Genomic DNA, 57,671 nt, shown 5'->3' with positions numbered 1-57,671 from the left:
CGCATGCCTTTGCCCCTTCCACCATCTTCGGATCAGCATCCACAAAGATGCTGGTGCGTATGCCAGCCTGTGAGAAGGTGTGGCAGATGTCGGTCAGGAAATTGCGGTTTTCCAGTGTATCCCAACCGTGGTTGGAGGTGATTTGGTCGTGACCGTCGGGCACAAGTGTCACCTGTGTGGGTACAACTTCCAGAACCAATTTGACAAACGAGTCGATGGGATTTCCCTCGATGTTAAACTCTGTAGTGATGATGGGGCGCAGGTCGCGCACGTCCTGATAGCGTATGTGACGCTCGTCGGGGCGTGGGTGTACGGTAATGCCTTGTCCACCAAACGATTCGATGTTGCGTGCAGCCTCGATGACATCAGGGTTGTTGCCTCCTCGTGCATTGCGCAGAGTAGCCACTTTATTGATGTTTACGCTTAGTTTTGTCATCTTCTTCAAAAATTTGTCTTAACAGATAGTGATGTTTCGCCAAAAAATACTAATTTTGTGGCGTATATTCAGCGCAAAGGTACTAAAACTTTGTGAATTAACGCCTAATAAATTAGATTTTTTATATGACTTCAAGAAAACTGCGATTTGCCATTGTCGGCAACACCTACCAAGCTAAAAAGTCGGCATCTGTACAAAAGATACTGAATTGTTTAGCTATGCATGAGGCTGAAGTATGTATGGAGCGCGAGTTCCATCGATTCCTCGTTCATGGTCAGCACCTGTCACTTGACGGGGTAGAGGTGTTTGACGGCAATGACTTTGAAGCAGACTTTACGGTGTCGATGGGTGGTGATGGTACTTTTCTGAAAACCGCTTCTATGGTGGGAGAAAAGCAAATTCCCATCATCGGTGTCAACACTGGAAGACTTGGATTCCTTGCAGATATCAATCCACCGGAGATAGATCCCATGGTGCAAGCCATCTATGAGGGCGACTATGCTATCGATACCCGTACGGTGCTACAGGTAGAGACCGACGGACAGCCGTTGTCAGGATGTCCTTTTGCGCTGAATGATGTGGCCATCCTCAAGCGTGATGTGGCAGCGATGATTACTGTGCGCACCACGATCAATGGCGACTACGTGACAACCTATCTGGCTGACGGACTGGTCATCAGTACGCCAACCGGCAGTACGGCGTATTCCCTTTCAGTGGGCGGTCCGATCATCGTGCCCGGCACCCATGTGTTTTCCATCACGGCGGTAGCTCCCCATTCGCTCAATGTGCGTCCTTTGGTACTTTCCGAAGATTCAGAAATCACCCTCACCGTAGAGAGCCGTTCCCACAATTTCCTGGTGGCACTCGACGGTCGTTCGGAGAAATTGCCCGATTCCACCCGACTGACGCTTCGTAAAGCCCCATACCGGGTGAAGGTAGTGAAGCGCGCAGGTCAGAAATACTTCCATACCCTGCGCGACAAAATGATGTGGGGAGCCGATCAACGCGGATGATGCATGGATGGCGGGAATGATTTGTCAGCCTCGCAAAAGTCAGTTGTCCGCCTTGTCAGCGTCAGTTGTCAGCCTCTCCAGAGTCCGTGGAGGTTGCAGTATTCACGTGCCGTAACCATTTTCGCATCGGTTATGAATTCAGCCACAGGAGCCTCTCCGGGCTTCAACTCATGGCGCATCACGTCACGGTCGGTCAGCAGTTCAATCCATTCGATGTGGTGTTCAGGTGTCATGGGGTGTTCCACACTCCCCACGCTGACGCGGTAGCCGCCTTCAATGCGCTCTACTATGGGCACATGTTTCTCTACAGCACCATCGATACCTTTCTCGTTCATACGCTGCATGATTTTTCCGCAGCATGACATTTCTGCACCTTCGTGCAACACCTCTACGATATTTCCGCAGATGGTGCATCGGTAAATTTCTCTTTTCTTTGTTGCCATAGCTCTGAATAATTTAGTTTATTATAATATGGTTATCACCACAAAGTTACGGATTAATCCGTTACCTTGTGTCGTTTGATAGGTTTTCTTGTGTTTTTTTAACCATCATCTCACCATTCCAATCCATAGATTGAAAAGGTGGGACGATGTGATGTAGGTATGATAGGCTATGTGTTACTGCTTCAGTTGGTTTGCTCCTTGCGCTTGTCATACTTCAGGTAAAGCCCGGCAAGGATGGTTCCTGAAATGCTGTGCCACGCACAACTGATGGCGCATGGCAATACGGCGAGCGGTTGTGCAGCAAAGAAATTGCTTGCCAATACCGTGGCAAGACCGGCATTCTGCATACCCACCTCGATACTGATGGTGCGCTTCTTGGCAGTATTGAAACCGGCTGCGCGTCCGGCAAACCATCCTAACAGATAGCCCAATGAATTGTGGCAGAACACCACGGCAAAGGTCCAGAAGAAGAGCATCACGCCGCCTTCCAACAGATCGTCATGGACTGTAGAGATGACACCGCCCACGATGATGGCGAGACAAGTGACACTAATGCCCGGCATGAGACTCTGTATGGTGGGAAAACATGCCTTTCGGCTGTAGATCTTGTTGAGTGCACAACCTATTGCCACAGGTATGATGGTCACAATCAGAATATTGATGAACATGCCGACGGCATCGATGTGGATGATTTCGCCTGCTGTAATCTGCATCAGCAGTGGTGTCATTACCGGTGCAAGGAGTGTTGAGGCACATGTCATGCCTACCGAGAAAGCCACATCGCCATGGCAGAGATAACTCATGATGTTGCTTGACACACCACCCGGACAGCATCCTACCAAGAGAATGCCCAAGGCTAACGGGGCATCGAGGTGCCATACATGTACCAGCAGCCATGCTACGGCAGGCATGATGAAAAATTGCGCACAGCTACCAATCAATACGTCAAGCGGCCGTTGTGCCAGGATGCGGAAATCATCGGTGGTGAGCGTCAGACCCATGGTGAGCATGATGATGCCGAGAATGACGGTTTGGGTTGTGCCACGCACCCAGTCGAAGAGATGCGGGAAAAAGAAGGTGACGAGTGCCACGCCTATGACAAATACTGAAGCGTGGGCAGCCAACAGGCGGCTGACAGCCTGCATGTGTTTTATTGTGTTCATGTCTTTCTTTGTTGTTGAAACGGTTTGCAAAAGTACTCCATTTCTTGCAAACAAGCAAACAAAAAGCAGTTTTCTTGTCCAACAAGCGTTTCTCGAAGATCGTAAGTCCATGGATTGCGGTACGCATCGACAGCTGTGTACGACGTGTCGCACGGGCTGTTCGTGGAAACAGTCCTTGCGTAATACTGAAATGAATAAATCCCACCACAGCGGCACATCTTTTCCACCTCATCGCCCGATGCTCCTTATATATATTAAGGTGTAAATGTTAAATGTTGTGTGCAGTGCAAAAAAAATGGCTGAAAATGTTGGATGGTATTCGAATAATACATACCTTTGCGGTGTACTATTACAGTAATACGCCAAACACGCAAGTATATGATACAAGTAGAAAACTTAAGTTTCAATTATGTTGGAACGAAACGTGAGGTCTTTTCCGACTTCAGTCTGCAACTGACAGACAACAAAATCTATGGGCTTCTTGGCAAGAACGGCACAGGCAAGAGTACGTTGCTCTATCTGCTTTGTGGCTTGTTGCGCCCCAAGAAGGGTGGTGTGTTCATTGACGGAGTATTAGCCAGCGACCGCCGGTCCGCTATGTTGGAAGATATTTTCATGGTACCCGAAGAGTTTACGCTACCTCAAGTGACCCTCGACACCTACGTGAAGATGAACAAGGGATTCTATCCGCATTTCAGCGAAGAGGTACTTGAACGCTGTCTGGCAGACTTTGAATTGTCTCGCCAAACCAAGCTCCACCAACTCTCAATGGGTCAGAAGAAGAAAGCCTTCATGAGTTTTGCACTTGCCACAGGCACTCGCTTGCTCCTGATGGACGAGCCTACCAACGGTCTCGACATCCCCTCGAAAAGTCAGTTTCGCAAGGTCATAGCCAACAATATGACCGACGACCGCATCCTGATCATCTCTACCCATCAGGTGCACGACATAGAGTCGTTGCTCGACCACGTGCTGATCCTCAGTCAGAGCAATCTCTTGCTCAATGCTTCGGTAAGCGATATCAGCGATGACTACAAGTTTGAATACCGCACACCGGCAGAGATGGACGATAGCGTGCTCTATGCAGAACCCAGTTTGCAGGGTAATGCCGTGATAGTCCGCCGACAGCCCTCCGACCATGAAACACCGATGAATCTCGAATTGCTGTTTAATGCAGTAATCACTGGAAAACTGAGATAAACAAACCAAATTAACAATGAATACAAAGAACAATAATTTTCAATTCAGCCGATTGCTGATGGTGATGCGCTGGGATGTGTTTACCAACTTGAAGAGCTATCTGAACATGATGCTTGGCATGACCTTCGCCCTGTTGCCCTTCTTTATCATGCAGCTGTATCAGTTGAGCAAGCAGTATCAGCTTTTTCCCGATACCATCGACCTTAGCTATTTGGGGATGTCACAATATGTTTTAATGATTTCCAGCATAGCCATGTATATGATGGCCACACAGATATTCATGGTGATGAAGACCACTGGACAGCGCGAACAGTTTCTGATGCTGCCAGCCAGCAATCTTGAAAAGTATATCAGCAGATTCCTTTTCTCTACGCTTGGTGCTGCCGTCGCAATGATCACCGCCATCGTAGTATCTGACCTGGTGCAACTGATATTCAGTTTCGTACTCCTGCCCGGTCACCATCAGAGCTTATGCCTCTATGCCGTGGCATTGCTATGGAAAATATGGACTACTTTTATAGAAAACAACGATTCTACCGGTGCCCTATTGCTATCTCTGTCGATCGTGACCTGTGGAGTGCTCGTCCATAGCTTCTTCATCCTTTGTGGAACACTCTTCCGCAAGCACACCATTGTGGTGTCAGGCATCCTCTTCATCGTGATGACCTATCTGGTGATCTATGTGATCGAGAGTGTATCAGACACTATAACGACCTACCTGATGCATGGTGACAACAGCTGGCTCTTTAGTCTCCTCATAGCCGAACTGCTGCTTGGAGGTTTTCAGTATTGGCTATCCTATAAGGTGTTCACCCGTATGCAGGTCATCTGCAACAAATGGATCAATTTATAAACAAAAAGAAAACTGCTATGAATTTCAGTAATGACAAAGCCATCTATGTACAGATAGCCGACCGCCTCTGTGATGAGATTCTGGCACAAATGTATGAGGAAGACGGACGCATTCCCAGTGTCAGAGAATATGCTGTGCTATTGGAGGTCAATGCCAATACCACGGTAAAGGCCTACGACCTGTTGGCTGCCGAGGGTGTCATCTATAACAAGCGCGGACTGGGCTATTTTGTGGTAAAAGGTGCAAGAGACCAGATACAAACGGTGAGAAAGACCGAGTTTATGAAGCAGCACCTCCCCGAATTGGCACGGCAGATGAAGTTGCTCGGCATCAGTATCGATGAAGTGGATGAGGCATTGCGCCAAGCACTCGACGCACAGCCTTGATGCAGCACAGAAACGGCTGTCATAGGAAAAAATATCAGCCATGGTGCAACTTTTTTGCGCTATGATGCGTCAAACAGATAATTTTAAGCGCAAACCCACTATCGGTTAGAAACAATGAAACAAAAACAAACAACAAGATGATTCACCTCAGTGACCTCAACAAGACCTATCAGGGCGCACAACCGCTCCACGTGCTCAAGGGCATCAACCTCGATATAGCCCGTGGCGAGTTTGTGTCCATCATGGGTGCATCAGGATCAGGCAAATCGACCCTGCTCAATATCCTCGGCATCCTCGACAACTATGATTCGGGCGAATATCTGCTCAACAACGTATTGATACGCGACCTCAGCGAGACCCGTGCCGCAGAATACCGCAACAAGATGATAGGCTTCATCTTCCAGTCGTTCAACCTCATCTCGTTCAAGACTGCCGTGGAGAATGTCGAACTGCCACTCTTCTATCAGGGCGTGGGCAGACGCAAGCGCCACCAGATGGCGATGGAATATCTCGACCGCCTCGGTTTGGCACCCTGGGCAGACCATTATCCCAACGAGATGTCGGGCGGACAGAAGCAACGTGTGGCTATTGCCCGTGCCCTCATTACCAAACCGCAGATCATCCTTGCCGACGAACCGACGGGTGCGCTCGACTCTAAAACGAGTGTCGAGGTGATGGATCTGCTCAAGGAGCTCCATCAGAAGGATGGCATGACCATCGTCGTGGTGACCCATGAGAGTGGTGTTGCCAACGAGACCGATAAGGTCATCCATATCAAAGACGGACTGATAGGAAGTATAGAAAACAATTTCGACCACCACCTCGTGTCGAAAGACTATGTGAAATAATACATTATGCGAGAACTCATCAAAGAAATATGGAGCACGTCGAAGCGCAACAAACTGCGCACCTCGCTCACCGGTTTTGCCGTGGCATGGGGCATCTTCATGCTCATCTTCCTGTTGGGCGCAGGCAACGGACTCATCAATGCACAGTTGCAACAGTCTGACAGACGACTCTCCACCTCGATGCAGGTGTATGGAGGCTATACCTCTAAAGCCTATCGCGGACTGAAAGAAGGTCGTAACATACAGTTGCGCACCCAAGACCTCGACATTACCAATCGTGCTTTCTCCGACAATACCCAGGAGGTGGGTGCCCTGTTGTCGAAGTATGGGGTCAATATCACCTATGGCGACAACTACCTCTCTGCCCAAGACCTGTCGGGTGTGTATCCCAGCGACCAACGTATCAATAAGGTGGAACTGCTGGCAGGCCGCTTCATCAACGATATTGATATGAAGGAGCGCCGCAAGGTCATCGTGCTCTGCGAAGCACAAGCCAAAGAGTTGACCAAAGACCCTCGTGCCTTGATAGGCAGGCAGGTCAACGTCGGCAACATCTCGTTTCAAGTGGTGGGCATCACCAAGGACGACAAGCAGAGCAGAAACCAGAGCGCCTGCATACCCTACCACACCCTCAATGCCATCTATATGGGCAATGCCGGCTGGGTAGGCGTCATCCAGTTTGAAATCAAGAACCTGGTCACCGAAGATCAGAACGACGCTTTTGAGAAGCGCTACCGCGCCACCATTAACACCCAGCACGATGCCGACCCTGCCGACGAGTCAGCCATCTACATCTGGAATCGCTATATGGATAATATCCAGATGGCAAAAGGCATCCGTATGATACGCGTCGCCCTGTGGGTGATAGGCATCTTCACGCTGTTGAGCGGCATAGTGGGTGTGTCCAATATCATGCTCATCACCGTCAAGGAGCGCACACGTGAGTTTGGCATCCGCAAAGCCATTGGCGCCAAACCCTGGTCCATCCTCAAACTCATCATCACTGAGAGCGTCGTCATCACCTCCTTCTTCGGCTATATAGGTATGGTGCTTGGCGTAGCCGCCAACGAGTATATGGATGCTACCATCGGCCACGAGGTGATAGACACCGGACTCTTTCAAGCCACCATGTTTGTAGATCCCACCGTAGGTCTCGACGTCTGCTTCCAAGCCACCATGCTCATCGTACTGGCAGGAACCGTTGCCGGACTCATCCCTGCCGTCAAGGCAGCCCGCGTGCGACCGATAGAAGCCTTGCGGGCAGACTGACCTGATGTATCATTCAGATAAAACATATTCATTCCTATGAAATTTGATATAGATTCCTATCGCGAGATACTCGACACCATCACCCGCAACAAGAGCCGCAGCTTCCTCACAGGCTTCGGTGTGTTCTGGGGTGTGTTCATGCTCATCGTCCTTATAGGCGGCGGACAGGGACTGAAGGAGATGTTGCAGTCTAACTTCGCAGGCTTTGCCACCAATACCGCCATGATATGGACGCAGAACACCACCAAGCCCTACAAGGGATTCCGCAAGGGCCGCTATGTGTCTATGGTGGAGAATGACATGACGCGCTTGCGCCAGCAGGTGCCCGAACTCGACATCATCACGCCCTATATGTTTGGCGGCAACAAGAAAACCGTGGTGGGGGAGTACTCCTTCGATGCCACCGTCGCCGGTGTGGACCACGACTATGCCAGGGTGGCACCGCCCGTGATGTACTACGGGCGCTACATCAACGAGATGGACGTCAGACAGGCACGCAAGGTGTGTGTCATCGGCAAGGAGGTGTATAAGAAACTCTTCCCCGGTGGTGGCGACCCCTGTGGCAGGCGCATCCGTGTCGATGCCGCCTACTATACCGTGGTGGGTGTTGACTACAAGGTCAACGGCATCAATATCAGCGGACGCCCCGACCAACTCGTCACCATCCCCTACACCCTCTTCCGTAAGACCTACAACACCGGTGACCAGATCCACAGTCTGGCGGTGACGGGCAAACCTGGAGTGGTGATGAGCACGCTGACCGACCGCATCCGCACCGTCATAGCACGTGCCCACATGATCGACCCGACCGATGAGAAAGCCATCACCACCTTCAATACCGAGGTGCTCTTCGCCATGCTCGACAATCTCTTCAACGGTGTCAACTTCCTGATATGGCTCGTGGGCATAGGCACGCTGCTGGCAGGTGCTATCGGTGTGTCCAACATCATGATGGTGACGGTCAGGGAGCGCACCACAGAGATTGGCATCCGCCGTGCCATCGGCGCCACACCGAAGATGATTCTCTCGCAGATCATGTCGGAGAGCATCGTCTTGACTGCCGTGGCGGGCATGAGTGGCATCCTCTTCGGCGTGGGTGTGCTTCAACTCATCGAACTGGCAAGCACCGAAGACGGTATCCTTGCCGCCCATTTCCAAGTGGGCTTCTGGACGGCTATCATCGCCACCCTGCTGCTCAGTCTGCTGGGCGGACTGGCAGGACTCGCTCCCGCATGGCGTGCCATGAGCATCAAACCCGTTGATGCCATGCGCGACGAATAAGCACAGCTAACCATACAAGAAAACAAAAACATATAAATGATATGAAGAAATACTCAAAACTCATCATCGCAGCTATTGTTGCCTTGGTATTCATCGGAACCTTCGTGTTCCTCTATCAGAAATCGCTGCCCAAGGAGGTGCAGTATAGTGAATATACTCCGAAGGTGGAGGATATCCTCAAAACGACCGTCATCACGGGCAAGATAGAACCGCGCAACGAGGTGAACATCAAACCGCAGATCAGCGGCATCATCACCGAGATATGCAAGGAGGCTGGCGACTATGTGCAGGCTGGCGAAGTCATTGCCAAGGTGAAGGTCATCCCCGACATGGGACAGCTCAGTTCGGCGGAGAGCCGGGTGCGCCTGGCTACCCTCAATATGCGACAGGCTGAGGTCGATTACAATCGCGAGAAGAATCTCTACGACCAGAAACTTGTCTCGGCTGACGAATACGACAAGGTGCGACAGCAGATGAAGCAGGCCGCCGAAGAGGCGAAGGCTGCACAGGATGCCCTTGAGGTGGTGCGCGACGGTGTGTCGAAGTCTAATGCCAACGCTTCATCCACCCTCATCCGATCTACCATCAGCGGTGTCATCCTCGACATCCCCGTCAAGGTGGGCAACTCCGTCATCCTCAGCAACACCTTCAACGACGGTACCACCATTGCATCGGTGGCAAACATGAACGACCTCATCTTCCGTGGCAATATCGACGAGACCGAGGTGGGACGCCTCGTGGCGGGCATGCCCATGAAGATCACCATCGGTGCCATGCAAGACCTGAAGTTTGACGCCAGTCTGGAATATATCTCTCCGAAAGCTATAGAAAACAACGGTGCCAACCAGTTTGAGGTGAAGGCTGCCGTCCATGCTGTTGAGGGCGGCAAGGTGCGGTCGGGCTATAGTGCCAATGCCGAGATTGTCCTGGCAAAGGCGTCAAAGGTCATCGCCGTACCGGAGAGTGCCATCGAGTTCAGTGGCGACTCTACCTTCGTCTATCTCGTCCGCGGTACTGCCGACAAGAAGACCTATACCCGACAGGCTGTGGTCACCGGACTGAGCGACGGCGTGAATATCGAGATTAAGAAGGGACTCTCCCTCAAAGACAGGGTGCGCGGTCCGCAGATCATTGCCGATGATAACAAGGAGGAATAAGCGTATGAAACACCAGATCATTTCTCGCACAGCTCTCATGGCAGCAGCCCTGCTGACTGCTGCCGCCATGCCGGCGCAGACTCCGTCACAGCGCCAGTGGACGCTCCGCGAATGTGCCGACTATGCCGTGGCACACAATATCAGCATCCGTCAGCAGCGCAACCAGTGCAGCCAACAGGCGGTACAGCTCCATACGGCGAAGCACCGCCGCTTGCCCGATCTCTATGCGTCGGCAAGCGAATCGTTCTCCTTCGGTCGCGGACTGACCATGGAGAATACCTATGCCGACCGCAATACCAGCAGCACCTCGCTGGCGCTCTCCGCCTCCGTGCCGCTGTTTACGGGGTTTGAAATCCCCAACACCGTCAAACTCCGACAACTCAACCTCGAAGCTGCCACACAGGATTTGGAGAAAGCCCGAAACGATATCCGCATGCAGGTGGCTCAGGCATACGTGCAGATCCTCTACAACATGGAGATTGCCGATGTGGCTCAACGCCAGGTGACTATCGACTCCATGCAGGTGGCGCGCCTCCAGTCGTTTGTCGATCACGGCAAGGCGAGCATCGCACAGCTCTCCCAACAGCAGGCCACCCTCGGACAGGCGCTTTCCACGGCTACCCAGGCAGCTGGCAACGTCCGACTGGCGCTGCTCGACCTCTCCCAACTGCTCGAACTCCCTTCGCCTGACGGTTTCCAGATTGTGCGCCCGGCGACAACGGCGATTGCTGCCATTCCCGCCAGTCCCGAAGTGGTGTTTGCCGAGGCTGTTGCTCTCAAGCCGGAGGTTCAGGCAGAACAGCTGCGGCTCCATGCCTCCGACCGCAGCATCCGCATTGCGCAGGCAGGCTATTACCCCACGCTGTCGCTCAACGGCGGACTGCAGACCAATTACTACAAGACGAGCGGATTGGCTGCCGACGGGTTTGGCAAACAGTTGAAAAACAATTTCGCTCAGTATATCGGAATCAGTCTCAGCATCCCCATCTTCAACCGCTTCACCACGCGCAACAGCGTGAGGATGGCACGTCTCGACCGCGACAACCAAGCCCTCCAACTCGACCTCGTGAAGAAGCGCCTCTATAAGGAGATCCAACAGGTGTATTACAATGCCGTGGCAGCACAGGCCAAATACGAGAGTAGCCTGCTGGCGTGCCAGTCGGGCAGCGAGGCTTTCACCCTTACCCGGGCGAAATACGAGAACGGCAAAGCCACCGTCACCGAGTTCAACGAGGCCAAGAGCCAGCTCCTCAAGGCAGAGAGCGACCTGGTGCAGGCGCGCTACGAGTACCTCTACCAGACAGCCCTCCTCGATTTCTACCGTGGCAAGCCCCTGCAGTTTTGAGGGTGCATCAGCCCCTCCGTCATCAACCCCTTTTTATTATCTATTATGGAATACATGTCACAAGAAGGCTTCGACAAGATAGCCAACGAACTCCACAACCTTGAAACCACAGAACTCTCCCGTGTGCGCGACGCCATTGCAGAAGCGCGCGACAAGGGAGACCTCAGCGAGAACTTCGAGTACCATGCCGCCAAGCGCGAGCAAGGGCGCCTGTTGGGGCGCATTCGTTTCCTGCAGCGCGTGCTGGAGAATGCACGCGTCATCGACCCTGCCCTGCTCAAGACCGACAGCGTAGGACTGTTGAGCCGTGTTGCCATCACCAATATCGGCAACAACCGCTCCATGACCTATACCGTAGTGAGCCCCCACGAGGCCAATATGGCAGAGGGCAAAATCTCTATCAAATCGCCCATCGCACAGGCGCTCCTCAACCATCGGGCTGGCGATGAGGTCACGGTGCGCGTGCCTGCCGGCACAGTGCGCCTCCGCATTGACAGTGTCGAGTTAGGGTAGGGTGCGCGTGTCGTAAAAAAAAACAAAAGCAGGGGCGCATCGCGCGTCCCTGCTTTTCGAGTATGTGTAAGGTCAATAATTGTCAAGAAATATAGCAATTCACTGAGAAATCTCAAACTAACTGTGCTTGCCCAGCCGTTGGTCTATCACGCAATCCACTCCGATAAGACTGCCGGAGAATATCAGACACTGTGCCACAAACCACAATACCGACTCGCTGATCTCGCCCGTAGGCGGAGTGAAGAATCCCATGAAGGCAAACACGATGGCTGTGATGATGCAGAGCAATGATGCCGTCTGCTTATAACGGATACTCTTCATGATAAGAATCTGCGGTTAAGCAGTGCCCCTCTCGCCTCAGGGGAGCGAGGCACTGCGGTTAGGTTCAGCCCTCCAGTCCGCCACCGCCACTTGGGTTACCGCCAGTTGACGAGCTACCGCTGCCACCGTTTGAACCCGGGTTGCTGTCGGTCACCTTTCCAGGGATGGGCAGGAGTCCCTCCTTGTTGGCCTCCTTGATACCCATGCACTCGTAGGCGTAGCGGTCTGCGCGAGTCGTTGAGGAGTTGTTAAACTTACCGCCGAGCTTCTTGCCGCTGAAGGGGAGGAAGCGGAGGTTCACACCGGCAATCTGTGCCACATCAAACTTGGATGGGTCATCGACCGCCTTCTTGCCGTCGTTGCGGATGGAGTTGTAGAACGTTCCGAGTTCGCCCAGCTTCACCTTGTAGCCCTGCGCCAGCAGTTCGTTGATGCAGTCAACCATTTTGGTCATCACTCCGACCACCACGTCGCGGGTATAGACTGATCCGTGGTCTGAGATGTGGGCTGCCAGCTCGTCAAGGTTCACGGTGCCCTGCGAAACGGGTTTTGCGTAATACTTGGCGTAGGCAGTACTCTTGGTGTTCATGCACTTCTGCAGGCAGTAGCGAATAGTAGTTAGTGTACTCATAATAGAAACGAATTTAGTTAAACAGAAGAAAATTATCGCCTGCAAAGGTACGGGTATGCTTTGGCGAAATGTCAGTTAATGTCACTTATTGTCACTTATGCCGTGTTAAAAGAACTTAAAGTCGGGCGCTGCGCCTCGCTTCTTTTGCCCCATTGCGGCAAAGGCAGTAACTTTGCGTAAAAATAAAATCATCTGATTATCATGCCTACACTACGTCCTTACACCTCCATGAGCCGCACCCGTCTGGCACAGCTCTACTGCCCCGACGTCACCCCTCGCCATGCCTGGCGCACGCTGAAAGCATGGATGGATCGCTGCCGTCCGCTCCTCGCCCGCCTCCGCTCGCTCGGCTACGACGGCCGTCAGCGCATCCTCTCGCCTGCCATGGTAGCCGCCATTGCGGAGTATCTCGGAGAGCCTTAAACCAACGAACGTCAATCGACGAAGGCGATTGGCGTTTTCTCCTTCGACGATTGGCGTTATCGCCACCGCCGAACGGCATACCTCGCGCGCGCCCCTGTTTACTGCCGATTCGGGCAGTTGCCCGAAAACGGTTACGATTTGAAACCCTTGTTGCATGTGGATAGAAACTTTAACAGAAGTGTTAATGTCATTTAACGTTTTTTTGTTAACGCAAAGGTTCGTACCTTTGCAGCCGAAGTTCAGCCTCACGGATACAGCGGTATTCGGTCAAGTTACATACGGTGTAATCCTTTCCTCCGCCCCGATTTTAGGAAGACATCTGAGGTGTGCCACAAGGGAACAATTTTGTATTGTTTTTTTGTATAATATTTTCAACAATAAACACTCAAGCGCAGCAACCCCGAATGAATTTCGTAGTTTGCTGCGCTTGATGGTATGTGACAGTGCCCGACGGTGGGCGATTATTTCTTTTGGCGGTTGGCGCGCTGCTCACGGTATTTTGCCTTCTGGCGCGCTGAACCGCTGCCATGGGCGCCGGTGATATACTTCTTCTTCTTAGCCTTGGTCTTTACTTTGCCGTCGTCGGCTTTCGGACTGCCGCCCTTTTTGAAGCTGATGCCTCGCTCAAGGATCTGAGAGAAATCGTCGTCGTTCATGTTCATAGGGCAATGGGCTGTTTAGTGGTGGAACAGGCGAACGCCAGTGAACGCCATGGCAATGGAGTATTTGTCGCAGGTCATGATGACATGGTCGTCGCGAACGGAACCGCCAGCCTGGGCGATATACTCTACGCCGCTCTTGTGGGCGCGCTCGATATTGTCGCCGAAGGGGAAGAAGGCGTCGGAACCTAACGCCACGCGGGTGTTCTGAGCAATCCAGGCTTTCTTCTCTTCAAGAGTCAGCACTTCGGGCTGACGGGTGAAGAACTGCTGCCAGGCGCCGTCGCGCAATACGTCGTCGTGCTCGTCTTCTGAGAGATAGACGTCGATGGTGTTGTCGCGGTCGGCACGGCGGATGCCCTCCTTGAAGGGGAGCGCCATGACTTTGGGATGCTGGCGCAGCCACCAGATGTCAGCCTTGTTGCCAGCCAGACGGGTGCAGTGGATGCGGCTCTGCTGACCGGCTCCGATGCCGATGGCCTGTCCGTCTTTCACGTAGCATACGGAGTTGCTCTGGGTGTATTTCAGCGTGATGAGGGCGATGATGAGGTCGCGCTTGGCTTCGGCAGTGAAGGTCTTGTTTTGCGTGGGGATGTTTTCAAAGAGTGCGGGGTCGTCGAGCTTGATCTCGTTGCGGCCCTGCTCGAAGGTGATGCCAAACACCTGTTTGCGCTCGATGGGTTCGGGCACGTAGCTGGGGTCTATCTTGATGACATTATAGGTGCCCTTGCGCTTGGCCTTGAGAATCTCGATGGCTTCGGGGGTGAAGTCGGGGGCGATGACACCGTCGCTGACTTCGCGCTTCAGCAGGGTGGCGGTGACAGCGTCGCAGGTGTCGGACAGCGCCACGAAGTCGCCATAGGACGACATGCGGTCGGCACCGCGGGCACGGGCATAGGCGCAAGCCACGGGCGACTCGTCGAGTCCGGCAATGTCGTCAACGAAATAGATCTTTTTGAGCGTGTCGCTCAGAGGGAGACCTACTGCAGCGCCAGCAGGAGATACGTGCTTGAAGGAAGCGGCTGCCGGCAGACCGGTGGCTGCCTTGAGTTCTCTGACAAGTTGCCAGGCGTTGAAGGCATCCAGAAAATTGATGTAGCCAGGGCGGCCGTTGATAACCTCAATAGGGAGTTCGCCCTCGGTCATGAAGATGCGCGAAGGCTTTTGGTTCGGATTACATCCGTACTTGAGTTGTAGTTCTTTCATTGTTGTGTAGTGTGTATATTCCTTGTTTCCGGCCACAAAGTTACTAAAAATGTGGCAGAAAGTTGCATCTTACGGCGTCTTTTAGCGTGGGAGGTCTGCTTACTTGTTTTCGAGCAAGATGGCTTTGGCCTCGGCATTATTCATGCCCGGCATGGTTTCGCCTACATGGGCGCCGATATAGGTGGGGTCGCAAACGGTGAATTTCTCGCCCTGGAGCATGATGCAATCGCCCTTGACATCATCGGTGAACTGTACTGCCATGGCTAAATGGCCGGGGTAGTGGATGAGGACGCAGCGCAAGCCGAGCAGATCGCGCACCATGCGCGAGAGCAGGATGGAACGGTCTTCGCAGTCGCAGTAGGGGTAGTAGAGGGTTTCTTCGGGGAAGAAGGCGCGGTCGCAGCCCCACACCTTGTCGTCGTACTCATAGACGAAGGCAGTCTGGACGAAGTTTAACAGGCGCTCCATGGCTTCGAGTTGGCTGAGTCCTGCTATCTTTTCTTTCATCGCCGCCATGAAGGTCTGGCTGATGGCTTTGGGCATCGGCATGTTGGCATACATCGCCCAGAGGGTCTGCTGATTCTCGTTGATCATCGACGGGGGATAGCTGGCGTAGAAGGAGAGCGCTTTCTTGTTGACGGTGGCTTCGACGAGTACCTTGGGGAAGGCTGCCGATTTCAGGCTTCGTGGCGCCGAGGCTTCGTAGTCGAAGCGCTGTTCTTGGGGCAGGAGCATGGAGAGGGGTTGCTCCTGTGGGAAGGGAACTTCGCAGATGTAGAGTTTCTCAGCGTTGCCGCCGTAGGGATAGTAGTAGCAGTCTCCGATGGTATAATAGGACCGGTTGAAGAGCACGTGTTTGCTGCCGAAGAGCATGAAGAGGCGGTTGTCGGCAATGCCCATGCGCATCTTGTAGCCACTCTGACAGTAGAGATACGCCATGAGCAGGGTGGCTTCGTTGCTCTTGCCCAGACAGGCCTGTGAGGCGCTGTCGAGCAGGTGGAGGTATGCCCAGTCGCTGAACTGATGGTCGCGACGGAGTTGGAGACAGTCGTGGAGCGTGTTGTTGTAGGCTGGCGTGGCGAGCCTGACCCACAGGTCGGCAATGGCATCCTTGTTGACAGCAGGCAGGCGGAAGCGCTCCTCGTCGCCGAAGCGGATGCGGCACTGGGTGCCGAAGACGGTGAAATCGACATACTGTGTCGCGTCGCCCTTGGGTTGCTCTTCGATGGGTTCGATGGGTTCGGGCTGCGGTTCTGCCTTAGGGATGGTGACCACCACGGGCTTGATGGGCAGCACGCGGTCTTCCCGGGGTCGCGGCTGCGGCTTATCCTCCTGTGGCTTGATGACGGGCGGCACGTCTTTCTCCTTGGGTTGCGGGATGGGTGCATCGGCATCAAACTGCTTCCAGGCTTCGCGCAGGAAATTGGCATAAGCCTCGTTGATCTGGTTGCGGAAGTTTTCAAAGTCCTGTTGCATCGACTGGTTGAAATCGTCGAAGTTGGCGTTGAGGTCGCCCATGAAATCATCGAACGACTCATCGGCATCGTTCTCCTGCGTACTTTCAGCCTCCTTGACTTTCTGCTCGCGCGTCACGGTGGCAGGGTCGCTCGACCGCTTCTGGGCTATCTGCTGCTTGCCCTGTGCCTTCTTCTTCAGAAAGTTGATATACTGCTGGGTGAGCTGGATGGTGGATTTCTTGCCGTTGGAGGTGCTCTTCTGAGCATTTTGCGCCGTGGCGGCAAGGGTGATCAGGGCAAGTGCAACCAGTAGGGTGGTGATTCTTTGAGTCATCATATCGCATTATTTTGAGTTGTATGCCTCAATACTTTCTTTGATGATGCCCTCGGCCAATACCAGGAAGGCTATGGCGGAGAATGCCCATCCGAAGTTGAGACTGAAATTGTATTTGCAGAAAAGGATGAAGCCGAGCCATACCCATACTGCCATCCAGAGGAACATGAGATAGCTGCGGAAGAAGGTGGCAGAGAGCAGGAAGCGCCAGAAGCGATTGCCGATGCGGCTGACACGATTCTTATAGAAGGAGAATATCGTCTCGGTGAAGAAGACGAGGAGGAAGGCTATGATCCACTGCTGCCATCCGCTGGCACTCTTCACTTCTGTTTGGTTGATGAGGGTGTCGATGGCATAACCCAACAGTTCCACTCCGGCAATCTTGCCGAGGGGAGTGTAGTGCATGTCGTACTCGTCTTTCATGGCGCCGAAGAGCACCACCTTGCCGCGGATCAAATCGCCGCTCTTGCTCACATCTTCGGGATTGATCACGCGATAGTGGCGGGGCGAGAAATTGATGTTCAGGTCTTTGTCGAGGGGCTTGTAGATTTCTTTTCCCTGATAGGTGTTGACCACCTTGGTGATGAACGAGGGCTGGAGCTTGCCCTGATAGCGGCGCCCAAGACTGAGTTGGCGCTTCAGTCCTCCGTAGAGGTTGCGCTGCATATTGGTGAAGCCCTCCATGACGGGAACGGCTTCGGCAAAGAAGGAGTGGACCGATTCGGCATAACCGATGCTGTCGTTCTGATAGTCGAGCAGTTTGTAGGAATAGACGATGTTGTCGTATTTGGCAGCTGTCTCAAAGATCATGGCATCGCCCAAAGTGTCTTCCTTCAGTCCTTCAAACACCACATCGACGCCTACCACGCGGGGTTTCTGCTTGCCGATGGCATCGAGTGTGGCTGCTATCTCACGGCGGCTGTAAAGGTCGGACATATCGACAATGACAATGTCGGGACTGTCTTCGAGGATGTCACCATCCTGGAGGATGTGGTAATAGACGTCGGTCATCTCGAAGTCGGTTACCACCTGGGCTATGGGATTGAATACCGTAAGGTTGAACGCAAAGAGGGCGAACAGACCTGCAACGGCAAAGGACAGAATGGTGACGATGAGGTTGCGTATCATAAAGCGTGGTGTCAGTTTTGAGTTGTAGTATTTGCAAAATTAAACATTATATTTCAGATGCACAACCCTTGTTGACCATTTTTTTGTTGATGTAAAGATGTTAACGGCTGATTTTTACGGAATGAACGATATTCTTTACCGAATGACACATTTTGGGGGATGTTTCGTTTGGTCGTCAGAAACATTTCTTGTAATTTTGCAGCCGTTATGGAGAAAAAGAGACATGCGCTTCGAAAACTGCTGGAGGCAGTGGAGAAGGAGTTGGTGAAGAAGCCCAACCGTAAGACGCTTGACCGACTGGCGCTCCTGGCAGGATTCCAGGACTGGCAGTCGTTTCAAGATGCACTTCATGGGGATGATGATGGGACTTCCAACTATGAGGACTAAAAAAGAGAGAGACACCGTTGCCTGATGGCAGGATGTCTCTCTCCTTATCTTTCTTTTGTCGCAAAGTCTTATTTTGCGATAGCGGTACGCTTCTCCTTGATGCGTGCTGCCTTACCAGTGAGCTTGCGCAGATAGTAAAGCTTAGCGCGGCGAACCTTACCAACCTTGTTCACTTCAATGCTGTCGATATTGGGCGACTCGATAGGGAAGATACGCTCTACACCTACAGTGCCAGACATCTTGCGAACAGTGAAACGCTTTTTGTCACCATGACCGTTGATCTTGATTACAACACCACGGTAGAGCTGGATGCGCTCCTTTGAACCCTCGATAATTTTGTAAGCGACAGTGATCGTGTCACCAGCCTTGAACTCTGGAAACTTCTTGCCGGTTGCAAATGCTTCTTCAGCAACTTTAATTAAATCCATTTTGTTTTTTAAATTAAATTTGTTGTATCGTTCCTACGCAACATAACAGGCAACTCGTTACTTCCTGCCAGCGATTACGTGGAAAGCGACTGCAAAGTTACGGCTTTTTCACGACACTTGCAATTTTTAGTTCTTCTTTTTTGCTAATTATCCGATTTTTCGTACTTTTGCAGGAAAGACAGATTCGTTATGAAGAAAATTTTAATTACTTTTGCAGCTGCCACAATCATGGTGTCTGCATGCCATACTGGCTATCAGGTGGCATCGGTAGAAAGACAGCGTATCTTAGTGGATGCTCGCTATGATGTGCATCCTGACAAAAAAGCTGTGGGGTTTCTGGCTCCCTATAAACAGACGGTGGATAGCGTGATGGGACCTGTCGTGGGACGTTCTTCCCACTATATGACGGCGCAGCGTCCAGAGGGTGACCTCTCTAATCTGCTGGCTGACATCCTGGTGTGGGCAGGCGAGAGCTATGGTGAGCAACCTGTATTTGCCGTATATAATATGGGTGGTGTGAGAGCTGCGTTGCCTAAAGGGGAAGTGACTTACGGTGATGTCCTCGATGTGGCACCCTTTGAAAACAAAATTGCGTTTGCCACGTTGTCGGGCGCTGATGTGTTGCAACTCTTCAGAGAGATTGCCCGAGTGGGCGGTGAGGGATTGAGCCATTCTGTGCGGTTGGTTATCAGCAGAAAGGGCGAACTGCTCGATGCCACCATCAATGGCGAACCCATAGATCTGGCTAAGGACTATCGCATCACCACTATCGACTACCTCCTCGGCGGTACGGATAATATGACGGCGTTTAAGAAGTGTCGCAATATCAATTCGCCACAGAATGCGGAAAACAATTCGCGGTTTGTGATTATGAACTATTTCCGCGAACAGACACGACTCGGACGTGAAGTGGATGCTAAGATTGAAGGCCGTGTGACGGTAAAAGACTAACCCGTAAAAAAGATGAATATCATGGATAAGAAAGATATGCTATATAATAAGGTGATGATGCTGGTGGCTGTGATGCTTCCTGTCTGCCTGTGCTTTGCTGTGCCCACAGAGACAATGGCAAAGAAACCTAAGAAACTTGTCATTCTGCATACCAACGATACCCATTCCACCATTCTGCCCGTCAGCGAGCACTTGCCCGATACGATGAAGGCGGGACGTGGCGGCTTTGTGAGACGTGTGGTTATGATCAAAGAAGAGCGTAAGCGCAATCCAGACCTCCTCTATTTCGATAGTGGAGACTTCTGTCAGGGGTCGGCATACTATACCATGTTTAAGGGGGATGTGGAAATCGGTCTGATGAATCTCATGGGACTGGATGCCGTTACGATAGGCAACCATGAGTTTGATTTCGGACTGGAGAATATGGCACGACTGTTTCGTATGGCGAACTTCCCTATCGTGTGTGCCAATTACGACTTCACCGGTACGGTTTGTGAAGATGTGGTGAAACCCTATGTCGTTCTTCATCGCAACGGACTGAAAATTGGGGTGTTCGGACTGTCACCGAAGATGAAGGGGCTTGTGGCTGACAAAAACTGTGAAGGGGTGAAATATCTCGACCCTATAGCAACAGCACGCAAAACAGCTGAGGTGCTGAAGAAGAAAGAAAAGTGTGATGTGGTGATTTGCGTGTCACACATGGGATGGGCTGACGGAAAGGAATATGATGCCAACGTGATACAAGGGTCACGCTATATAGACCTCGTACTGGGGGGACACACCCATACCTATATGAAACATTTGGAATATGTCAAGGACCTTGACGGACATGACGTGCCTGTAGATCAGAATGGTAAACATGCCATCTACGTGGGACGCATTGTGATGAATCTGAAGTAATCGGGCTGGCAGAGATATTGACCCGGTGACGACGGATTCTATTCAAAATAGAAGGTGAGCACCACCATCTTTGTCTGCGCGCTGCTGACACTGCCGGCGAAAGCCTGCTTGTTGGCATCGCGCAGACGGTCTTTATGCCCTCGGTCAAGACTATTGCCCAAACCATAACAGAACTTGAGTTCGGGAATCCACTTGAAGTAGGGTAAGTAGAAATCACAGCCCAAGCCCACTTCGATCATGGTGGTGAAGCGCTTCAAACGGATATAGTCGCTCGAAGGACTCGTCAGATTCACCATCGGACTGATGCCGGCGGTAAGGTAGGGACGATAGTTGTTCCAACGCTGGGCACTGAACTTGAGGCTTACAGGCACTGCCAGATACGTGTTTTTCAAGTCTTGCGTATATGGGTGGGGATGCCCTTCTGCATCGGTATCCTTCAGATCATGGAATGTGATGTGGTTGGAACCGAAGTGGAGGGCAGGAGATAAACGGAGCGACAAATGCTCGTGTAAGCGCCAATCGGCAAGTACACCGACGGTGAAACCGGTATTCCATCGGTCAGCATCAGTCACGATGAGACGCTCGTGGGGTGTTCCGTCCTCGCTCATGATGGTTTGAAGCCCCACGTTATCCATCTCGATGTCTTGCAGGTGGGTGCCTACCAGTATGCCGAAATGCAATGGGCGCTGATCGATATAGGGTTTGTTCTGCACTCTACGCTGCTGGGCTAATCCTGTAAGCGTTGTGGTCAGAAATATCGTCAGTAGTATCGTGATTCTTGTCTTCATATTCACAATAACGCTCATTATTAGTGATTTATTGTATTCTCCATGTTTTTTCTTTCCCTATCGCCATGTCGTGATCATTTGTTTTGGGCTTTCTACAATACAAAAAAAACTAAAAAACAATCATCAAAATTAGGTAGTTTCGAAAATAATATATACCTTTGCATCATCAACATTTAGTATTTACATTTAACTAAACAAATATTAAGATTATGGCATACGTAATTGGTGATGACTGTATCGCATGCGGTACATGTATCGATGAGTGTCCCGTAGGAGCTATCTCTGAGGGCGACAAGTATTCAATTGACCCAGATGCTTGCACCGAGTGTGGAACTTGCGCTGGTGTTTGTCCTTCAGAGGCTATCAGCCTGCCTGCATAAGACAATACAAGTCAATAAAGAAATAAGACCCTTCATTTTTTTTGAAGGGTTTTTTTATTTCATCACATTCAGAAAACTAACCTTTCAAAGACTATGAATATTGAAACGGTGAGAGACTATTGTCTGTCACTTCCGCTTGTCACAGAAGACTTCCCTTTTGATGACCAGACGCTTGCGTTTCGTATCATGGACAGAATATTTGCGTGCATGGATATGGAACGTCCTGAGTGGGTAACTATGAAATGTAATCCAGACCGTGCACTTGAACTACGAGAAGAATACGTTGAGATTGAAGGGGCATGGCATTGGAACAAAAAATACTGGAACCAAGTCAATCTCTATGGCCACCTTGACGATGAGTTGATACGGTCGCTCATACGACATAGTTATCGTGAAGTGGTGAGAAAACTCAAAAAGGCTGAACGGCTTGAACACCCCGAAATTACAGACGTTTGTTGAGGTGCTTTCGTCCCTTTTATACCAAATAAAACAGATTATTCGCCTACGACTCTATCCTAAACCGGCCGTTTATTACATGCATGACAGTATTATATGTCCAATGACCGATTTGCGTTTATAAAAGTCCAACAATCCCTCTATCTTTGCTCGACAGTAGCTTTCGTGTTAGACCATGGCAGACTCTTACAGCCAAGTCAGTCGTTTCCATAACTCTTCTAAAGGTCCTCGGCTATGATGCCTGAACCAATATTGACAGAATAAATATTGAACGATGACCATAACGATGCCGATAAGTGCTGCATAAGTGGTTCCTACTTTGTGGTAGTATCCAAATCCATAACCACAGAAAATAATGGTACCTATAATGGATTGCAGCAAATAGTTGGTCAGGCTCATGCGACCAAACAGACAGAGATGATGCATTACGCGTTGAAATCTTGGATATGCATACCAGAGGGTGACTATGGTAGAGACGATGCTTGACAGGATAACGAGATTGTAGATAGGAGATAGCCATTTTTCCAATGAACCAAACGGTGTCAGACTCATCAACACAGTAATCCCAACGGAAACAATCAGCACCTGATACCAATAATACAGGTGTTGACCTTCGTTGTAGAACAACCGATGTCTGCCCAACTGCATGCCGAGGATGAATAGGCAGAGTATTTGTGTCAACCGGCCTGTATAGACGAAAAAGAATACGTCGGTAGGGAAACCCAACTTCAAATTGATGAGCGTATTGTGCCAAAAACTGCCATATTGGTGTACTTCACTCATTGTCCCAAACATCTCCCAAAGGTGAGTAGGGTCTATTTCATATCCTGACAATAGGCACATGAGTTCTATCGGTTGAAGCGCTAGGAAGATAATGATAGTCCATACCCAGCGCGATGATAGATGGCTGATGGGGATGAGTAATAAGCCAATGAGTGCATAAATGATGAGAATGTCACCATCATAGAAGGCTACATTGACGATGCCAAAACAGAGTAGGAGGGACATACGCCACGAGAAACGCCAGTCGAACGACTGATGCTTTTGTTGCTGGTTGTCGTTCATGATGAAGAAACTCAAACCGAAAAGCATGGCAAAGATACCATACATCTTACCAGATAGTAGCCATGCCAATGTGTCGGCAACCTGTTGGTCGATTGGCAATGTGTTTGAAATGGGCTGTGACGTGAAGATGTTGAAATGCTCCACAGCATGATAGATGATAATACCTGCCACGGCTATTCCGCGTAAGGCGTCAGCCACGTCAATACGGGTATTGGGTATTCCTTTTGTCTTGTACATAACGATGTGTATTGTTGATGGTGCAAAAGTAGGCATAAAAAGTGAATTGCACAATAGCTCGCTCGTCTTATTCCGTTAGATGAAAACTTTTTCAGATATACCGCATCTTAGTAATTGATGTTATCAAACTAATGATATTCATAATTTAAATTTTCTTGTGATACCCTATGCATAACGGCGTGCTATTTGCACTACGTCTTCTATCATAAATAGTTGGAATGTCTCGAAAAAAAGGAAGAACCATCTTGCGATTGGCCCTTCCTCCCAGTTTAGTCCTTGAAAAATTGGGGTTGCTTATTTAACACCAAGTACTTGTTTGGCAATATCGTTTTCTGGATCGATTTTCAACAGCTTGTGTGCAAATTCTGTTGCTTTTGCCTTATCGTCCTTAGCTACATAGTAGTAAGAGATCATATAGCGATATGCCTCGATCAGACGGGCATTGTCTGCCTTGTCTTTTGTCTCTTTAGGTGCAATCATCTCTTCCAACTTCTGATAGAAGGGAAGTGCGAGACCCAGCTTCTGGTCGGGGTCTTGATATGAGTTTACACGTGCACGCATGAACGTTGCATATTCGATGGCATTCTCATAGCGGTTCTGCAAGTCTTCATATGCTACATCAGCGTTCTTCAGTTCTTCTTTCTGAGCATCACCTTCCAAGGTTCCTGCTTTCTGGGTGTGAAGCTGACCGAGTTTTGCCAAATCGTTGGCTGTTGGTTTCTCTAAAGTTGCAATGTACTCCTTGTGGTATTTGATGGCGTTGTCGAAGTCATCTTTGTTGAGATATGCCTCGGTAATCTGTTCAATGATACCAGCACGCTTATCCTTGTTGTCCATGTCGGGCTGGGCAAGCGCCTTCTCGTACATCTCAATGGCTTTGTCACTCTGCTTAGCACCGTTGTAGGCATTGCCATAGTAAGTGTAGTCGAAGTAAGAGAACTTTGCTGAGTCTGACTGGTTGAAGAGGGCGTCTGCATATTTCAGAGCCTGATCATATTCCTTAAGGTCTGTACTGTTGAAGAATGCCAGACGGTTGAAAGCAGCGCTACGTGGCTTGCGGGTCAGACCATATTGAGCAATCTCAAGACTCTTCTGATTCTGCTGTTTGAAGAATGCAGACATGGCATAGTCGCTCAAGTCGCTATCCTCCATCTTCGTCATATCCGCCTTATTGTAGTATTCAAGAGCCTTCTCGAAATCGTTGGCGAGATAGTAGATACGACCTGCAATAGCATCAACAGCTACATCAGGACGCTGTGCGCGGAGCTCCTCAAGTACGCTGATTGCCTCAGAGGGACTGATCTTGCGATATACGTTGGCATACTTGAAATAAGCCTCAGGGTTCTTAGGATCAGCATAGCGAGCCTGTGTGTAGTAAGAGGCTGCTTCACCACCATTGTCACCCAATGCCTGAATATCACCCAGCATGATGAATGCCTCCGCATTCTTGTTCTTGCTGGCTGCGAGAGTGTAGTTAGCAAAAGTCCGAGCATTAGCTGTATCCTTGGCTGCATAGAATGCCTTGGCGAAAGCCAACAGGTTGGCAACGTTCTTTTTGTTCTTCTTATAGTAGTTCTTCATCTGCTTGTCGAAGTCGGCAGGTTTGCTACTAATCATCTGTTTTACTGCAGCTACGTCGGCTGCGGTGCCATCCTGGGCGTTGGCCTGTGTGCTGAATCCTATCATCAGCGCACCCATCATTAGGTATTTAATTGTCTTCATAATCTCTTTTTTTATTATGTTAGTTAGACATAAATTTGTTTCTTCTCGTTATTTCACTATCACACTACGTGTTGTCATGTTGCCATAAGCAGGCAGAATTGACGAGTGGTAGATGATAAGCTGACCCTTGGGCGATGCGATATAATTGCTGAAACCGAAAGGCAGACCGCGATAGGAATCATTCAGCAAGCAATATATGGTACGTATCAATGGATAGCTGTCATCATAGATGTAGTATTGATAGGGCTTGTAGCTATTTTCTGGGGTGGCTGTCTCCATACGGCTGACAGACATCACACGGATATTCTTCTTAAAGGTGACGTTGGTCGTGTCACGTTTGTCGTTCAACCAGTTTGAACCGATGATGCCAATGGCATTCTTGGTGCTTTCCACATAGTTGATGACTTCGGCAGATTTCTCTACAGCCTGAATATTAGGACTGTTGATGGGCTTGCCTCCCAATATGGAATCCTGACAATAGCGAACGGTGCTGGATTTCGGATGGTCGAATACCACTTCTATATCGCCTTGCTTCGAACCAGGATAGATATCACTCCACTTCTTGGCTTCACCACGGAGTATGCGGGCTATATCCTTGACGGTGATACAGGTGTCGGGATTGGATCTGTTGATGATTAGTGCCAAACCATCGTAAGCAATGGGAGCAGACTTCATCGACTTGTATCCTAAGTTTTTGAGTGTGTTAAACTCGTTTTTGGTGTATTGACGAGAGGTAATGGCGAGAAATATCTTTTCTTCCATCAGCATTTTTACGGCATCTTGCTCATTTGTATAGATGGCAGTAAGCTTGGCTTTAGGATGGTCGTTGTTGAACATCTCTACCTCTTCATCGATAATGGGTGCGAAACTATTATCAGAGGCGAAACTAATCGCCCCTGATGATATAGTATCTGCACGAAATTTTTTCGGCTTGCTGTCTTTGCAGGCAGCAAGTCCGAAAATAATTAGTGCTAATCCAACGAAAATGTTGAATGTGTTTCTTCTCATATTACTGAAGTCTGAAGGTTACAGGAAGGGTGTACTTTACACGTACAGCCGAACCATTCTGCTTACCAGGAATCCAGCGTGGCATGCTCTGCACAACGCGCTTGGCTTCCTTGTCGAGTGAAGAGTCAACTGACTTCACAACTTTCACGTCCGTGATAGAACCGTCGCGCTCAACGATGAACGATACGATTACACGACCCTGAATGCCGTTTTCCTCAGCTACTACTGGATACTTGATGCTCTTGTTCAGATACTCGAACAGGGCAGACTGACCACCAGGGTAAGAAGGCATCTGTTCAACAACGTCGAACACCTTGGCTACTTCTTCCTTTGGAGGCTCTGGCTGTGCGATAACCTCTTTAGCTTTCAGCACCTCACCGGCAGCATCGTCATTACCTTTCACGTCGAAAGAACCGATAGCAGTCTTAGTCTTGTTGAGGTCATCCTGTGACTTCAACTCTTCATCAGGCTTTACTTCGGAGTCCTTCTTGATGACTGGAGGAACGAATTTTACCGAACTCTTTACTTTTTCAACAGGTTTGGCTTCCTCGATCTTCACAGGTGCTTTCTTCTCAACTTTTACCTCTTTCTTGGCAATCTGTGAGAGCTCGACATCTGCTGAAATCTCTTCCTTGCTGTTTGCTTCAATGATGGCGTTGACACCTACGATAAGACCGATGGCAGCAGCCAGGATCACCATGATGATAATTGAATACACGTTACGTGATCCTGTGTTCTTGCGCAGCTTGTAAGCACCGTATTCCTTGTTTCTTCCTTCGAAGACAAGGTCAACCCATCCATTGTCAATCAAATCTATTTTAGACATAGTTTCTTGCTTTTAGATGTTACTTAATGTCATTTACTTGATACCCTTAGCTTTGAGAAGCTTCATGTCGTCGGGGCTAATCTCGTCGATGACGTACTTACCGATACTGCAAATCTGCATCTCATCCAGTGCAGTGACCATGTTCTCGTAGCTTGACGCATCGGTCGGCTTGATAATAATGGTCAGTGTAGGAACTTTCTCGCCATTGAGCAGTTCACCGTTACGAATCTTTGACAACTCATTGTTGTAAGTAGAATCGGGCATTTCTGTCTCCTTCTTCTTCTTGTCCAACTCAAGTTTTGCCAGGCGAATCTTTGCTACAGGAATGATACCTTCCTCTGTACGATGCTCGGTAATGATCTTACGGATACCATCTTTACCCCATGTAGTTTCCTTCATGCAGGTTGGATCGTCATACTTGGGAATACCCTTGATGTAGTAGATTTTGTTGTCGCCACCAAGATAAAAAGTAATGGTGTGTGACTCTTTGGTTGCGTTCTTATCCGCATCGCTGATGTTCTTGTCGTTACTTGGCATGGTCAGCTGCATGGCCTGCGGCTTGCTCAAAGACGTACAGAGCATGAAGAACGTGATAAGAAGCATCATCATGTCCACCATCGGCGTGAAATCGACGCGTACATTGACTTTCTTCTGTTTACTTGCTTTTTGCTTTGCCATTCTTTACTCCTCCGCTTCTTTAAACGATGTAATCAACTGATAACGGTTCTCATCCATAGAGCGCAGTTCTGACATGACTGTCTTAACAACCTTATAAGGTGTCTTTGAGTCTGCATTGATGCAGATCTTCATGTCTTCACCTGCGTCGAGCGCAGTTCTTACCCACAACTGGAATTCACTCATGCCTTTTGTACCGTCACCATTGGCGATACTGTCGGTGGGAATACCTTTGGTGGCCAGTGTCTCAGCCAACTTGCTCTGAGGCAGTGAGAGATACTGTTCCAACTCGTTCATGGGTACACCAAACTGTGTCTCTTCCAAGAACTTCTGCTGAAGGGCAGGGCTGAGGTTTACACCGAACTTGTCGGTCATATCCAACAGCGTTGTCTTCAGATAGTTCACATTGTCCATGCTCATGAACACCTTACCCTGAGGGTTGATGGTGATGTTCAGAACATTGTTCTCTGGAACCTTGACCTTAGCGGCTGACTGTGGTGTGTTGACCTTTACTGGTTCATTCTTCACGAATGTAGATGTCATCATGAAGAACGTCAGCAAAAGCACCATCACGTCAGACATTGGGGTCATGTCTATCCAGACGTCGCTTTTCTTAATTTTTACTTTACCCATAGTGATAAAATTTTAAAGGGTTAGCAAAAATTAAGCCTCTTCTGTGTGGTTTGCTTCGTAAGTCTGAGCAATTGAGTAACCAACCTCGTCGAGGGCGAATGTCAACTTGTCAATCTTGTTGGTGTAGTAGTTGTAAGCTACAACAGCTACCCAAGAGGTCAAAATACCAGATGCGGTATTAACCAGGGCCTCAGAAATACCGAGTGACAGAGCCTGTGAGTCAGCACCACCACCAGCGGCCAGAGCGGCGAATGAACGGATCATACCTACAACGGTTCCGAACAGAGCGGTCAGAGTACCGAGGGTAACGATAGTAGCGATGATAGGCATGTTCATGGTCAGAGTAGGCATCTCCAGCTGAGTAGCCTCTTCGTGAGCCTGCTGGATCTTAGCTACTTTCTGAGCCTTCTTGATACCAGAAACAGCTTCCATCTCCTTGTAAGCACGGAGAGAAGCACCTACTACGTTAGCAACAGAACCGCGCTGCTTGTCGCAGAGCTCCTGAGCCTTTACGAAATCATTAGCGTTAAGAGCAGCCTTGATGTTAGCCACGAACTTAGGGAGTTTGCCCTTACCAAAAGCGGTGTTCAGAGCCAGACCACGCTCGATAGACAGAGCGATTACTGAGAACAGCAGGGTAAGGATCACAGGTACAACGACACCACCTTTGTAGATGGTACCCCACATGTTACCGTCGATAACTTCACCGTTTGCAGGGTTGATGTGATCTGCATTACCGAGGAAGTACTTGAAGAAACATACTGCGAGAACGAAGCAGACAGCGATAATCCAGAATGCTCCTTTTACTCCCTGAAAGCCCTGGCCCTTCTTGGCGGGGGCTGCTTTTTTTGTAGTTGCCATAATTTTGAATGTAATTTTAGTTATTAAATAAAGTTATATATCTTTCTGATTTAGCGTACTTTGCGGTTTCTAGACAGTCGTAAAAAAGCAGTTTTGCCTCTATAACTGAAAGCAAAGATAATCATTTGCGCCGTACAATTGTTATAATTAAGAACTTTTAACTAGTTAATAATTCTTTTTTTTATTTCAGCAGGGCTAATGTCTCCTTGATTCTGCGCATGGCTTCGATGATATTTTCGTCGCTTGTTGCATAGCTCATGCGGAAGCAGTCTGGATCACCGAATGCGTCACCGCCAACGGTTGCCACGTGACCTTTTTCGAGGAGGAAGAGGGCGAGGTCGCTGGAGTTGTTGATGGTGGTGCTTTCGTAACTCTTTCCATAGAAGCTGCTGCATTTGGGGAAGAGATAGAATGCACCTTGCGGTACGTTGACTTCGAGTCCTGGTATGTCTTGCGCGAGCTTGACAATAAGGTTGCGGCGGCGTTCAAAGGCCTGACGCATCTGCTCTACGCATTCCTGACTTTGTGTGTATGCGAACTCTGCTGCTTTCTGACTTACGGAGCATGGACCGCTGGTGTATTGTCCTTGCAACTTGTTGCAACCTTTGACAATCCATTCGGGTGCGGCGATGTAACCGATGCGCCAACCTGTCATAGCGTATGCTTTTGATACTCCGTTGACGATGATGCTGCGCTCTTTCATGCCGGGGAACTGGGCGATGCTCTCGTGGTGTCCTACGTAGTTGATGTGCTCGTAGATTTCGTCTGCTAATACGAAGAGGTCATCGTGACGTTTGATAACTTCTGCAAGTCCTGCAAGTTCTTCCTTGGTATATACGCTACCTGTTGGATTGCTTGGTGAGCAGAGGATGAGCAAGCGTGTCTTGGGGGTGATGGCAGCTTCAAGTTGTTCGGGAGTCATCTTGAAGTTTTGCTCGAATCCAGCTTCTACGATGACAGGTGTGCCTCCTGCCAATTTTACCATCTGCGGATAGCTTACCCAATATGGGGCAGGTATGATGACTTCGTCGCCGGGATTGACAAGTGCCATGACGGTGTTGCAGACGCTCTGCTTGGCACCGTTTGATACAAGTACCTCGTTGACGGTATAGTCAAGTCCGTTTTCGTTTTTGAGTTTTTCTACGATGGCCTTGCGCAAATCAGCGTATCCAGGTACTGGTGAGTATCTGGAGTAATTGTCGTCGATAGCTTTTTTTGCGGCCTCTTTGATGTGGTCCGGTGTGTTGAAGTCAGGTTCTCCGACGCTCATGTTTATAACGTCGATGCCTTGCGCTTTCATCTCTGAGCTCTTCTGCGACATTGCGAGTGTTGCAGAAGGAGCCAACCGTTGGAGTCGGTCTGATAGTTGTGCCATGTTATTTTTGTATAAGTAGAATTGTTTGCAAAATTAGTCAATTATTTCTTTTTTACGAAAGAAATTAGTTGATTTTTACCTTTTTCGTATTAAAATACAATGAATTGGTTATTATTTGAGGTGCAGGGTGTGTCCCATGCGGTTTTTCTTCGTTTCAAGATAATGTCTGTTGAACTTGTTTGGAGTTACTTCAATGGGGACATTTTCAACGATTTCCAGTCCGTAACCTTCAAGACCGACGCGTTTTACGGGGTTGTTGGTGAGCAGTCGCATCTTGCGTACGCCGAGGTGGCGGAGCATCTGTGCGCCACAGCCATAATCTCGCTCGTCGGCTTTGAAGCCAAGGTGTAGGTTGGCATCTACTGTGTCGAGGCCTTCTTCTTGCAGTTTGTAGGCTGCAATCTTGTTCATCAGTCCGATACCGCGACCTTCTTGCTGCATATAGATTACCACGCCTTTGCCTTCTTTTTCAATGGCTTGCATGGCTTTGTGAAGTTGTTCTCCACAGTCGCATCGCATGGAACCGAGGATATCGCCAGTCATGCATGATGAGTGTACGCGTACGAGTACAGGTTCGTCTTCTTTCCATTCGCCTTTGATGAGTGCCATGTGTTCCAGTCCATTGCTGTTTTGGCGGAATGGGATGAGTCGGAAATGTCCGTATTCGGTGGGCATATCTACCTCTTCGCCTACTTCGATGATAGATTCTTTTTGCAGGCGGTAGGCTATCATGTCTTTGATGGTGATAACCTTCAAATCATGCTTTCTGGCAAATGCTATAAGCTCTGGCAGACGAGCCATGGTACCATCGTCGTTCATGATTTCCATGAGTGCTCCGGCGGGATAGAGTCCTGCCATGTGACAAAGGTCGATGGCGGCTTCGGTGTGTCCGCATCTGCGAAGTACTCCGTTGTCTTGTGCATAGAGTGGGTTGACATGTCCGGGGCGTCCAAAAGTCTGTGGTGTGGCGTTGGGGTCGGCTAATGCCTTAATGGTGGCAGCGCGGTCATGTGCAGACACGCCAGTCGAGCATCCTTCGATCTTGTCGATGGTGACGGTGAATGGAGTGCCGAGCAGCGAGGTGTTGTCCTGTACTTGGTGTGGCAGGTCGAGTTCGATGCTACGGCTGATGGTGACAGGTGCGCAGAGTACGCCACGTGCGTATTTCAGCATGAAGTTCACCATTTCTGGAGTGATTTTCTCTGCTGCACAGATGAGGTCGCCCTCGTTCTCGCGGTCTTCATCATCTACAACGATGACGAATTTGCCTTCGCGGAAGTCGTGAATGGCTTCCTCTACGGTATTTACTTTGAGTTTCTCCATATTGTAATTTTCTTTTTATACCTTATTTATATATAAATATTATGTTTCTTATGGTTATTGAATTCCTGTTTTGTCGTGATTGTCTAGGTTTTTTTCAGACTATTATAGTCTGTACCTGTTATTTCGGCTATTCGTTTGACAATGAGTTCGTTGTTTGTTGTGATGGCCGTGAGGTCTTTATACAATCGGAACCTGAACTGGCACATGCGGAGGTAGAATATGATGCCTGTTGGTAAGAATATTCCCGTGATGGCGTTGAGCCATTTGCGCCGGAAGGGCCGAGTGTGTGCATGGGTTGCAACGATGGGGAATCTGTTGAGGTAGGTAATGATGGCACGGTCTCGTGTGTTCATCAAATCTCGTATGATGTTTTCCTGCATTTCGTTGATGCGCTCGATGTTCTGGTCGTTGCCTGGACGGAAAAATACCTTGATAGGGTTGGGTAGGCGCAGCAGCCTGTGTTCGGTGTTATACTGTTGTATTTCGTTGTTGATGTGTAATAACAGCTGTGCATCGTTGATGTAGGATGGATCTTCGATGATGACCTCCTTACTGCTGATGTGTCGTTTGGATCTCAGGCCGAGTATGCGCATGAGAATTGATTTGTAGAGGTCGATATTGAATACTACCGAGTCGTTGTTGGCCTTGTAGGTGAAGAATACTGCGATGGGGGTGAGGATTGCTGTTCCCATGAGTTTTCCGAACCATACTGTCCAGTTGTCGTCACGTGCCATTTTCATTCCTGTGTTCTCGAGTATGAAGTATATGATGAACACGATGACTGATATGATTACCGGTATTCCCAGTCCACCCTTGCGGATGATGGCTCCGAGCGGTGCTCCGATAAAGAAGAATATGAGGCACGATAGTGATAGTGTGATCTTGTTGATGGCTTCTATCTCGTGCAATCTTTCGTTTCGGTTGAGATAAGTAGAATAGTCGGCTTTGAAATCGAGGTCTATTGCTGCCATTTGTGCATTGTCGGCAGCTCGCTTGATGACACTCTGTTTGACGTCAACCGGTAGCTTTGTGAAGGCTGAGTCGAAATTGAGTTGTCCTTTACTGATGTCTGCCATGACTTTGAGAGAGTCTTTCTTGTTGAACGAAGGCAGTCGCAGGTAGTTGTTTTGTGCTTCGTGAAAGACTGCGTGTCCTACCGAATCGTTGAATTCCCTAATGGAGTCTAAGTCGTGGAGTATCTGGCGCATGCCTTTTGAGCGTGCGTCGGTGGCTATGCCTCCTGCGTCAGCCATATTGAAGTCGCCGTCGAAGTCGAGTAGGATGCGCTTCTTGGAGAATGTCTCTCGTCGGTAGGGCACATTGGCAGGGCCGGCAATGTCTTGTTGTCTCATGTTTTCAAACCATTCGCCGCTGTAGAGTGTCAGCAGAATGTGTTTCTTCTCTGCGGTGGATTGCATGGTGCCTGAGTCTGCCAGGATGATGGCATGGTCGTCGTAGCCTCCGTTGATGCGGAATATCATGAGTCCGTAGAGTTTTCCTGTGTTGAGGTCTTTTTTCTGAACGTAGATATTTGAACCGCTTACGCCATCATAGAAGATTCCTTCTGGGATTTCCACTTCGGGGTTTTTCTGCTTCATCGACATGAGCAGTTGTCGGAATGACACGAACGACTCTGGTCCCACTACTTCTTGGAAATAGAACGAAATGCAACTGATGCAGCAGACAATGGCGATGAGTGACCGCATGGACTGTATGAGTGAGATTCCGGCAGCTTTGATGGCGGTAAGTTCTGAGCTCTCACCGAGGTTGCCGAAGGCAATGAGTGAACTTAGAAGAATGGCAAGAGGGAAGGCCTGAGGCATGAGCATCAGTCCCATATACCAGAAAAACTGTGCCAGAATATCGAGCGACAGTCCTTTTCCGATCAGTTCGTCCACGTATCGCCATAAGAACTGCATCATCAGCACGAACTGGCAGATGAAGAAGGTTCCTACGAATAGCAGTCCAAACTGCTTAGCGATAAATATGTCTAATTTCTTAATTCGAAACATTCATGAATGTGCTTTCAGACTGCAAAATTACTATAAAAATGTCAGAGCACGGCAATAATTTCGTTTTTTTTATCGTTTCAGGCGCATATATAATGTATGGCCATGGTTTTATGGTCGTCGTGAAGGGTGTGCGACTATAGTCCGCTGACACGGTGCAGGCGCTCCATGTTGTCGTCCCATAGGTTGCTGAGGTCGTCGATGTCCTCGTCGTCGGCATAGTCGGTAATGACAAGATTGATGTGTCCGGTCAATTCGCTCTGTTCGATGCGTATTTCCCAGTATGCCTGTGGGTCTACTTCCTGATAGTCCCATTTTAGTCGGATATAACAGGGCTTGACGATTTCCAATACTTCTGAGACTTTTGTGTCGCGTTCAGTCCAGGGCTTTCCCCAGGTAAAGGTCCAGTGGTTTCCGTCTTCCGTCACGCTGTCTGCAAGCCATTTTTGCATGCCTGCTGCATTACCAATCATGTCCCAAACTATTTTTGGCGATTTTGCGGAAACGGAGTATTCTTTCTTTAGAATATGCATGGTTTCTTCGTTTTTTGGTTTGTTTCTGTTGCAAAAATACAAAAAAACACTGAAATAGCAATGTTTTTTTTGAAAAAAATTTTGGTATTTAAAAAGATTGTATTACCTTTGCACCCGCTTAACAGCCAATGGCGGGGTAGCTCAGCTGGTTAGAGCGTCGGATTCATAATCCGGAGGTCGAGGGTTCGGGTCCCCCTCCCGCTACTGAATAATTTAAATTGTCCTTTGCAATTGTAATGGTTGCAAAGGTTTTTTTGTTTCAATTCTAAGTGAGCGCAACTCGCTCTTGTCATCCTTTCTTCGGCTCACCCGATAAATCTTCTCCTAATGTCCTCCCATTCTTGTTCGCAAGTTTTGGAACTTTATTTGGGACTTACTTGGGACTTACTTCGGACATATTGCGAAAGTATCGATGTTGGCTTATTGACGATTAATCCCGAACGCATCCCGAACGCATCCCGAACGCATCCCGAACGCATCGGTGCGCTAATAGATTGATGAAAATAGAGATTGCCCTTCAGTTTGAAAAACCTTGGTTGCAATATGTTTGCAGACTGTAAATCGCTTCTCTTTGGAGTCTATGTAAATGGCTCGTGACCTATTCCATATCAGTAAAATGCGATAAAACCCGATTTTTTTCATAAAACAAGATACAATGTGGCGTCTTTTTTGTAATTTTGCAGAGCGTTTTGAGAAACGCAGGTTTAGACAAACATTATAACGTTATATCATTTTATGGCAGATTCAAAGAAAATTAAGACAGCGCTGATCTCCGTGTTCCATAAAGATGGACTCGAAGAACTGCTTAAAAAACTCAACGAAGAGGGCGTAAAGTTCCTCTCTACTGGCGGTACACAGACCTTTATCGAAAGCCTCGGCTATGCATGTGAAAAGGTAGAAAATGTAACAACCTATCCTTCTATTCTTGGCGGACGTGTCAAGACTTTGCATCCTAAAGTGTTTGGTGGAATCCTCGGTCGTCGCGACAATGAAGGTGACCGCGAGCAAATGGCACAATATGAGATACCCGAGATCGACCTCGTTATTGTGGACCTCTATCCTTTCGAGCAGACTGTAGCCAGTGGCGCAAGCGATGCCGATATTATCGAGAAGATTGATATAGGCGGTATTTCGCTCATCCGTGCAGGAGCCAAGAATTTCAACGACGTAGTTATCGTGCCTTCAAAGGCAGAATATAGTGTGCTGCTCGACATCCTCAACAAGCAGGGTGCAGAGACCACCAAGGAGCAGCGCCGCATGTTCGCTACTCGTGCTTTCGGCGTCAGCAGCCATTACGACACCGCTATTCATGCGTGGTTCGAGAAATAAGCATACTACAATTTAACGAACGAAACAGACTAATATGGGATTTTTTAGCTTTGTCCAGGAAATAGCCATGGACCTTGGAACGGCAAACACCATCATTATCAGTGATGATAAGATCGTTGTTGATGAGCCGTCCGTAGTGGCTCTCGATCGCCGCACCGACAAGATGATTGCCGTAGGCAATGAGGCCAAGATGATGTATGAGAAGACTCATGAGAATATTCGCACCATCCGTCCTTTGCGCGACGGTGTGATTGCCGACTTCTCTGCCTGCGAGCAGATGATGCGCGGACTTATCAAAATGGTGCATACTGGTTCAAGACTCTTCTCACCCTCACTCCGTATGGTCATCGGTGTACCTTCGGGATCCACCGAAGTAGAACTTCGTGCCGTTCGCGACTCAGCAGAACATGCCGACGGACGTGACGTATATCTGATTTTCGAACCCATGGCAGCAGCCATCGGTATCGGTATTGATGTTGAGGCACCAGAAGGCAACATGATTGTTGATATAGGTGGTGGCTCTACCGAAATTGCAGTAATCTCACTCGGCGGTATCGTCAGCAACAACTCCATCCGTACTGCCGGCGACGACCTTACTGCCGATATTCAGGAATATATGGCACGTCAGCACAATGTGAAAGTCAGCGAGCGAATGGCAGAGCGTATCAAGATCAACGTAGGTTCTGCCCTTACCGATCTTGGTAGCGAAGCCCCTGAGGATTATGTTGTGCATGGACCTAACCGCATTACCGCATTGCCCATGGAAGTGCCCGTATGCTATCAGGAGATTGCGCATTGTATTGACAAAACTATCGCCAAGATTGAGAATGCAGTACTCTCAGCACTTGAGAACACTCCACCTGAACTGTATGCCGACATCGTTAAAAACGGTATCTATCTCTCAGGTGGTGGAGCACAGTTGCGAGGACTCGATCGTCGTCTGACAGACAAGATCAATATTCCATTCCACGTAGCAGAAGATCCATTACACTCAGTAGCAAGAGGTGCTGGCGTCGCTCTGAAGAATATCAACCGTTTCTCATTCTTGATGCGATAACACGAAATGCAAAACCTGCTGGAGTTTCTGCAAAAGTACCATCATTGGTTTCTTTTCGTATTGCTTGAAATCGTCAGCCTTGTATTGCTGTTCCGATACAACAGCTATCAAGGTAGCGCATGGCTATCATCAGCCAACGCCGTGGCAGGACATGTCAATAGCGAAAGAGCAAGGGTGGAATCGTTCTTCTCGCTCACCAAGGTCAATAAAGACCTTACCTTGCGCAATTTCTACCTTGAAAGACAGGTGACACAGCTGCGAAAACTATATGCCGAGCTTACCGGCGATACAACCGCAGCAGAACGACAGGAACTCCAAATGCTCAGCCATTATGAGCTCATACCGGCCAAGGTGGTTACCAATGAGCTCAACCGTCCAGACAACCTGATGACCATCGACCGTGGAGCAGCCGATGGCGTCGAGGTTGGAATGGGTGTGGCATGCGGACAGGGAATTGTTGGCATTACTTATCTCGTCTCCGACCATTATTCCGTCCTCATCCCAGTACTCAATACTACTTCGCGCATCAGTTGCGCCATACGAGGAAGAGGATATTTCGGCGTATTACGATGGGATGGAAAAGATCCTAACGTAGCCTATCTTGAAGATATTCCCCGACATGCACGTTTTAATCGAGGAGATAAGGTGGAAACCAACGGATACTCCAGCATCTTCCCACCAGGAGTTATCGTAGGAAAGGTTAGCACAGTCTATAACTCTGCCGACGGACTATCATATCGCGTCAAGGTGGAACTCTTTACCGACTTCGGTTGCATTCGCGACGTTGTCGTCATTAGTGATAAAACCATCGGGGAACGCACACGGCTGCTTCAGGCTGCACGCGATTCCCTCAAACTTAATGTGAAGGAATAAAAAGGCAAATGTCTATCGATGTGTTGAAACGGGCAGGACTGTTCATCGCCTATGTCTTGGTACAGGCGATGGTACTCGGGCGTATCCATCTCTTCGGATTTGCTACCCCGTTGCTTTATGTCTATTTCGTGGTCAAATTCCCACGCAACTACCCTAAATGGGGAATCCTTTTATGGAGTTTCTCGCTTGGATTGGCTATCGACATCTTCTGCAACACTCCCGGGGTGGCAGCAGGAGCTCTGACACTTATCGGAGCTTTGCAACCTTATATCTTCCAACTCTTCGTGCCACGAGATTCTGTTGACGATCTTGTACCAGCCATCCGAACAATCGGATTAGCTAAGTTTGCATACTACGTCACCATACTCGTCCTGGCCTACTGTATTGTATTCTTCTCGCTTGAAACATTCTCATATTTTGATATAGTGGAATGGATGATGTGTGTATTTGGTAGCGCTGTATTTACTTTAGCGCTGATAATGACTTTCGAGAGCGTTAGGGGATAATATATGAAAGATTTCGAACTCGATTACAGACACTTTGTTATCGGCGGAGTAGCCATACTTATCGTCGTTATCTATATCATACGCCTCTTCTTTCTGCAGATTATGAGTGATGACTACAAGAAGAATGCCGACTCAAACGCATTCCTCAAACAGGTGGAATATCCATCACGTGGTGTCATTACCGACAGACATGGAAAACTGCTCGTCTATAATCAACCCGCATACGACGTCATGGTCGTGGTCAACGAAGCGAAAAACCATCTCGACACCCTCGAACTCTGCAAAGCACTCAATATTACTAAAGAGGAGTTTGACTTGCGCATGAACAATCTTAAAGACCGCTCAAAAAATCCAGGTTACAGTCGGTTCACACAGCAGATGTTCATGAGCCAATTATCAGACAAGGACTTCTCTGTCTTTCAGGAGAAAATGTTTCGTTTCCCAGGATTCTATGTTCAAAAGCGAAGCATCCGACAATATCAGTATCCTTATGCAGCCCATGTACTTGGAGATGTGGCAGAGGTTTCGCCATCGGATATTGAAGAAGACAATTACTATATCCCAGGTGACTACATCGGAAAATTGGGAGTAGAGAGAAAATACGAAAAACAATTGCGAGGTGAGAAGGGGATGAAAATCCTGCTTCGCGATGCTCATGGCAGAATACAAGGACGTTATCAGAATGGCGCACTCGATAGGCGCCCCGTTCCGGGAAAGAACCTTACCCTTTCTATTGATGCAGACTTGCAGGCTTTGGGCGAGCGACTAATGGAAGGAAAAATAGGAAGTATCGTTGCCATCGAACCCTCTACAGGTGAAGTGCTCTGCATGGTGTCTTCGCCATCTTATGATCCAAGAAGCATGGTAGGACGTCAACGTTCAAAAAATCATCGAATCTTGACCGCAAGCCCACTTAAACCATTGCTAAACCGAAGCATTATGGGACAGTATCCGCCAGGTTCTACTTTTAAAACCACACAAGGACTAACCTTCGCTTCGGAGGGTATTATTAGTCCTGCCCATACCGCATTCCCTTGTTCTCATGGCTTCAACTTCAAAGGACTTCATGTGGGATGTCACGGCCATGCTTCACCCCTAAGCCTTGTTCCTGCACTCTCCACATCTTGTAATGCCTACTTCTGTTGGGGACTCTATTATATGATGGGAGCCAAGAGTAAATATGGATCTGTACAGAATGCTATGAACCGTTGGCGCGACTATATGGTGAGCATGGGATTTGGCTACCGTCTCGGTATCGACCTGCCAGGTGAGAAACGAGGACTAATACCTAATGCAGATTTCTATGACAACGCCTATCGTGGATCGTGGAACGGACTGACTATTATTTCTATATCCATTGGCCAAGGTGAGGTTAATGCCACACCATTACAAATAGCCAATCTCGGTGCTACAATAGCCAATAGAGGATACTTCTATGTGCCCCATGTAGTGCGGAAGGTACAAGACGAACCTCTTGACACACTCTATAGACGCCGCCATTATACCATGGCCAAACGCCAAGCCTACGACTATGTAGTGGCAGGAATGCGGTCATCGGCTGTTGGTGGAACATGTCGTGAGCTCTCACGTTACGATATTAATGCATGCGGAAAGACAGGTACGGCACAGAACCGAGGTCATGACCACTCGGTATTTATGGGTTTCGCCCCAATGGACAATCCAAAGATTGCCGTTGCCGTCTATGTAGAGAACGGTGGATGGGGAGCCACATATGGTGTACCTATCGGTGGCTTGATAATGGAACAGTATATTCACGGCAAACTCTCAGAAGCTTCGATGAAGCGTGCTGAAGAGTTCCAACATAGACATATAGCTTATGGCAACATCGGCAGGTAGAAGACAAGGCAATAGTGTGTTGCGTTCCATCGACTGGTGGACGATATTGATATATATCGCTCTCCTGTCGTTTGGCTGGATTAGCGTATGTGGAGCCAGCTATGATTATGGTGACACAGACATCTTCAGTCTGAGCACTCGTTCGGGTATGCAGATTATCTGGATAGGCACTTCTATTACGTTGGGCTTCGTCATATTGATGTCCGATGACAGGTTCTACGACACTTTTGCCTATGTCATCTATGCGCTATTGTTGTTGTTGCTCTTTGCTACTATATTCAATCCCCATCAGATTAAAGGTTCTCGATCGTGGTTGGTATTAGGTCCACTACGCTTACAACCTGCGGAATTTGCAAAGTTTGCCACGGCTTTGGCTTTGTCGAAGTTTATGTCAACCTATGGTTACAACATTCATCAATGGAAACATTTTGCTGCTACATTAGCAATCATCCTGTTGCCTATGATGTTTATCGTGCTTCAACGTGAGACAGGATCAGCATTGGTTTATCTTGCTTTCTTTCTGATGTTCTATCGTGAAGGAATGCCCGGTTCTATTCTGTTTACTGGTGTTGCCGCCGTTATCTATTTCGTAGTAGGCATTCGTTATGCAGACGTTTACCTTGCAGGCTCACCGACCAGTGTCGGAAAGTTTGTGGTGTTATTGCTTATCCAACTGTTTACAGCCGGCTTGGTATGGGTCTATGGCAATAACAGACGATTGGCATGGCGCATTGGATGGATAAGTCTTGGCATTACTCTTTGCTCTCTCATGTTGCTACGTTTGCCTTTCGATATTGTCTATATCCAGTTGATAATGACCTTCATACTTGTTGGTTATCTTGTTTGGGAGGCATTGGGCACACGTTTACGCAACTATTATTTCATAGCTCTCTTTACCTTGGGCTCCGTCTTTTTCTTTTATGGTGCCAGCTTTATCCTTAACAATGTGATGGAGCCACACCAACGAACACGTATCAATGTGCTATTGGGATTGGAGGAAGACCTTAAGGGTGCTGGCTATAATGTGCATCAGAGTGAGATAGCCATCGGTTCTGGTGGACTTGAAGGCAAGGGCTTTCTGAATGGTACGCAAACAAAATTGAAGTTTGTGCCAGAGCAGGATACCGATTTTATTTTCTGTACTGTAGGTGAAGAGGAAGGTTTCTTGGGATCTGCAGGAGTTTTGTTGCTGTTTCTTGCACTTGTTTTGCGACTTATAAAATTGGCTGAGCGTCAACCGTTTCGATTTGGTCGTATTTATGGTTATTGCGTGTTGAGCATATTCCTATTCCATGTCTTTATCAATGTAGGCATGGTATTGGGACTGACACCAGTTATCGGTATTCCACTTCCGTTCTTCAGTTATGGTGGTTCTTCACTATGGGGATTTACCATATTACTATTTATCTTCCTGCGCCTTGATGCCGGAAGAAATCTCATTCGCTCATAACCATATGATGCTAATTGAAATCAAATAGACAACTTCTGTGTTTGGTTATTGGCGTATTAGAGTGACCCCAATGTCGGTAATGCCAGGTAGCATTTCACGCTTCATATCGTGCCGTATGGTGATGTGAAGTGAGTCTTCTGCTTCTAATGGTATTGTGGCGAGTTTGAACTCGTATTGGTAATGGCTCACGCCTTGTCCTTTGACATTACCGTTATGGTCTATAAGTTTGCAGTTGAGTGTGTCTCTATAGTTTTTTCCCGATTTTACTGCTGTTTGATCTACAATGAGTGTGAGTCCCATAAACGGGTATTCTCCGGTGATGCGCAATCCTACTTTTTCCTGATAATTGCCACTTATTTCAAGGGGAGAAACATCAAACGAAATAGTGTCGTTACGTTCCCATCCTTTTGTTGGTACATGTTCATAATGACTATACACCATATTGAGGTTGCAAGCAGCAACCAACAATATGGTGGATAGGGTCATAGTGTATCGTATCAGTTTACGCATTTTCGTTGTTGTCCTGAGTTCTTGGCTTGCGCTGTTGAGGCTGTTGCTGCTTGTTGCGGCGCTGTTGGCCGTTACCTTGTTGGCGGTTAGGGCGAGGGCCGCGTTGCTCGCCGTTAGGCTGGCGTGGACCTTCGCTTTGTGGCTTAGGAACATTACCTTGCCCGCGTCGGTTGTCGTTTTGTGGGCGCTGGTTGTTGTTGGGTTGTTGTCCTGCATGGTCTTGCTGCCGAAGTGCGCTGTTGTCAGCAGATTTCTTAGCTGGTTTTTTCTTCTTTTTCTTGCTCTTATCGAAGCGATTGATGTTCTCCTGAGTAGCCAGGTCGAGCGATCTTTTATCGTTTTGCTTCTGTTCGCCTTCTACGAGAGACAATGGCTTTTCGCCCTTGCGGTTCATTTCTATGATTTGTTTGGCACGTTCTGCGGTGATGGTTTCCAAGTTTGCTGCCAAGTTTTTGTCGGTCGAGTAGGTGACGAGACCTGCCAAAATATCGGTTTTGAAGAGGTGATATTCAGCGTCCTGAGTAATCAACACGATGTCTTTTGAAGGCAGTTTTCTACTTGCCTCTACGTAGTCATCGACTTCATAGTTAAGGCAACATTTGAGTTTGGCGCACATACCAGCCAGTTTTTGGGGATTGAGTGAGATGTCTTGGAAGCGTGCTGCACTGGTACCAACGCTTACAAAGTTCTTCATCCAAGTGGCGCAACAGAGTTCTCTGCCGCATGGTCCTGTTCCACCGATGCGTCCAGCCTCCTGTCGTGCACCGATCTGTTTCATCTCGATACGTACGTGGAAGGTGGCTGCGAGGTCTTTGATAAGCTGTCTGAAATCTACTCGCTCGTCAGCGATATAGTAGAAGATGGCCTTGTTGCAGTCGCCTTGATACTCTACGTCACCGATTTTCATCTTCAACCCAAGGTTTTTGGCTATCTGACGACTCTCAATCATGGTGGCGTGTTCGCGGCTTTTGGCTTCTTTAAATTTATCCATGTCCACCGGGCGTGCTATTCTGTAGATACGCTTGATGTCATCTGCACTTTTCAGATGTGCCTTCTGCACCTGCAATTTTACCAGTCTTCCTGTTAGTGTTACCACGCCGATGTCGTGTCCAGGATTGGCTTCTACTGCCACAACGTCGCCTTTCTTAAGCTCCAATTTGTTGACGTTGTGGTAATATCCCTTACGTGTGTGCTTGAATTGCACTTCTACCAAGTCGGTAGTATCGATATTGCCCGGTACGTCAGCGAGCCAGTCGTAGGTATTCAACTGTCGGTCTTGACGCCCCACAGCCTGGTGACAGAGTCCGCGTGTGCAACCTGTTTTTATTTCGAGGTCTTTTGCTTTTTCCATGCTTTATATGATGTATTGAATGTATGCTAATGCTTTTGTTATTGTTGCTTGATGATATGTTGGTGTTCTTTTCCGAGCGGATAGTTATTTCTGTATGAGTAGCACAATCATTTGTATGGCGAGATGGAAGAATACGATTTTTGCATTTGCATTTTGTCCGATGTCGCGTATGGCGAGTGTGATGAGATCGCTGATTTCTATCACATTGGCTTCGTTAATGTATCGTGCGAATTTTTTTGCGAAGTCTTCTTCGCGCTCTGTCATATAGCAGAGGTCGCGTTCGCCAAAGTTGTACATGAAGTTTTCGCGTACCAATCGCAGGGCATATTCAAGGAATCGCTTCTGTTTCTCTCGTCCTGCTGTTGCCATTCGTTCGCTCCATGTTTTCATGTCCTTTACCCGTCTAGCGTATGCCATACGCATCAAGGTTTGAAACATATCCAGGAAGAACTCGTTTTCTGAGTCAGCCTTTAGTGCTTCCAAGGCTTTCAGCCAACTGCCTCCTGCCATGTGTGCCACTCGTTCTGCCTTATCGGTCATGAGTCCACGCTGTTCTATGAGAGCATCTGTTATGTCTTTGTCGGCAATGCGTTTCACGTCGATACGTTGTACGCGGCTACGAATAGTTTCCAACAAACGGTCTGGAGCTTCGCAAACGAGCAGGAAAACGGTCTGTTGCGGTGGTTCTTCGAGCAGTTTCAGTATTTTGTTGGCACATTCTATGTTCATTCGTTCCGGTAGCCAGATAAGGCTTACTTTGTAGCCGCCTTGACTCGATTTTAACGAGAGTTTATGCGACAGAGCATCGCTTTCTCCTGCGGTGATGATGGCTTGTTGGTTGGCTGCGCCCATGTGTTCCATCCATTCGGTCATGGTGAAGTAAGGTCCGCCTTTAATCATATCGTGCCATTGTCGTATGAAATCGTCAGACACTGGTTTGTGGTCTGCGCTCATAGATGGCAATTTGATGGTAGGAAAGGTAAAGTGCAAGTCGGGATGCTCCCATTTTGCCAACATGGCAGCATCGTTGGCATTGCGTCTGAGCAGATGTGCGGCAAAAGCCATAGCTAATGCCATTTTTCCACATCCCATCGGTCCGCAGAGCATGATGGCATGCGGCAGGCGTTGTTCGTCCACCAGTTGTAGCAGTCGCTGTTGTGCTTCTTGCTGTCCTATCACCTGTTCAAATCCTGTCATAACAGTCGTTTAGTTATCTCTACCACCGAGTCAACGGCCGATACAGTATAGAAGTGGATATTCTGAATGCCGTGAGCGTAGAGCTCCTGACACTGTGCGGTAGTCCATTCGATACCCAATTGTCGGGCCTGTTCGTCTGTTTTACATTTGACAATCTCTTTGGCAAGTGCCTCGGGAATGTCGCAATGGAATGTTTTGGGTACTACGGTCAACTGGCTGAGTTTAGCCATTGGCTTGATACCTGGTATGATGGGAATGGTGATTCCCATTTGTCGTGCCTTCTCTACAAAGTCGAAATATTTCTCATTGTCGTAGAATAGCTGTGTTACTGCATATTGTGCGCCCAGCTCCTGTTTTTGCTTGAGATACTCCATGTCGCGTTCCAAGTTTGGCGCTTCTTCATGTTTCTCAGGATAGCTTGCCACTCCAAATTCAAATTTGGTGCCTGGGTGTTTGATGGTAGTGCCGTCTGCAAAAGTGCCATTGTTGAATCGTACCACTTGTTCTATGAGGTCGGTGGTGTGCGCATGTCCTCCTGGAGTGGGGGTAAATCGGCTGTCTTCTTTGGCTTTGTCACCTCTGAGGAGCATGAGGTTTTGTATGCCAAGGAATTGTAGATCGAGCAGTTCATATTCAATGTCCTCAATGGTCATACCGCTACATATCACGTGTGGTACTACAGGAATGTTGTAGCGTTGCTGTATGGCAGCTGCAATGGCCACTGTGCCTGGGCGTCTGCGGACGCGAAGTCGCTCAAATTGCCCATTTTTCAATTCCCTGTAAATATATTCGCTGTGATGTGTTGTGATGTTGATGAAACCGGGGTTGAATACCGCCAATTTGTCTATTGTTCTGAACAGTGCTTCGGTGCCGTTGCCTTTCAACGGTGGAAGCACTTCGAAGGAGAATCCGCGCTCTCCGTTATTTTGTTTGATATACTCTGTTACTGTCATTCTTCGTTACTATACACAATTCGCTACAAAATTACAACAAAATGTGCTAATGACCAAAAGTATTCGCTGTTTTCATTTGATATACGTGCTTTTCCGCGACCGTTTTCGATTGAAAACATGTTGTTTAATGCTTGAAGAGACGCTTACCTTTAGTGATAATCTCAAGACGACCGAAAACTCACCTAAAGGTTTTATTAAATAGCTTTGATATTTGGATATCTTGATAGTTGTAAAAAAAAACAGGCGGCAAAACCTGTATCTCTTGGTTTTGTCGCCTGTCAAACGTGTATAATTGATGATTGAGTATGAGTCCTTTTTAGAACGGGCGCTTGGCTTTTGGCTTCATGTCTTTGTCCGATGAGGCATAGAGGCCTATGCATGCTCCGATAAATCCGCCACTCTTCTGGGTGCTGAGGTTAGAACCGTCAACACCGCGTGCCAGTATCATCCATTCGCCATTGCCTTCAGCATAGAAGAAATCATAGTAGCGGTCGTGGGCTTCCACTTTCAATTTCAATGTCCCGTTTCCGATGTAAGCTGATGCAATGGGCATGGTGAATCGCTCACTGCGTGTCAAGGTGATCATAGTTTTACCACCAACTAGTGTCTTACCGAATACGATGTTGTGGTCTTCTTTCTGTAACAAAGCAATACCTGCAATGTCCTTATCGTTGCGAGGAGTGAAGTCGAGCGTAGTTTCTGCAGTAAATGTGCCATGTTGCTGACGTGCCCAAACGGCAGAAAGTGGTTCACGCTGGTAGATATTGCCCGGCATCAGAGTCAATGTGAGATGTCCGTCGCCAGTTTTCCAGAAACCTTCTGAGTTTCTCAGGCGCATCCATCTGCTGTCGAGAGTAGCCTTGTCGAAATGGTCTTCGTAAGTAAAATTGCCACTGAAATAATTGTTTTCAGTAGGTTGCAAACCAGCTTTTTCTCCCACAGGGCTTATGGCTTTGTTGGGTTCAAGAATGGTAGGCCATCCGTCTTTCCATGTCACAGGTAACAGGTATGTGTCGCGTCCTGTGTTGTACATGTCCTGCTCGTAGGGGCGGCAGCCAAGGAATACAGCCCACCAGTTTCCCTTTTCATCCTCAACAAGATCAGCATGTCCGGCACTTGAAACAGGGTTCTGACGGTCAGCCTTCAGGCCTGTGCGCTGTGTGAGGATGGGGTTGTGTGGACATTCTTCCCAAGGACCATTAGGATTTTTGGCTCTGAGAATTACCTCGCTGTGCCAGGGGCCTGTGCCGCCTTCTGCGCACATCAGATAATAGTATTTCTTATATTTAAAGAGGTGTGGACCTTCAATCCAAATAGGACGTTCTTCTACATGTGTTCCTCCGCGCAATATCTCTTTGAAGTCACCTTTGATACTGTCGCCTTTCACGTCAAATTCGAACATTCGGATTGACCGTTGTCCTTCATAGTCGGCACCGCCAACTACAGGACCGTTGTGTACGATATATCCCTTGCCGTTGTCATCAAAGAAGAATGATGGGTCAATACCGTCAATCTTTGGCAGGTAGATAGGTTCGCTCCATCCGGCAGCTGGATTTTTGGTCTTGACAAAGAAGTTGCCGGCTCCTACATTAGTGGTAATCATATAGAACGTCTTATTCTTCTTGTTGTAACTGATGGCAGGTGCAAAGATACCGCCTGATACATTCTGTCCTTTCAGAGGAACCTGCGATGGGCGGTCGAGTACGTGTCCGGCAGGTGTCCAATTAACGAGATCCTTACTGGTAGATAGAGGAACACCAGGGAAGAAAGTGAATGAAGAGTTGACCAGATAGTAAGTGTCTCCTACACGGCATATTGACGGGTCTGGATAGAAACCTGCCAAGATAGGGTTGTAATACTGGTGTGTACGGTCAATAGACTCACTAAACCGGCTGTCGTTGCCGGTGTAACGGAAGTTGGAAAACTGTGCCGTTTGTGCCGATGCCGTTGTGGCTATTGCCATGGCGATGGTGGCGATAATGTTTCGTCTCATGTGCTATGATATTGTTTAACTGTTAGCATTAAGTTATCGATGCTGCAAAGTTACACATTTCATCACACACAGGCATTTTTCCTTGTTACGGAAAGTTTGTGCTATTGCCCATTTTTGTTTTTTAGCATATATTCCTTGTTACGAAAAGTTTATGCTATTGTTCATTTCCATTATTCATGTATTCTCGTGGTGAGCAACCATATAGGTTTTTAAACATTGTGCTGAAGCTTGCAGCATTAGAGAATCCGCAGAGATACATCACTTCGGTAATGTTGCGCTTGGAGGTACGCAGCATCTTAGCAGCCTGTTTCAGTCGGATGTTACGCACAAAGCTGTGTGGTGTTTGGTTGGTCAGCTCCTTCATTTTGCGGTGCAGGTGTACACGACTGATACCAACTTTCTGTGCTATAATATCTACGCTGAGGTCTGAATCGCTGAGGTTCTCGTTGATTACTTGCATGATGCGTTCCATCAAAGCTTCGTCTGGTGTCTGTACCGTAACCTCTTCGATGCGTGATTCCTGACTTTCGTTGCCATTGAATTTATTGCGGAGTGTGCGTCGTGTAGTCAGTAGATTGATGACTGTGCGGCGCAAGATGTCCATATTGAAAGGTTTCAGAATATAGGCATCTGCACCGGTTTCAAGGCCTTCCAACTGATCTTCTTCTCGGCTTTTTGCTGTAAGCAGGATGACGGGGATGTGGTTGGTATTGACATTGGCTTTGATTTTTGAGCAGAGCGTCATACCGTCCATTTCCGGCATCATCACATCTGATATAATCAAATCGGGTTGCAATTTAACTATTTCGAGTAGCGCTTCCTTGCCGTTATGATAGGTTAGTACCTTGAAATCATCGGCAAATTGTGTGCATAGAAAGTCTCGGATATCGTCTTCGTCTTCGACGATAGCCAGTGTGGCTTTTCCTCCTTTGGTGTTATTTGTTAGTTCTTCTGCCTCCGTCTGGGGGTTGGTCTCCATAGTCATTGCCCGATTGTTTTCCAGTTCCATCTCTTGCAATAGGGTAGGCTCGTCTTTTATGTCTTCTTCGTTGACCTTCTCCTCTGGCTTGAGGTGTGCATTACCTAATGGAATACGGATAGTAAACTCGCTACCATGGGTGAAGTCGGATCCCTCTGACTCTTCGTTGTTTCTTGCCACGATGGTGCCATAGTGAAGTTCTACAAGTGAACGGGTAAGGTCCAATCCGATTCCTGTGCCGATATTGCGGTCGTTGGGATTGGTCGGACTTTGATAGAAACGCTGGAATATGGTTTCTATTTTATCTTTTGGTATGCCTATACCATTGTCTTTTACAGAAATATAGGCATGGTGTTCGGTATGTGTAAGTCGGATGATAATATGACCTCCGGTGGGTGTAAACTTGAAAGCATTCGACAGTACATTCATGATTACTTTGTCGAAATTGTTGCGGTCAATCCATACTGGGAGTGTTTCCGAGTCGTGTTCAAACTCGAAGGTGATGTTTTTGTTGGTGGCTTGTTGTAGGAAGAGTTTGTATTCATCGTTGATGAAAGCCACGAGGTCTGTCTGACTCATGTGCATGGTCATTTGTCCCTTGTCAATCTTTCGCAGGTCCATCATTTGATTGATGAGGTGTAGGATGCGCTCAGAGTTTTTCCTGATAATCTCGTAGATACCTTGCCGTTGCGGGTCTTTGTCGTCTTTGATAAGTGAGAGCAACGGAGTGATGATGAGTGTCAGCGGTGTGCGTATCTCATGGCTGATGTTCATAAAGAAACGTAGTTTGGCTTCGCCCATTTCTTCGGCATGGATGTGGTTTTGTAGTAGCATGCGGTCCTGCTCCAGTTTGCGTCGATGCTTCCTGTATGTCCATAATAGCAACATGGCAATGATGAAGTAGATGAATCGTGCCAAAACGCTGGCATACCATGCTGGATGTATTTCTACTGTAAATTCACGTATGGGAGTTTCTTGCTGATTGTTGATGGCTTTGACACGGAAGTTGTATGTGCCTGCTGGCAAGTGTGAGAATGTCACCTCGTTGATACCTGGTTGCATGAAGTGCCAGTCTTCTCCGTTGATGCTGTAGGCATAGGCAATTTGCTCCGTATTATTATAGGTGAGGGCAGAAAACTGTAGGGTGAAAGAGTTGTCATCGTGTGCCAAATCAAATTTCTTAGAGTAGAATACGCGTTCTTCAGTAATGGTATAGCTGCCCGATTCCATGCCGGGATATACGGTGCGGTTGCCTACGATGAGGCGTGATATACATACGTTTGCTTTCCAAGAGTGTAGTTTTAGCTTGAGTGGATCAAACCAGTTGAGACCTCCGGTTCCTCCGAGCAGTAGCAATCGACCGCCATCAGCGGCAAAAACTGCTCCGTCGCTAAACTCATTGCTTTGCAGTCCGCTTTCTAAGAAATAGTTGTTGGTTTTTCCCGTTTTCACATGCAGTCGGCATAAGCCATGTATGGTGCCGATCCAAATATCGCCACGTGCATCTTCCGTCACAAAGGCAATGCTGTTGTCGGGCAGTCCGTTGTCTGTATTGTAGAGCTTTGCTTCTGTACTTCCGTTGGAATAGCAATATACTCCATTTTCTGTTCCATACCACACGTTGCCTCTGCTGTCTGCAAAAACACAATGTGAGAACGATCCGTAATTGACGCAGTTTGTGGAGAATTTGCTTACCCAGTTGTTTGTGGCAATATCCATGCATGCCAAACCTACCGATGTGGCAACGTAGATATATTTATGGTCGGGCGACAGCGCAAGTTTCATGATATAGTCGTTGGGAATACTATTGATATGTCTGTCGCTGTCGGCTTTTGGTAATTGCCTGAATATTTTCAGGCTGCCGTCGGGCCGGCGACATATCAGTCCACTTCCCATAGTGCCTATCCAGATATTCCCGTTGCGGTCTGCTTTTATGTCAAAGACGCTGGAGTTTTTTCCTAAAGGCAAATCAAAGTTGTGGTAGTTGCCAGATGGATCTACGTATCCGCATCCGTCTTCATAGTTTCCTACCCAGATATTGCCATGTAAGTCTTCGCAGAGTGAAAGAATGGCCAACGGTTGTTTCACTACATGGGTTGAAGATATTGGCATTGAGGTGCCGAAGTGCAGTCGGTAAAGTCCGTCTTTGTCGGTTCCTACCCATACTGATCCGTCTTCGCTTCGTAGCACGCTTGTCACACTGTTCTCGCCTATCATGTTTCGAGAGCCTAAGCGGAATCCCATATATCCGAACTCGTAGGGTCTGGTGGGTTGCATGAATACACCTTTCTGAAACATACTCATCCAGATGTTTCCTTCTGCATCTTCGATGATGCTTGTCACTTTTGTTTTACTCAGATTGATGCGGTTGCAGAAAAACGGATTGTTGGTCAGTTTTCCTGTAGCAGGTTCATAGACGTAGAGTCCTTCGCCGTTGCACCCAATGTAGATGTTGTCATTGTGTGCAATATAGATGTTGTTGATGGCTAAGCCTGCCGTACCAGCCACATGGGTGAATCGGTCTGTCTGTGGTGCCATGACAAATAGCCCTTGTCGCAAGGTGGCTACGTAGATGTTGCCTTGTCGGTCTTCGGCTATCTCGCGTATCTGCAAACCAGCAGTTCCTGGTACATGCATGGTCACTTTTCCACTGGTTTCCTGTCTGAGTACGTCTCCATCGGAACAAACCATCCATAGCCTGTTGTTATGATCTTCGAAAGTAAAATTTATATATTTATATTGGTCGATGACTCCACCTATGCTTTCCGCCTTGTTTTTGTCAATTACACGCAGCAAACCAAAGCCAGAAGTGCATACGAGCACATCGCCATTGTTGCGTGTATAGATATATTGGATATAGGTGGTAATCTCTTTTCCGTTTACCAGCATAGGTATTTTTCTAAACTCATAACCGTCGTAGATGAACAGATTGTTGTTGGTTCCAAGGTAGATGTTACCTTCATGATCCTGTCCCATGCAGTTCACGTAGTTGTTGATGTTGTGTCCGTTCTTGTCGGTACTATTCATCACGGTGAAGTTGTAGCCGTCGTAGCGGTTGAGTCCGTTTCGTGTAGCAATCCAAATAAAACCGCGTTTATCTTGTAATACTTGGTTGGCAAAGTTGCTCGACAATTGGTTGTCTGTATCGAATAGTTTTCCTATCTGTGCACTCATCGGCATCAGAAACAGGCTGATGATAAGTGTAAAAATGGTTCTTAGCATTTCGTCTTAGTTATGTAATATGGTGCAAAATTACATAAAATAATCGTTAAAGTGGGTTGAAATGGCCATTTTTTTGTCTGAAAGTCGAAAAAGTTACAAGAAATAAACTTTTTGCGACTTGATTTAGTATTACTAAAGTTTAGGGTACTTACGACAAAGAGTATATCGAAATAACGTCGTATCTTTGCATCGTAGTTATTAGTTTTAGTAGTTTGGTAATATTATTTAGGGTAAAAAAAAGAAATGATAGTTTTTAAAGCTAATTGACTGGTGTTCCACCAGAGCTACGAAACGGAGATATTATGGTTTTTTAAGGAAAATCATGATTAATTGGTTTTTAGAAATGGTGCGTAGGGATACGTGCCATTTCTTTTATAATAGTATGTCTATTGAATTCAATTGCGCCATATAAAATCATCATGTCATAATCCACCACCTTCCTTCGGGATGACTTCGGGATGTGTTCGGGATTCGTTTTGAAAACCTTGGGACTGTCTGCGTATTTACTTGGGAGTATCTGCGTATTTACTTGGGACTGTCTTCGTATTGCCTTGGGAGTATCTTCTTGATGCTTTTGGGATAGCATTTGTTGTACATTCGAAATGTCTGCGTAATGTGTCGGGAGATTCTTTTTATTGGTTTGTCGATATGAGTCAACGGCAGGTTGAGGGAGCTTTGAATAATGGCGGAAAACAAAAAAGAGCCGCATCCCATAAGAGATACAGCTCTTGTCTTAGTCGGGATTACTGGACTCGAACCAGCGACCTCGCGCCCCCCAGACGTGTGCGCTACCAACTGCGCTAAATCCCGATAAGCGAGTGCAAAGGTACAGCTATAATTTGTAATATCCAAATTTTTGTTTCACTTTTTTTGTATTTATCCCCAAAAACACTACCTTTGTATCTCTAAACAAACCTAATTATAATATATGCAATACGAAATAACAGCTCCAAAGGAATTAAAACATACAGCAATCCTACCTGCATCGAAGAGTATTTCCAACCGTGCGCTCGTTATTCATGCGCTGGCTGGAGGCTCTATCTTACCCGAAAACCTATCGGATTGTGACGATACCGAAGTGATAATTTCCGCTTTGCGCGATAATCCTTATGAGATCAATATCAAGGCTGCAGGTACTGCCATGCGTTTCATGACAGCCCTGCTTTCGGTGAAAGAAGGCGAGGAACACGTGCTGACTGGTACTGAACGCATGAAACATCGCCCTATTCATGTGCTTGTTGATGCGCTGCGCTACCTTGGTGCTGACATCACCTATGTGGGAGAAGAAGGCTTTCCGCCTCTGCTTATCAAGGGTCACCGCCTTGATGGCGGTCTGCTCGAAGTGCCAGGCAATATCAGTTCACAGTTTATTTCCGCCCTGTTGATGATAGGTCCGACCTTGCAACAAGGCCTGACACTCCGCTTGAAAGGTGATATTATCTCACGACCCTATATCGATCTGACCCTATGGACCATGCGCGAGTTTGGTGCCGATGCCGAATGGTCAGACTATGAGACTATTACGGTGAAGTCCCAACCATACCATGACCGTGCCTACCGTATTGAGAATGATTGGAGCGGCGCATCCTATTGGTATGAGATGATGGCTCTGGCAACTGGCGATGACGACGAGGTGATCCTCAACGGACTGATGGATGCCTCCAAACAAGGCGATTCCTCGGTGCGATATATCTTCAGCTTGCTCGGTGTGAAAACACAGTTTGCCACAACCGAACAGGGCATTCCCACCAAGGTGACCCTTCGCCATTCAGGCCGTTGCGTACCCCGTTTGGAATACGACTTTGTCAATTCGCCCGATTTGACCCAGACCTTTGTGGTCACTTGCGCTTTGCTTGGTGTGCCCTTCCATTTCCGTGGACTTGCCACCCTTAAGATTAAGGAGACCGACCGTATATCGGCATTGAAGACAGAAATGCGCAAATTGGGATTTGTCATCTATGATATCAACGACAGCGAACTCGTATGGGACGGTGAACGTTGCGAGCCAGACTATGCCGACGGTATCGATACCTATGAAGACCATCGCATGGCATTGGCCTTTGCACCTGCCGCATTGCGTTTCCCCAGTCTGCGTATCAACCATCCAGAGGTGGTCACCAAGTCGTATCCCCACTATTGGGACGACCTTCGCCATTGTGGTTTCCAAATCCAACAACGATAATTCTTAATCGCTATATGCTATGAACTTTCTCCTCTTCGCCCTCATTGCCATCGGAGCCCTCGGCCTTTTGGCGGCCTTGCTGTCTATTGGCGACAGCGATAGCCCCGTGGTACATGGCGATCACGACTGCGCTTCCTGCACAAGCCACGATGACGGTTCGTGTAAGATAGCCTGTATGATGGAGGAGTCTCGTCGGCGAAAAGAGGAAAAAGCACGTGTTGCTGCATCTGCTGATACCGATGGAGATGATGGCGATGACGGCAATTGCGTGACCGATGTTCATAGCGACGAATCAGACGAGAATACAGATGACGCGTCAGACGATAGGCCTTCGGCCACAGATCGTCTGCCACTTACTCCCATCATACTGCTGCTCGCCATACTCGTTGCCGCCTCGTGTTCCACACAGCGAAATAACAGTCAGACACGAATATGGCATGCGTTCAATGCTCGCTACAATACCTATTTCAATGCATCGCAAGCCTTTATCGAAGGATGCGACGAACAGGAACGCGGCAATCGAGACGACTATACCCAGTTGTTGCCAATCTATGCGGCGGGCAACAAGCAGAGCCGCAGTATCGGAACAAGTCATTTTGACCGTACGATAGAGAAGTCGGAGAAAGCCATTCGCCGTCATAGCATCAAGCGGCGCCCCGAATGGAACAAGCAACGACGCAAGACTAAAGCCGATATAGAGTGGCTCAATCGCCATGAATACAATCCGTTTCTCTGGCGTGCTTGGCTTCTTTTGGGCAAAGCACAGTTTCATGAAGGAAATTTTGAAGAGTCTGCTGCCACCTTTGGATATATGGCACGGCTATACAAAACGCAACCCATCATCCTTGCCCGTGCTCGGGCATGGCAAGCCAAATGCTATGCGGAGATGGGATGGCGCTACGAAACCGAAGATCTCATCACCAATCAGCATCGCGACAGCATACCCCGTCAGGCTGTGGCAGATTGGGATTTTACCCTTGCCGACCATTATCTTCGCACCGGACAATATGCCGATGCCACGCGTTATCTCATGCGTTGCATACGTCATGAGCGTCGCCGCCAACGCAAAGCCCGTCTCTGGTATATTGTGGGACAGATTGAACAACATCAAGGTCATTCCCAACAGGCATTCGAGGCTTATCGCCATGTGGTTCGTCTGCAACCGCCTTACGAATTGGAGTTTAATGCACGCATCTCACAAACCGAGGTGATGGCCTCTGCCGATGCTAAGGGTATGATACGTAAGTTGCAACGAATGGCTGCGTCAGACAATAATAAAGACTATCTCGACCAAATCCATTATGCCATCGGCAATATTCGTTTAGCCCAGCGCGATACGTTGCAAGCCATTGCATCATACGAAGAAGGTGCCCGTCGATCTACCAGAAATGGCACCGAGAAGGGAGCTTTACTCCTCCAATTGGCGCAACTCTATTGGCAGCGTGAAGCCTATGCCAATGCACGCCGATGCTATAGTGAGGCTGTGGGACTTATCGATACCGCCCTCCCACACTATAAGGAAGTGAATCGCAGGTCGGAAATTCTCGACCAGTTGGTCCCCCTGACCGATGCTGTCCATCTGGAAGACTCGTTGCAACGCTTGGTTGCCATGCCTGAAGCAGATCGCCTCAAGGTGATAGACCGCCATATTGCGGAATTGAAAAATGCCGAACGAGAGGCCAAACGCGCACAGCAGGATGCAGAAATGCAAAGTCAATGGGAGACGCAAAACGCCCAAAATAATGGTATGTCGGCTGTCGGTAATGATACAAAAGCCTCCACTTGGTATTTCTACAATCCGCAACTTGTCAGTCAAGGTCGCATTCGTTTTGAACAACTTTGGGGCAAACGCCCCAACGAAGACGATTGGCAACGCAGTAATCGTTCCGTCGTACCAACGTTGAATGGTGAGGCTGACCATGAAACAGAGGTTGATGCCGATTCCGCAAAAACGACAGCTTCTGCAACAGATACCGAGAGCGATACCACCCAGCTCAATCCCTTTACTCGCGAATACCATTTGGCACAACTGCCTTTCACCGCCGAACAAAAAGCTGAGAGCGATCGCAAGATGCGCGAAGCACTATTGCCTGCTGCGGTCATCATGAAAGATAAGGTGGAAAATCTCGCCTTGGCCCGTCGCATGTTTACCTATCTTGTAGATCGATGGCCCACCGATTCACTCAACGATTTGGCATGGTATCATCTCTATCTGATGAATGCACGTGAGGGACGGATGGCTGATGCCGATTCTGCTCTTGTGCGATTACAACGTCAGTATCCGCAAAGCGAGTGGACCCAACTGCTCTCCAATCCCTATTATGCCGACAACCAGCGTTTCGGTCAACATTTAGAAGATTCGCTCTATGCTGCTACTTATGAGGCTTTCTGTCAGGAACGTTACCAAGAAGTGGCAGCCAATGTGCAACTCTCTGCCCAGCGTTTCCCCCATGGTGCCCATCGTTCCAAGTTCTTGTTCGTAGAAGCTTTGAGTCTGCTTAACGAGGGTAGGGTAGATAAGTCGGCGCAACAACTGAAACAAGTAGTAGAGGACTATCCTGATAGTGAGGTCGGCCCAATGGCTGGTCACATTCTCCGTGGACTTCAGCAGGGCCGCCGACCACAGGGTACCATGCGCCCCAAGGACGATATCTGGCGACAACATGCCTTGGCAGAATCTTCAGACAGTACGGTCGTTGATACGCTCAGCCTTCGTCGCGATGTGCGTTTTGCTTTTGTTTTAGCCTTCCATCCCGATAGTGTGAACCAAAACCAACTGCTCTATGAATTGGCACGTTATAATTTTACCTCCTATTTGGTGCGCAATTTCGAGATTGCTGTCAATAGTGAGGATCCCGTTCATCGACTCACCGTTAGCGGTTTCCGTTCCTACGATGAGGCTTTGCAGTATGCCCGCCATCTTTATGAGACCCCACAGATGACAGTTCGGTTGAAGGGATGTCGTCGCATCATCATTAGTGAAGACAACCTGCCGTTGCTCGGCACACAGTATAGTTACGACGACTACGACCGTTTCTTCCAAGAAACGCTTGCTCCCGTCAAGACCGATTCCCATCCGTTGCTCAACAGTCCCGAAACTATCGTTGAGCAGCCTGCCGACCGTGAAACCGATGATGATGCCGATGAAGATCAGCTTCCCATGCCGTCCTCTTCTCCCGACCAACCCATCGTCATCGATTTCGACGATGACTTCTATCGGTAGGGAGGAGCGATATAATCTCCAGTTTTAGTCTGTAGTTTATAGCGCTCCAATCCTGTAATTTGCTCAATAATATCGTATCCACCCCTTTGCTACGATGTAGGCAAGGATCATCGCAATGCAGTATAGTGCCGATATATACCATGATTTCTTTTCTTTAATATCGCTCATAAGATACATGCAGAACACGATGAAAAATAGGGCGGACACTATATTGAGCGTATAGATGAATACTTTATAGTGCTCCAATCCTGTAATTTGCTCAATAATATCGTATCCACCCCTTTGCTACGATGTAGGCAAGGATCATCGCAATGCAGTATAGTGCCGATATATACCATGATTTCTTTTCTTTAATATCGCTCATAA

52 protein-coding genes and 2 tRNA genes (1 of these 54 running past the window's edge) are annotated in these 57,671 nt (G+C 48.2%); 25 read left to right on the top strand and 29 right to left on the bottom strand.

The window, feature by feature from the left end; genetic code table 11:
- Nucleotides 1-436, bottom strand: partial view of a pyridoxine 5'-phosphate synthase gene (locus CIK90_RS08400; RefSeq protein ID WP_094464930.1) — the 5' portion only. 278 nt of this gene lie to the left of the window's left edge; only the first 436 of its 714 coding nucleotides appear in the window; the start codon lies at nt 434-436; the stop codon falls past the left edge of the window.
- A gap of 125 nt (nt 437-561) precedes the next feature.
- Between CIK90_RS08400 and CIK90_RS08395 the strand changes: the two genes are divergently transcribed.
- The gene (locus tag CIK90_RS08395; protein ID WP_094464928.1) at nt 562-1,449 is read left to right on the top strand and encodes an NAD kinase; all 888 of its coding nucleotides are present in this window, start codon (nt 562-564) and stop codon (nt 1,447-1,449) included.
- Nucleotides 1,450-1,517: 68 nt separating this feature from the next.
- On the opposite strand, the gene CIK90_RS08390 is transcribed toward CIK90_RS08395, so the two are convergent.
- Both CIK90_RS08390 and CIK90_RS08385 read right to left on the bottom strand, forming a co-directional pair.
- Nucleotides 1,518-1,892, bottom strand: a complete 375-nt coding sequence (locus CIK90_RS08390; RefSeq protein WP_094391207.1) for a desulfoferrodoxin — start codon at nt 1,890-1,892, stop codon at nt 1,518-1,520.
- 182 nt (nt 1,893-2,074) lie between these two features.
- Nucleotides 2,075-3,055 (bottom strand): bile acid:sodium symporter family protein, encoded by a 981-nt coding sequence (locus CIK90_RS08385; protein ID WP_094464926.1) that lies wholly within the window; start codon nt 3,053-3,055, stop codon nt 2,075-2,077.
- Nucleotides 3,056-3,433: 378 nt separating this feature from the next.
- Between CIK90_RS08385 and CIK90_RS08380 the strand changes: the two genes are divergently transcribed.
- The 9 genes from CIK90_RS08380 (at nt 3,434) to greA (ending at nt 11,907) form a co-directional block, all read left to right on the top strand.
- Complete coding sequence (locus CIK90_RS08380; protein WP_094464924.1) at nt 3,434-4,255, top strand: ABC transporter ATP-binding protein; 822 nt, start codon at nt 3,434-3,436, stop codon at nt 4,253-4,255.
- 16 nt (nt 4,256-4,271) lie between these two features.
- On the top strand, nt 4,272-5,108 hold the full coding sequence (locus CIK90_RS08375) for a hypothetical protein (protein ID WP_144007247.1): 837 nt from the start codon (nt 4,272-4,274) through the stop codon (nt 5,106-5,108).
- Between the two features lie 17 nt (nt 5,109-5,125).
- Nucleotides 5,126-5,494, top strand: coding sequence for a GntR family transcriptional regulator (locus tag CIK90_RS08370; protein ID WP_094464946.1), 369 nt, complete (start codon nt 5,126-5,128; stop codon nt 5,492-5,494).
- 137 nt (nt 5,495-5,631) lie between these two features.
- The gene (locus tag CIK90_RS08365; protein ID WP_094434454.1) at nt 5,632-6,342 is read left to right on the top strand and encodes an ABC transporter ATP-binding protein; all 711 of its coding nucleotides are present in this window, start codon (nt 5,632-5,634) and stop codon (nt 6,340-6,342) included.
- Between the two features lie 6 nt (nt 6,343-6,348).
- Entirely contained in the window at nt 6,349-7,611 is a 1,263-nt protein-coding gene (locus tag CIK90_RS08360) for an ABC transporter permease (protein WP_094434456.1), read from the top strand.
- A 36-nt stretch (nt 7,612-7,647) separates the two neighbouring features.
- Nucleotides 7,648-8,892 carry an ABC transporter permease gene (locus CIK90_RS08355; protein WP_094434458.1) on the top strand — a complete coding sequence of 415 codons (1,245 nt, stop codon included), beginning with the start codon at nt 7,648-7,650 and terminating at the stop codon, nt 8,890-8,892.
- Nucleotides 8,893-8,933: 41 nt separating this feature from the next.
- Complete coding sequence (locus CIK90_RS08350) at nt 8,934-10,049, top strand: efflux RND transporter periplasmic adaptor subunit (RefSeq protein WP_094391214.1); 1,116 nt, start codon at nt 8,934-8,936, stop codon at nt 10,047-10,049.
- A gap of 4 nt (nt 10,050-10,053) precedes the next feature.
- The gene (locus tag CIK90_RS08345; RefSeq protein WP_254046310.1) at nt 10,054-11,394 is read left to right on the top strand and encodes a TolC family protein; all 1,341 of its coding nucleotides are present in this window, start codon (nt 10,054-10,056) and stop codon (nt 11,392-11,394) included.
- Nucleotides 11,395-11,439: 45 nt separating this feature from the next.
- Entirely contained in the window at nt 11,440-11,907 is a 468-nt protein-coding gene (gene greA / locus CIK90_RS08340) for a transcription elongation factor GreA (protein ID WP_094440508.1), read from the top strand.
- A gap of 117 nt (nt 11,908-12,024) precedes the next feature.
- Here the strand turns inward: greA and CIK90_RS08335 are convergent, their stop codons facing one another.
- Both CIK90_RS08335 and CIK90_RS08330 read right to left on the bottom strand, forming a co-directional pair.
- Nucleotides 12,025-12,228 (bottom strand): hypothetical protein, encoded by a 204-nt coding sequence (locus tag CIK90_RS08335; RefSeq protein ID WP_094390559.1) that lies wholly within the window; start codon nt 12,226-12,228, stop codon nt 12,025-12,027.
- A 64-nt stretch (nt 12,229-12,292) separates the two neighbouring features.
- Nucleotides 12,293-12,859, bottom strand: coding sequence for an HU family DNA-binding protein (locus CIK90_RS08330; protein WP_144007246.1), 567 nt, complete (start codon nt 12,857-12,859; stop codon nt 12,293-12,295).
- A 201-nt stretch (nt 12,860-13,060) separates the two neighbouring features.
- Here CIK90_RS08330 and CIK90_RS08325 point away from each other — a divergent pair, with 201 nt between their 5' ends.
- On the top strand, nt 13,061-13,282 hold the full coding sequence (locus CIK90_RS08325; protein WP_094440571.1) for a DUF4248 domain-containing protein: 222 nt from the start codon (nt 13,061-13,063) through the stop codon (nt 13,280-13,282).
- A 461-nt stretch (nt 13,283-13,743) separates the two neighbouring features.
- On the opposite strand, the gene CIK90_RS08320 is transcribed toward CIK90_RS08325, so the two are convergent.
- The 4 genes from CIK90_RS08320 to CIK90_RS08305 form a co-directional block, all read right to left on the bottom strand.
- Complete coding sequence (locus CIK90_RS08320; protein ID WP_371595992.1) at nt 13,744-13,944, bottom strand: hypothetical protein; 201 nt, start codon at nt 13,942-13,944, stop codon at nt 13,744-13,746.
- A gap of 15 nt (nt 13,945-13,959) precedes the next feature.
- Nucleotides 13,960-15,183, bottom strand: a complete 1,224-nt coding sequence (locus CIK90_RS08315) for a phosphoribosylaminoimidazolecarboxamide formyltransferase (RefSeq protein WP_256387357.1) — start codon at nt 15,181-15,183, stop codon at nt 13,960-13,962.
- 63 nt (nt 15,184-15,246) lie between these two features.
- On the bottom strand, nt 15,247-16,941 hold the full coding sequence (locus CIK90_RS08310) for a hypothetical protein (protein ID WP_094464918.1): 1,695 nt from the start codon (nt 16,939-16,941) through the stop codon (nt 15,247-15,249).
- A gap of 6 nt (nt 16,942-16,947) precedes the next feature.
- The gene (locus tag CIK90_RS08305) at nt 16,948-18,066 is read right to left on the bottom strand and encodes a CHASE2 domain-containing protein (RefSeq protein WP_094391221.1); all 1,119 of its coding nucleotides are present in this window, start codon (nt 18,064-18,066) and stop codon (nt 16,948-16,950) included.
- Nucleotides 18,067-18,225: 159 nt separating this feature from the next.
- On the opposite strand from CIK90_RS08305, the gene CIK90_RS08300 reads away from it, so the two are divergent.
- Entirely contained in the window at nt 18,226-18,453 is a 228-nt protein-coding gene (locus CIK90_RS08300; RefSeq protein WP_371327193.1) for a hypothetical protein, read from the top strand.
- 68 nt (nt 18,454-18,521) lie between these two features.
- Here CIK90_RS08300 and rplS read toward each other — a convergent pair whose 3' ends face one another.
- Nucleotides 18,522-18,881: a 50S ribosomal protein L19 gene (rplS, locus tag CIK90_RS08295; RefSeq protein ID WP_094464916.1), complete on the bottom strand. Its 360-nt coding sequence runs from the start codon at nt 18,879-18,881 to the stop codon at nt 18,522-18,524.
- Nucleotides 18,882-19,070: 189 nt separating this feature from the next.
- On the opposite strand from rplS, the gene CIK90_RS08290 reads away from it, so the two are divergent.
- Nucleotides 19,071-19,832 (top strand): 5'-nucleotidase C-terminal domain-containing protein, encoded by a 762-nt coding sequence (locus CIK90_RS08290; RefSeq protein WP_094464914.1) that lies wholly within the window; start codon nt 19,071-19,073, stop codon nt 19,830-19,832.
- Between the two features lie 72 nt (nt 19,833-19,904).
- Nucleotides 19,905-20,732, top strand: coding sequence for a bifunctional UDP-sugar hydrolase/5'-nucleotidase (locus CIK90_RS08285; protein ID WP_254046311.1), 828 nt, complete (start codon nt 19,905-19,907; stop codon nt 20,730-20,732).
- A gap of 38 nt (nt 20,733-20,770) precedes the next feature.
- Here CIK90_RS08285 and CIK90_RS08280 read toward each other — a convergent pair whose 3' ends face one another.
- Complete coding sequence (locus CIK90_RS08280) at nt 20,771-21,520, bottom strand: porin family protein (RefSeq protein ID WP_094434502.1); 750 nt, start codon at nt 21,518-21,520, stop codon at nt 20,771-20,773.
- Between the two features lie 209 nt (nt 21,521-21,729).
- Here CIK90_RS08280 and CIK90_RS08275 point away from each other — a divergent pair, with 209 nt between their 5' ends.
- Complete coding sequence (locus CIK90_RS08275) at nt 21,730-21,900, top strand: 4Fe-4S binding protein (protein ID WP_094391225.1); 171 nt, start codon at nt 21,730-21,732, stop codon at nt 21,898-21,900.
- A gap of 93 nt (nt 21,901-21,993) precedes the next feature.
- A complete protein-coding gene (locus CIK90_RS08270; protein WP_094391226.1) occupies nt 21,994-22,359 on the top strand; it encodes an MmcQ/YjbR family DNA-binding protein in 366 nt (121 codons plus the stop codon).
- Between the two features lie 183 nt (nt 22,360-22,542).
- Here CIK90_RS08270 and CIK90_RS08265 read toward each other — a convergent pair whose 3' ends face one another.
- The 11 genes from CIK90_RS08265 to CIK90_RS08215 form a co-directional block, all read right to left on the bottom strand.
- Complete coding sequence (locus CIK90_RS08265; RefSeq protein ID WP_094391227.1) at nt 22,543-23,658, bottom strand: DUF418 domain-containing protein; 1,116 nt, start codon at nt 23,656-23,658, stop codon at nt 22,543-22,545.
- Nucleotides 23,659-23,952: 294 nt separating this feature from the next.
- The gene (locus CIK90_RS08260) at nt 23,953-25,380 is read right to left on the bottom strand and encodes a lipopolysaccharide assembly protein LapB (protein WP_094464912.1); all 1,428 of its coding nucleotides are present in this window, start codon (nt 25,378-25,380) and stop codon (nt 23,953-23,955) included.
- A gap of 48 nt (nt 25,381-25,428) precedes the next feature.
- Nucleotides 25,429-26,388, bottom strand: coding sequence for a PstS family phosphate ABC transporter substrate-binding protein (locus CIK90_RS08255; RefSeq protein WP_094391229.1), 960 nt, complete (start codon nt 26,386-26,388; stop codon nt 25,429-25,431).
- Nucleotide 26,389: 1 nt separating this feature from the next.
- The gene (locus CIK90_RS08250; protein WP_094391230.1) at nt 26,390-27,214 is read right to left on the bottom strand and encodes an energy transducer TonB; all 825 of its coding nucleotides are present in this window, start codon (nt 27,212-27,214) and stop codon (nt 26,390-26,392) included.
- Between the two features lie 33 nt (nt 27,215-27,247).
- Entirely contained in the window at nt 27,248-27,892 is a 645-nt protein-coding gene (locus CIK90_RS08245; protein WP_094391231.1) for a biopolymer transporter ExbD, read from the bottom strand.
- A 3-nt stretch (nt 27,893-27,895) separates the two neighbouring features.
- Nucleotides 27,896-28,522: a biopolymer transporter ExbD gene (locus CIK90_RS08240; RefSeq protein WP_094391232.1), complete on the bottom strand. Its 627-nt coding sequence runs from the start codon at nt 28,520-28,522 to the stop codon at nt 27,896-27,898.
- A gap of 30 nt (nt 28,523-28,552) precedes the next feature.
- A complete protein-coding gene (locus tag CIK90_RS08235; protein WP_094391233.1) occupies nt 28,553-29,383 on the bottom strand; it encodes a MotA/TolQ/ExbB proton channel family protein in 831 nt (276 codons plus the stop codon).
- Nucleotides 29,384-29,564: 181 nt separating this feature from the next.
- The gene (locus CIK90_RS08230) at nt 29,565-30,758 is read right to left on the bottom strand and encodes a pyridoxal phosphate-dependent aminotransferase (RefSeq protein ID WP_094391234.1); all 1,194 of its coding nucleotides are present in this window, start codon (nt 30,756-30,758) and stop codon (nt 29,565-29,567) included.
- Between the two features lie 111 nt (nt 30,759-30,869).
- The gene (locus tag CIK90_RS08225) at nt 30,870-32,081 is read right to left on the bottom strand and encodes a bifunctional 3,4-dihydroxy-2-butanone-4-phosphate synthase/GTP cyclohydrolase II (protein WP_094391235.1); all 1,212 of its coding nucleotides are present in this window, start codon (nt 32,079-32,081) and stop codon (nt 30,870-30,872) included.
- Between the two features lie 83 nt (nt 32,082-32,164).
- Nucleotides 32,165-34,093, bottom strand: a complete 1,929-nt coding sequence (locus CIK90_RS08220; protein ID WP_094391236.1) for an LptF/LptG family permease — start codon at nt 34,091-34,093, stop codon at nt 32,165-32,167.
- A gap of 134 nt (nt 34,094-34,227) precedes the next feature.
- Nucleotides 34,228-34,623, bottom strand: a complete 396-nt coding sequence (locus tag CIK90_RS08215) for an START-like domain-containing protein (protein WP_094391237.1) — start codon at nt 34,621-34,623, stop codon at nt 34,228-34,230.
- Nucleotides 34,624-34,753: 130 nt separating this feature from the next.
- Between CIK90_RS08215 and CIK90_RS08210 the strand changes: the two genes are divergently transcribed.
- The 7 genes from CIK90_RS08210 (at nt 34,754) to rodA (ending at nt 41,695) form a co-directional block, all read left to right on the top strand.
- Nucleotides 34,754-34,827, top strand: a tRNA-Met gene (locus tag CIK90_RS08210).
- Between the two features lie 531 nt (nt 34,828-35,358).
- On the top strand, nt 35,359-35,952 hold the full coding sequence (locus tag CIK90_RS08205; RefSeq protein ID WP_094391238.1) for an IMP cyclohydrolase: 594 nt from the start codon (nt 35,359-35,361) through the stop codon (nt 35,950-35,952).
- A gap of 34 nt (nt 35,953-35,986) precedes the next feature.
- Complete coding sequence (locus tag CIK90_RS08200) at nt 35,987-37,009, top strand: rod shape-determining protein (RefSeq protein WP_094391239.1); 1,023 nt, start codon at nt 35,987-35,989, stop codon at nt 37,007-37,009.
- A 6-nt stretch (nt 37,010-37,015) separates the two neighbouring features.
- Nucleotides 37,016-37,882: a rod shape-determining protein MreC gene (gene mreC, locus CIK90_RS08195; protein ID WP_094391240.1), complete on the top strand. Its 867-nt coding sequence runs from the start codon at nt 37,016-37,018 to the stop codon at nt 37,880-37,882.
- Nucleotides 37,883-37,890: 8 nt separating this feature from the next.
- Nucleotides 37,891-38,388 carry a rod shape-determining protein MreD gene (mreD, locus tag CIK90_RS08190; RefSeq protein ID WP_094434482.1) on the top strand — a complete coding sequence of 166 codons (498 nt, stop codon included), beginning with the start codon at nt 37,891-37,893 and terminating at the stop codon, nt 38,386-38,388.
- A 3-nt stretch (nt 38,389-38,391) separates the two neighbouring features.
- Nucleotides 38,392-40,245 carry a penicillin-binding protein 2 gene (gene mrdA, locus CIK90_RS08185; RefSeq protein WP_094391242.1) on the top strand — a complete coding sequence of 618 codons (1,854 nt, stop codon included), beginning with the start codon at nt 38,392-38,394 and terminating at the stop codon, nt 40,243-40,245.
- Complete coding sequence (gene rodA, locus CIK90_RS08180) at nt 40,226-41,695, top strand: rod shape-determining protein RodA (RefSeq protein ID WP_094391243.1); 1,470 nt, start codon at nt 40,226-40,228, stop codon at nt 41,693-41,695. Before mrdA ends, rodA begins: the two co-directional genes overlap by 20 nt.
- 45 nt (nt 41,696-41,740) lie before the next feature.
- On the opposite strand, the gene CIK90_RS08175 is transcribed toward rodA, so the two are convergent.
- The 7 genes from CIK90_RS08175 to CIK90_RS08140 all read right to left on the bottom strand — a co-directional run bounded on the left by CIK90_RS08175 (nt 41,741) and on the right by CIK90_RS08140 (nt 52,710).
- A complete protein-coding gene (locus CIK90_RS08175) occupies nt 41,741-42,205 on the bottom strand; it encodes a gliding motility lipoprotein GldH (RefSeq protein WP_094391244.1) in 465 nt (154 codons plus the stop codon).
- Nucleotides 42,198-43,556 (bottom strand): regulatory iron-sulfur-containing complex subunit RicT, encoded by a 1,359-nt coding sequence (locus CIK90_RS08170; protein ID WP_094464910.1) that lies wholly within the window; start codon nt 43,554-43,556, stop codon nt 42,198-42,200. Before CIK90_RS08170 ends, CIK90_RS08175 begins: the two co-directional genes overlap by 8 nt.
- Before the next feature lie 84 nt (nt 43,557-43,640).
- Nucleotides 43,641-44,753, bottom strand: a complete 1,113-nt coding sequence (locus CIK90_RS08165) for a DNA polymerase III subunit delta (protein WP_094434484.1) — start codon at nt 44,751-44,753, stop codon at nt 43,641-43,643.
- Nucleotides 44,750-45,706, bottom strand: coding sequence for a methylenetetrahydrofolate reductase [NAD(P)H] (gene metF / locus CIK90_RS08160; RefSeq protein WP_094434486.1), 957 nt, complete (start codon nt 45,704-45,706; stop codon nt 44,750-44,752). Before metF ends, CIK90_RS08165 begins: the two co-directional genes overlap by 4 nt.
- Nucleotides 45,707-46,022: 316 nt before the next feature.
- A complete protein-coding gene (locus CIK90_RS08155) occupies nt 46,023-47,699 on the bottom strand; it encodes a glycoside hydrolase family 43 protein (protein WP_094464908.1) in 1,677 nt (558 codons plus the stop codon).
- Between the two features lie 154 nt (nt 47,700-47,853).
- On the bottom strand, nt 47,854-51,900 hold the full coding sequence (locus CIK90_RS08150; RefSeq protein ID WP_094464906.1) for a two-component regulator propeller domain-containing protein: 4,047 nt from the start codon (nt 51,898-51,900) through the stop codon (nt 47,854-47,856).
- A gap of 737 nt (nt 51,901-52,637) precedes the next feature.
- Nucleotides 52,638-52,710, bottom strand: a tRNA-Pro gene (locus CIK90_RS08140).
- 118 nt (nt 52,711-52,828) lie between these two features.
- On the opposite strand from CIK90_RS08140, the gene CIK90_RS08135 reads away from it, so the two are divergent.
- Together CIK90_RS08135 and CIK90_RS08130 are read left to right on the top strand one after the other, a co-directional pair.
- Nucleotides 52,829-54,082: a 3-phosphoshikimate 1-carboxyvinyltransferase gene (locus CIK90_RS08135; RefSeq protein WP_094464902.1), complete on the top strand. Its 1,254-nt coding sequence runs from the start codon at nt 52,829-52,831 to the stop codon at nt 54,080-54,082.
- A 19-nt stretch (nt 54,083-54,101) separates the two neighbouring features.
- Nucleotides 54,102-57,305 (top strand): tetratricopeptide repeat protein, encoded by a 3,204-nt coding sequence (locus tag CIK90_RS08130; protein WP_254046309.1) that lies wholly within the window; start codon nt 54,102-54,104, stop codon nt 57,303-57,305.
- Nucleotides 57,306-57,671 lie beyond the last annotated feature (366 nt).

It is taken from the genome of Prevotella sp. P5-126, from assembly GCF_002251185.1.
Taxonomy (GTDB): domain Bacteria; phylum Bacteroidota; class Bacteroidia; order Bacteroidales; family Bacteroidaceae; genus Prevotella.
The sequence above is the reverse complement of the archived record's forward strand: the minus strand, read 5'-3'. Positions and strand labels throughout refer to the sequence as shown.

What these genes read in the sequence shown, in the direction of transcription:
- CIK90_RS08335 (WP_094390559.1), bottom strand. Translation starts at nt 12,228, where the DNA reads ATGAAGAGTATCCGTTATAAGCAGACGGCATCATTGCTCTGCATCATC.
- CIK90_RS08290 (WP_094464914.1), top strand. Translation starts at nt 19,071, where the DNA reads ATGAAGAAAATTTTAATTACTTTTGCAGCTGCCACAATCATGGTGTCT.
- CIK90_RS08255 (WP_094391229.1), bottom strand. Translation starts at nt 26,388, where the DNA reads ATGAGAAGAAACACATTCAACATTTTCGTTGGATTAGCACTAATTATT.
- CIK90_RS08365 (WP_094434454.1), top strand. Translation starts at nt 5,632, where the DNA reads ATGATTCACCTCAGTGACCTCAACAAGACCTATCAGGGCGCACAACCG.
- rplS (WP_094464916.1), bottom strand. Translation starts at nt 18,881, where the DNA reads ATGGATTTAATTAAAGTTGCTGAAGAAGCATTTGCAACCGGCAAGAAG.
- CIK90_RS08280 (WP_094434502.1), bottom strand. Translation starts at nt 21,520, where the DNA reads ATGAAGACAAGAATCACGATACTACTGACGATATTTCTGACCACAACG.
- CIK90_RS08200 (WP_094391239.1), top strand. Translation starts at nt 35,987, where the DNA reads ATGGGATTTTTTAGCTTTGTCCAGGAAATAGCCATGGACCTTGGAACG.
- CIK90_RS08245 (WP_094391231.1), bottom strand. Translation starts at nt 27,892, where the DNA reads ATGGCAAAGCAAAAAGCAAGTAAACAGAAGAAAGTCAATGTACGCGTC.
- CIK90_RS08275 (WP_094391225.1), top strand. Translation starts at nt 21,730, where the DNA reads ATGGCATACGTAATTGGTGATGACTGTATCGCATGCGGTACATGTATC.
- CIK90_RS08300 (WP_371327193.1), top strand. Translation starts at nt 18,226, where the DNA reads ATGTTTCGTTTGGTCGTCAGAAACATTTCTTGTAATTTTGCAGCCGTT.
- CIK90_RS08370 (WP_094464946.1), top strand. Translation starts at nt 5,126, where the DNA reads ATGAATTTCAGTAATGACAAAGCCATCTATGTACAGATAGCCGACCGC.
- CIK90_RS08390 (WP_094391207.1), bottom strand. Translation starts at nt 1,892, where the DNA reads ATGGCAACAAAGAAAAGAGAAATTTACCGATGCACCATCTGCGGAAAT.
- metF (WP_094434486.1), bottom strand. Translation starts at nt 45,706, where the DNA reads ATGACAGTAACAGAGTATATCAAACAAAATAACGGAGAGCGCGGATTC.
- CIK90_RS08385 (WP_094464926.1), bottom strand. Translation starts at nt 3,055, where the DNA reads ATGAACACAATAAAACACATGCAGGCTGTCAGCCGCCTGTTGGCTGCC.
- mreC (WP_094391240.1), top strand. Translation starts at nt 37,016, where the DNA reads ATGCAAAACCTGCTGGAGTTTCTGCAAAAGTACCATCATTGGTTTCTT.
- CIK90_RS08175 (WP_094391244.1), bottom strand. Translation starts at nt 42,205, where the DNA reads ATGCGTAAACTGATACGATACACTATGACCCTATCCACCATATTGTTG.
- CIK90_RS08320 (WP_371595992.1), bottom strand. Translation starts at nt 13,944, where the DNA reads ATGAACATGAACGACGACGATTTCTCTCAGATCCTTGAGCGAGGCATC.
- CIK90_RS08350 (WP_094391214.1), top strand. Translation starts at nt 8,934, where the DNA reads ATGAAGAAATACTCAAAACTCATCATCGCAGCTATTGTTGCCTTGGTA.
- CIK90_RS08330 (WP_144007246.1), bottom strand. Translation starts at nt 12,859, where the DNA reads ATGAGTACACTAACTACTATTCGCTACTGCCTGCAGAAGTGCATGAAC.
- CIK90_RS08135 (WP_094464902.1), top strand. Translation starts at nt 52,829, where the DNA reads ATGCAATACGAAATAACAGCTCCAAAGGAATTAAAACATACAGCAATC.
- CIK90_RS08355 (WP_094434458.1), top strand. Translation starts at nt 7,648, where the DNA reads ATGAAATTTGATATAGATTCCTATCGCGAGATACTCGACACCATCACC.
- mrdA (WP_094391242.1), top strand. Translation starts at nt 38,392, where the DNA reads ATGAAAGATTTCGAACTCGATTACAGACACTTTGTTATCGGCGGAGTA.
- CIK90_RS08225 (WP_094391235.1), bottom strand. Translation starts at nt 32,081, where the DNA reads ATGGAGAAACTCAAAGTAAATACCGTAGAGGAAGCCATTCACGACTTC.
- CIK90_RS08170 (WP_094464910.1), bottom strand. Translation starts at nt 43,556, where the DNA reads ATGGAAAAAGCAAAAGACCTCGAAATAAAAACAGGTTGCACACGCGGA.
- CIK90_RS08285 (WP_254046311.1), top strand. Translation starts at nt 19,905, where the DNA reads ATGCTTCCTGTCTGCCTGTGCTTTGCTGTGCCCACAGAGACAATGGCA.
- CIK90_RS08130 (WP_254046309.1), top strand. Translation starts at nt 54,102, where the DNA reads ATGAACTTTCTCCTCTTCGCCCTCATTGCCATCGGAGCCCTCGGCCTT.
- mreD (WP_094434482.1), top strand. Translation starts at nt 37,891, where the DNA reads ATGTCTATCGATGTGTTGAAACGGGCAGGACTGTTCATCGCCTATGTC.
- CIK90_RS08155 (WP_094464908.1), bottom strand. Translation starts at nt 47,699, where the DNA reads ATGAGACGAAACATTATCGCCACCATCGCCATGGCAATAGCCACAACG.
- CIK90_RS08250 (WP_094391230.1), bottom strand. Translation starts at nt 27,214, where the DNA reads ATGTCTAAAATAGATTTGATTGACAATGGATGGGTTGACCTTGTCTTC.
- CIK90_RS08310 (WP_094464918.1), bottom strand. Translation starts at nt 16,941, where the DNA reads ATGATGACTCAAAGAATCACCACCCTACTGGTTGCACTTGCCCTGATC.
- CIK90_RS08395 (WP_094464928.1), top strand. Translation starts at nt 562, where the DNA reads ATGACTTCAAGAAAACTGCGATTTGCCATTGTCGGCAACACCTACCAA.
- CIK90_RS08220 (WP_094391236.1), bottom strand. Translation starts at nt 34,093, where the DNA reads ATGTTTCGAATTAAGAAATTAGACATATTTATCGCTAAGCAGTTTGGA.
- CIK90_RS08205 (WP_094391238.1), top strand. Translation starts at nt 35,359, where the DNA reads ATGGCAGATTCAAAGAAAATTAAGACAGCGCTGATCTCCGTGTTCCAT.
- CIK90_RS08360 (WP_094434456.1), top strand. Translation starts at nt 6,349, where the DNA reads ATGCGAGAACTCATCAAAGAAATATGGAGCACGTCGAAGCGCAACAAA.
- CIK90_RS08240 (WP_094391232.1), bottom strand. Translation starts at nt 28,522, where the DNA reads ATGGGTAAAGTAAAAATTAAGAAAAGCGACGTCTGGATAGACATGACC.
- CIK90_RS08230 (WP_094391234.1), bottom strand. Translation starts at nt 30,758, where the DNA reads ATGGCACAACTATCAGACCGACTCCAACGGTTGGCTCCTTCTGCAACA.
- CIK90_RS08305 (WP_094391221.1), bottom strand. Translation starts at nt 18,066, where the DNA reads ATGATACGCAACCTCATCGTCACCATTCTGTCCTTTGCCGTTGCAGGT.
- CIK90_RS08150 (WP_094464906.1), bottom strand. Translation starts at nt 51,900, where the DNA reads ATGCTAAGAACCATTTTTACACTTATCATCAGCCTGTTTCTGATGCCG.
- CIK90_RS08270 (WP_094391226.1), top strand. Translation starts at nt 21,994, where the DNA reads ATGAATATTGAAACGGTGAGAGACTATTGTCTGTCACTTCCGCTTGTC.
- CIK90_RS08215 (WP_094391237.1), bottom strand. Translation starts at nt 34,623, where the DNA reads ATGCATATTCTAAAGAAAGAATACTCCGTTTCCGCAAAATCGCCAAAA.
- CIK90_RS08265 (WP_094391227.1), bottom strand. Translation starts at nt 23,658, where the DNA reads ATGTACAAGACAAAAGGAATACCCAATACCCGTATTGACGTGGCTGAC.
- CIK90_RS08375 (WP_144007247.1), top strand. Translation starts at nt 4,272, where the DNA reads ATGAATACAAAGAACAATAATTTTCAATTCAGCCGATTGCTGATGGTG.
- CIK90_RS08325 (WP_094440571.1), top strand. Translation starts at nt 13,061, where the DNA reads ATGCCTACACTACGTCCTTACACCTCCATGAGCCGCACCCGTCTGGCA.
- greA (WP_094440508.1), top strand. Translation starts at nt 11,440, where the DNA reads ATGGAATACATGTCACAAGAAGGCTTCGACAAGATAGCCAACGAACTC.
- CIK90_RS08380 (WP_094464924.1), top strand. Translation starts at nt 3,434, where the DNA reads ATGATACAAGTAGAAAACTTAAGTTTCAATTATGTTGGAACGAAACGT.
- CIK90_RS08165 (WP_094434484.1), bottom strand. Translation starts at nt 44,753, where the DNA reads ATGACAGGATTTGAACAGGTGATAGGACAGCAAGAAGCACAACAGCGA.
- CIK90_RS08235 (WP_094391233.1), bottom strand. Translation starts at nt 29,383, where the DNA reads ATGGCAACTACAAAAAAAGCAGCCCCCGCCAAGAAGGGCCAGGGCTTT.
- CIK90_RS08260 (WP_094464912.1), bottom strand. Translation starts at nt 25,380, where the DNA reads ATGAAGACAATTAAATACCTAATGATGGGTGCGCTGATGATAGGATTC.
- rodA (WP_094391243.1), top strand. Translation starts at nt 40,226, where the DNA reads ATGGCAACATCGGCAGGTAGAAGACAAGGCAATAGTGTGTTGCGTTCC.
- CIK90_RS08345 (WP_254046310.1), top strand. Translation starts at nt 10,054, where the DNA reads ATGAAACACCAGATCATTTCTCGCACAGCTCTCATGGCAGCAGCCCTG.